We start from the raw sequence: 57421 nt of genomic DNA, 5'->3' as shown, positions 1-57421 counted from the left end.
GCTACCCGGACGAGATCCAGCCGCTGGTGAGCAATCTCAATACCATGCTCTCCAACGATCAGGCACGCCTGACCCGCTATCGCAACGCACTCGGCGATCTGGCCCACAGCCTGAAAACGCCGATGGCCGTACTACGGGGTCTGGCGGAGGATGAACGCCTCGACGAAAACCAGCGCCGCGGGCTACGCAATCAGTTGGCTCGCATGAACGATATCCTCGACTATCAACTCCAGAAAGCCGCTGCGGCCGGCAAGCGCAGCCTGGCCGTATCGATCGCGATAGCGCCGATCGCAGAAAAACTCGCCCGGGCTCTGACCAAGGTCTATGCCGAACAGGGCACGCGTTTCGACGTACATATCGCGGCCTCGGTCAAAGCGCCGATCGATGAAGGCGACCTCACCGAATTGCTCGGCACCCTCATGGACAATGCGGCCAAGTACGGCGACGGCGAAGTCGACGTACGTGCCGAAACGCGAGATGGCGATCTCCATATGCAAATCGACGACAACGGTCGCGGCTTCGGCGAAGGCTCGACCGAGCGCCTGCTCGAACGCGGCGTACGCGCGGATACCAGCCGTGAAGGCCAGGGCCTGGGACTCGCCGTCGCCGCCGAAATCGTGCGTTCCTATACCGGCGATATCATCCTCACCCGATGCGAAAAAGGCGGCGCGCGCGTAGAGATCGTGCTACCGGCCGAGTGATAGGATGATGGGCTGGCTCAGACCAGCCCCGAACTCCACACGCCGGCGGATATTCCACACCGCGAGCGGCAACCTGGCGCGCCGCAAGGTGCGTTTCGACGACCAACCGATATATTCAGCATGGACAATCCCGATACCGCCCGACGTCTCGACCCCGAGCAGCTTGACCCTGATGCGCTCAACCCGCGCACTTATCATCGTGTGATCGGCCCGGCTCTCAAGATCGCCGCCAATGTCGCCGCCAAGCGCGGCCACCCGACGCTACACGACGATATGCCGGCCATGCTCGCACTGGTCGAAATGGTCACGCGCCTGGCCGATCTGTTCACCGAACACTATCCGGCAGCCGCGAAAGAAGAGCCGATGCTCGAACACGCCGCGACCGGGGCCTGCGTGATGGTATTCCAGCAAGCCAAGATGGCGGCCGATGCGATCGGCCAATGCCTGGCTGCCCTGGAAACCGCCTATCGCCAGCTCTACGAACACGAGGTGCTCGACGAGGCCCGCCCGTTCATTGCCATGGCATGGGAGCATCTCGACGACGAACAGCGCGAGGAGGCCGAAAAATGCCTGACCCAGGCCACCGAGCGCACGATTGCAGCGATCGAGGCCTGGCAGACCCAGGTGCATTAGCGTGGGCGGTCGTGCACGTTCTGCGCTGAAACTGGCGCCGCTGTTCGCGCTCGCGTTTGCGCTCGCCGGCTGCGTAGTTATCTCGCCCTTCGGGGCCAGCGACAACGCCTTGCGCGAAACCACGGTGCAAGGCGAAGGTCGCGCCAAGATTCTGTGGCTGCCGATTTCCGGCTTCATCTCCGATGCACCGGCGAGCCGCGCGCTCGGACTCGTGCAGCAGCCGTCAACGCTGGCCACAGTCAGCCGTGCGCTCGACAAGGCAGCCGACGATGATGAAATCGGCGCCGTCGTATTGCGTATCAACAGCCCCGGCGGAACAGTCGCCGCGGCCGACGAGATTCACTCGCGTATCGCCCGCTATCGTCGCGAAACCGGCGTACCGGTCATTGCCAGCTTCGGCGGCGTGGCCGCCTCGGGCGGTTATTACGTGGCCATGGCTGCCGATACCGTCATCGCGCAACCGACTTCGATCACCGGCTCCATCGGGGTGATCATACCGGGCGTGAACGCCAGCGGCCTGCTCGACAAGCTCGGCGTAGAGAACGCGAGCTATGTCAGCGGCCAGCATAAGGACATCATGTCGCCACTGCGCGAGGCCACGCCCGAAGAGCGCGCCATTGTCCAGGATGTGATCGATTCGCTGTTTGCGCGTTTTGTAGCCGTGGTCGAGGCCGGTCGGCCCCAGCTGGATCGTGATCATTTCGACGAGATCACCGACGGCCGGATTCTGGCCGCCGATGATGCGCTACGTCTTGGCCTCGTCGACGAGATTGGCCATATCGATGACGTGCTGGCGCGTGCACGCGACGCGGCGGACGTAACTTCGGCGCGCGTGATTCGCTATTACCAGGGCCGCAGCGCACCGAACTCGATTCTCTCGGAAACCGCCGCTGCCAGCGGACTGCGCATGAGTGCGGCCGGTGTGCCGGTGGATTTATCCTTCGATAGCCAGGCCTCGGCCCAACCGCTCTATCTCTGGCGGCCCGCGCCGCCGCGCTAGGGCTTCAGCGTCGCGCTGCGACTAGTCTGATTTGCTGGCCGGCTCGGCCTGTGCGCTGCTATCGACACCGTCGTCGAGGTGCGGCAACGACGTGAGATGCGCGATCGACTGGCGTAGGTCCGCACCCAGCAGTTGCAGCGCGTGCTCGGCCACGTCGCGCAGTGCCGGGTCGATTTCGAGCTTGCTGCCCTGCTGGTGCAACAAACCGACACGCACGAGCGTTTGCAGATGATTGCGAAACAGCCGGGAATCGAAGAATTCCGGGCTGTTGCGGCCGGTGAGTATCGCCATGCGCTCGGCCATGAGCTGGCATTGACGTTCGAAACGGCCGCGTTCGACGTTACCGGTTTCAAGATTATGGCTGAGCAGCATCACCGTCATGGCATAACGCTCGAGCGCTTCGCGCATGATCCGCGACAGGCTCATCAATGCCGCGAACGCCGCCGTGCCGGCTTCCGGGCGCTGTAGCCGACCGGTTTCGTCGCTCAGCAGCAATCCACACTTGAGCAGCCCATCGATCGCCTCGCCCAGCGCGGCACGCGCCTGCTCGGTCGGCCAGCGCAGGAACAGCTCCGAGGCCAGCAAGGGATAGAGTTCTACCGCATCATCGAGCACACGTTCGCGCTCGCGCGACTCGGCATGCGCAAAGAAATTGGCCACCAGCGACGGCAGCGCGAACAGGTGCATGACGTTGTTGCGCGTATAGGTCAGTAATACGGCTTGACGCGATTCCACGGTCAGCACATCGCCCCAGGCGTGGGGCACTCGAATCAGGCGCATCATCGGCTCGGCCTCGGCGAGCAGTTCACGGCCGTCGGTTTTTTCCGGCGGCGTGGCATCGCGCGAGTAAGGGCAACGACGCGCCAGCTCCGCCAACAGCGACAAGGTCTTCACCATTTCGTCTTCGGCGACGGCTTTTTGCGGACTCCCCAGCAGCACCAACGAGGCGAGACCGGTGGCATTGAGCGTGGCCGTGGCGTTGATGCTCTCCATCACTCGCTCAGCCAGCGTGGCGACAAAATCCTGCAGCCAGCGCGGTCGACTGTCCATTTCCAGCGCCCGCATCTTATCGCGCCAATCCGGCAGATGGGCATCCGCATAGGCCTGCAGGTCGATCGGCTCGCCGAACGACACGAACACGCGGCCATACTTGCGTTTCAGAACCTTGGTCGAGCCGCGCACGAGATCGCCCATCGACTCGCCTTTTTTGACCCGCGTGCCGCGCAGTTCGTCGAAATATTTGTTGACCTCCATCACGCGGTCGTAACCGATATACACCGGCACAATCGCCGCGGGCGCACCTTTGCCGCCCAGCGCGCTGGTGACCGCCATCGACAGCATGCCGGTTTTAGGCGACAGCAGCCGGCCGGTGCGACTGCGCCCACCTTCGGGATAGAACTTCATGGGCTGGCCGCGCTGAATCAGTACGTCGACATAGGCGCGAAAGACGGCGGTGTAGAGACGGTCGCCCTTGAAACTGCGACGTAGATAGAAGGCACCGCAACGGCGCAACAACGCGCCGACCGGCCAGAAATTCAGGTTCACGCCCGCTGCGATCTGCGGCAAGGCCAACCCTTCCTGGTACAGGATGTAGGAGACCAGCAGATAATCCATATGGCTGCGGTGCGATGGCAGATAGATCACCTCGCGCCGGTCGTGCGTGGTTGCGCGCAGGCGAGCGAGATGGCGCACATCCACACCGTCATAGATGCGATTCCACAGCCACGTGAGCACGCGCAACATGAAACCGATGGCGATATTCGAATAGTCGGCCGCGATCTCGTTGGCGTAGTCGCGCGCCCTGGAACGAGCCGCCGCGGTACTCACCTTATCGCGCCGCGCTGAATCTTCGATCGCCTGTTGCACGTCGGCGTCGGCGAGCAGCGAATTGATCAGCTGGCTGCGCCGCGACAGCGCCGGGCCGAGCGTGGCTGCACGCTGACGCCGGAAATGAATGCGCAGCACGCGTACGAGCTTGCGCACCATGACGTCGGGCGCCGCATCCTCGTCCAGAAAGCCGCGGTAATCGAGCGGCTGCCCGAAGTGCACCAGGGTGTTGTGGCCGTTGGCCAGCACGATGAGCAACTTTCGCAGCCGCCCCGTACGCTCGCTGTCAGCGAACAGAATACGAAACAGCGAGGTTTCCTTGACCGGGTTACGCCCCCAGAACACCGAGACGGGCACGAGCTGCACGTCGTAATTCTGATCGTGCAAGCCGAGCGCGACGATACGGTGCAGCTCGGAACGCTCGCCGCTGCGCCCGACCGGCAACGCCACCACGACCGAGCGTTGCATGCTCGGCATGCTGTTGCCCGCCAGATAAGGTCGCGGCAAGCCATGCTCGGCACAGACCGCCTCGAGCGCCAGCCAATCCATGACACTGGCGACCGGCAAGACATAGCAAACCGGCTTGTCGCCGGTCAGCGCGATCTCCGATAGATCGGAAGGCGACGGATGGGTGTTGATCCAGGCCCGCAGCGGCCAACGCAGCAGCGGGATGAACAACGACAGAATACGCAGTAGCCAACCCACTCAGGAACCTACGAAAAAACGTACGACGGCACGCGTGCGCTCGCCGATCGCGCGCGCGATGCGCTCGACCGGGCCACGCTCGTCGAGCCGCGCCCGATCATCGGCGGTGGCCAGCCGCGGGGCAAAGCGAACCCGCAGCTTGGCAAGCGCGCTCTCATCGGCGCCCACGAACTGCCGGAACAGCCAGTTCCATGGCAGATTCCAGCCGCGGCCGCGACATACCCGGGCTACAAAATCCACGATATAGGGTTGCCCGTCTTCATCGACGAGCATATTGCTCGGCGCTCTGAGGTCACAGTGCGCCACCCCACGGGCATGCATCTGGTCCACCAACTCGTCGAGCTTGTGGTAAGCCGCCTCTGCAGGTTTGGCCTGCGGCCAGGGCGTGGCGGGGAGGTACTCGATCAACACCCCGCGCGCATCCAGCTGGCGATAGAGTTGCGGCACGCCGACGATACCGTCGAGACGCCGGAGCGCGCTGGCCTCACGCCAGATCAGCACGGGCGCAATTATCCGGCCGAACCAGCCGGGCGTACGCGCATAGTCCTTGAACACCGCACGTGCATCGCCGTACACGACGAGCGCCACTTCCGGCTCGGTGCGCCCGCCACTTTTATAATAACGGGTGGCGTGCGCATGCAGCTGTGCACGTGTGAGGCTTTCGAGCACCTTCAGATCAGTCGACTGTGCGGCCATCCGCGACAATCGCTAGCCGGCGTCTTCGTCGTCCGCGCCGTCGTCCTGATACAACCGATCGGCCGGCACGTCGCCATCGTAAACCGCCTTGAGACGGTTTTCGAGATAGTAGCCACGCATGAAGGCATAGGGATCGAACTGCTGCTCGAGCGTTTCCTCGAAACCGAGCAGGCTCGCACGCAGGTTGATCAGATCCAGCGCACGCAGGCTCCAGACCACGTAGTCGTAGTCCTCATCCACATAGTTGAGCGGATAGACGAACTGGTCGCCCACCCGGCCGAACACATCGCGGCCGCTGCTCGGGCCCAGGAACGGCAGCACCAGATACGGCCCCTGGCCGAGGCCCCAGTAACCCAGCGTCTGGCCGAAATCCTCGTCGACCTTGTCGACGCCAACCGCACTGGCGACATCGAACAGCCCGCCGACGCCAGCCGTGGTATTGACCATGAAGCGGCCCAGCGAGGTATTGAACGGCCCCCACTTGAGCTGCAAGGCGCTATTGGCCATGTTGACCGGCTCGTCGAGATTGGCGAAGAAGTTGCCAACGCTGGTCTGGACCCGATCGGGGGTGATCTTGTCGTAGCCACGCGCCACCGGCTGGAGCACGTAGCGATCGGCGGTATCGTTGAACTTGTAGACCGCGCGGTTAACCGGCTCGATCGGATCCCAGGGATCGGAGGGCGGACTGTGCACGCAGCCACCCAGCGCGAAAAGACCGAGCAGCCCCGACAGGAGAGTCAGCCGTTGCGGCAAGCGTGTCGTCATGTAATACCTCGAAGCGAAGCCAGCAGCGCGCTCATTTATGGGCGCGATAATGGCCCAGCAGATCGGCCAGTGAATGTTGCGGGGTGAAATCGAAGGTGCGTGCGAACAGCCCGCCGTCGATGATCACCGCGTATTTGAAGAAATCGATCAGATAATCCGGTGGCGCATAACGCCCCAGCGCCCGGACCGATCGGCGCGCCAGCGCCGGCGGCACGGAGGGCAGAAACAGCCGGCGACAGCCGGCCAGCTGCAGCGCATCCTGATAGGCCACATAGTCGTCAGGGGCAACATTATATACGCCTGGATGGTTACGCTCGAATGACCGCACCACGGCATCGGCCATATCCTCTACATGAATGAACTGCATTAACGGCGAGAAACCGAACAGACATGGCACGACCGGCTGCGCCAGCATCCGACTGATCTCGTTGTTGATACCCGGGCCCGCGATATTGCACGGCCGCAGGATCGTGATGTTGAGCTCAGGATTCTTGTAAAGATGAATATTGAACAAATTTTCGAGCTCGACGGCGTCGACCACTTCCGGCATGAGGTTGGCCGCACGCATCGGATATTCCTCGTCGATAAGCGACGGGTTGCGCGCATCCGCACCGTAGACGTGGAAAGTGGACATGGCGACGACCTTTTCCACGCCGTATTTCAATGCCAGCCGCAGTAGCCGTGCGGTACCCACCACATTGGCCGAATAGCGCCGATTGCGCGTCGACTGGGTGAATCGAATCCGCCCCAGATGAATGATTCCCATGAAGCCGTGCTCGCGGAACACGTCCTCGAAGGGCCATTGGTTGAAGTCCACAACGTAATCGACGGTATCCGGATAATCCGTCTGCAAGCCGCGAAACTCGACGCCGATCACGTCGTAGTTCTCCTTGAGCAGCGCAATCACATGCTGGGCCAGCGCGCCCGCTGCGCCGGTCACCAATATCTTGCCGCGCGTGCTGCTACCAATGCCCGATGCCGCTTTCTTGCTCTTGGTCGCTGCAGGTGCTGACTGACGTCGAGCCGGTGTCTTGCGACGCGGAGCGGACTTCGTATCGTTATCCTCTTCTGTGCTGGCCTGTTCGTTCTCGGACGCTGTCTTGCGCTTGCGCTCGTTCGGCTGACTCATCAGAAAATACTCTTGCGCTGAGCAATACCCGTGTCGATGAGATCGCGGATAGCGTCCTTGACCTCTTCAACGCGCCATTCGACATCGCGCTCGTTGCGCGCATCGTTGGCAAAATGCATCGGCTTGCCGAAATTGAGGAACACGCGCGCGGGCAACGGCACCAGCGGTGCGAGCGGGAAATACGGCATCCCCAGCATGCGCGCCAGCGGCTTGATATTGACCAGCGACGGCATGGTTTCCTCACAGCCGACCACGCCCACGGGCACGATCGGGGCGTTGTGCTCCATAGCCAAATGCATGAAACCATGGCCGAAGCGCTGCAGCTGATAGCGCAGCCGATACGGCTTGCCGGAACCCCGAATGCCTTCCGGAAAAACCACAATCGACTCTTCGCGCTCGAGCATCTTGCCGCAGTTCTTGGGGTCGCCGATGACCCCGCCCACCGAGTTCATCCAGTTGCCAAGAAACGGTACGGAAGGAAACCAGCGCTCGATCATGGAACGGGGCAAACGGGCATTTTCCGACTTGTTGGCGACGGCGAAACTCACCATCACGCCATCCATGGGCAATTGACCGCTGTGGTTACCTACGATCAACAGGCGCCCTTCCCCGGGGATATGCTCCAGCCCCTGCGCCTGTACGCGGAAATAGTTCTGATACAGCCACCGCACCGCCGTGAACGTAATCTTGGCGGTATCGGGGTTGAGCCCCCACGGATCGTAGCCCTGGGTGCCGATATTATGTTTCGGCAAGGCATCGACCAACTGGTCGACATCGCGGCCCACGGTCCGCGGTTTAAGAAATTGCCGGGTGCGCATGTTTACTCCTCGCACGAACAGACGCTTTATCAACGACGCGTCTTTGGTCTTACACTGGCGCCAACGCTTTGAGCTTAGCACGCAGATCAGCCGTGCCGAGCCTGTTTCAGGCCTGCTTCGATGACCGATTTTTCCCCCGCCGCCGAAAGCCACGCCCGTCGCGTGGTATCAATCAGTATCGAGCTGATCCGGCCCGGCACGAGCCAGGCGCGTACGGCATTCGAATCCGAGCGTATCGACGAACTCGCCACCTCGATCGCCAGCGCCGGGGTGATCCAGCCGGTGGTGGTATGCGGCGACCATGCGTCGGGCTATCAGCTGCTGGCCGGGGAGCGCCGCTGGCGTGCGGCCCAACGCGCGGGCCTGACCGAACTGCCGGCGATCGTGCGCAACGATCTGGATGCCACCCAGGCTGCGGTGCTGGGGCTGATCGAGAATCTACAGCGTGAATCGCTGGGTGTGATGGATACGGCCCATGGCCTGGCACGCCTGTGCGACGAACACGGCCTCACCCACGACGCCGTCGCCCGCCAGATCGGAAAGTCGCGGGTCTACGTGACCAATTATCTACGCCTGCGCCAGCTCGCGGCTCCGGTCCAGCGTCATATCGAAGCCGGCGAACTCAACCTGGGACACGCCAAGATCCTGGCCGGGCTGAGCGAGGCGCAACAGATTGCGCTCGCGCGCGACGCGGCCAAAAAGCACATGAGCGTACGCCAGCTCGAACAGGCCGCACGCCGTGCGGCCACCCAGGCGGCGCCCACCCGCGACGCCACGGGTCCGGATAACACGATGCGAGAGCTGGAAACCCGGCTGGCCGAGCATGTCGGCAACGCGGTCGCCATCGACTACGACGCCGAGCGGCGGCGCGGCGAATTACGGATCGCTTTTCACGATCTCGACGAATTCGACGGCTTGCTGGCGCGGCTGGGATTCAATACAGAGGCGTAATCCGGCCTTCGGCGGCCGTGATGGGGCGCTTCTTTAGCGCCCGGCCGGGCGACGCGCAGCCGCCGACGGATGTACTAGCGCCGCGGCCCGTTGGAAGGCCCGCGGGTTTTCTTGACTGCGCCCATGAGCCCGAAGCCCAGGATCACCGCCGCGCCCACACCGATCCAGACCGGGGGCACGCTCAAGGCATAGGCACCGTAAGCCAGCGCACCGGCCACAATGACGATACCAATCATGTAGATCGCGAAATTCGACATCGATTACTCCCCCAAGCGAGGCGCGCGAGCGCCCAGCGATTCAAATTAGTCGGCCATCGGCGTATGCAGCGGACTATCCTGCTCACTGTAATAGCGAGCCAGCGCCTTGAGCTGCGCATCACTCATGCCCTGAACTTGTCCGCCCATGATCGCGTTTTTGCGATCACCATCGCGATAGGCTTTCAGACTGTGCAGGAGATAATCCTGGTACTGGCCAGCGATAACCGGGAAGTTTGCCGTTTGCGATACACCGTTCTTGCCGTGGCAGCTGGCACAGGTCTGGGTCGTCTGCGATACCCAGTCGTTGCCCGCGGGCTTTTCATTGCCATGATATTCCTGGGCAACGACCGCACCGGCAAAACCGCACAGCGCCAGACAGATCAAACCGCGTGAAACTGTATGCCTCATCGTTCTACGCCCCGCCATTACGGCTTCATCTGCGACAGATACGCCGCAATGTCCTTGATGTCCTGATCACTCAGGCTCGACGCCTGTGCATGCATGGTGGAATGCTTGCGATCGCCACTGCGATAGGCCTTGAGCGCAGACTCGACATACGTTGCATGCTGACCGGCCAACTTCGGCACATGATAGGTCGGGTAGGCGTTGCTGTATTCGGGAATACCGTGACAGCCCACGCAGGTGTAGAAGCGTTCCTTGCCAGCCGCAGCGTCGCCACCTTCGGCCTGGGCGAACGCAGGGCCATACACGAAGGCGCAACAAATCAAGGCCGCCAGGGCCTTACGCCAACTTTGAATCATCGAAATCTCCCGAAAACAGCCTGCGTCTTGGAGCACAGCGCAGCGATATGCTCTTGTAAAACCGCGCGCGAGTCAATTGGTCGACAGCGCTCAGTCGCTCTGATCATCACCTTTGAGAGGCTCGACCACCTGGGCGACGCTGGCATTGAGATTGAACGCCGAACGTTCACCCGGGCGACGGCTGCGCCCCAGATCCCGCTCGTCAAGTTGCAATAGCGCCAATTGGGCGATACCGCCCGCGCTTCCCCCGGCCGGCCCGGACCATACGCCGATGCGTGGCTCTCCGGTTGCACTACGCGGCAACCCGTCGCCGTAAATGCCGCGCAGCGGTTCCGGCATCAGCGCCTGCGCCCCGCCATCCAGCGGCGCCGTACTCAACTGCACGTCCAGCCAGGTCCGCCAGCGTCGAGCAGCCAACTGTTCCAACGGCTGAGCCGGCAAACGTTCGATGACGTTGCGGGCAACCACGGCGGCTGCGTTGCGCCCATGCCGGATCAGCCCCTGTCTGCTGCCGGCATCCAGCGCGAGACGCTCGCGCTCAGCCCCCGGCGGCGGCAGCCGCATCGCGCCATCGACATGCGCGCGCAGACGCAGCATCTCTCCCTGCCCTCGGGGCGTACTGCTGATCGCGACCGTCGCGGTCAGCCAGGGCGCACCGCCATAAGGGCTGGGCAGACGCAGCTGTACGGTTGTATCGCGTGGTGCGGCGGCAACGGCGTTCGGTTCGATCAAACGACGCACGCGCCGGCGAATGCGGTTGAACATGGTTCGAAGCGCGCCAAATAGATATTGAACCTCTATAATGACGCATTACGGACATTGCCATGAAGAACACTCGTCAATTCCTTGTAAGCGGCCGCGTACAGGGCGTGGGATTCAGAGACGCCACACGTACACGCGCCAACGAGCTCGGCCTGGCTGGCTGGGTTCGCAACCTGTCCGATGGACGAGTCGAAGTACAGGCGGCAGGAAGCGGCGAAAAGCTCAATGCGCTGGCCGACTGGCTGCAGGACGGCCCGCCGTCAGCGAAGGTCGAGCACGTCGACACCCAATACATTGAATCGTCGGACACTGCCCCCGAGCCGTTCGCCGTTCGTTGATTCCGGACCGCCCGGCGGCCCTGCAAACCGATACCATTGTCATGACCACCCATTCGAACGATACCGTCTTGCCGCGCTGGGCCTGGCTGGGCATACCGCTGGCGATATATCTCGGCCATTATCTGGCCCGCGCCGTTTTGAGCGATCCGGTGTATGACGTGTGGCTGCGCCACGAATCGGGACTGACCGAGATCGGCACGATCGGCGTACTGGCGCTGGCATTCGTGGGGGGGGGTGATCGCTACGACCTGGGCGTTTCGCCGCGGCGACCGCGCACTGACCTGTTTTTTCGCGCTGTTCAGCCTGGGCTGCCTGTATTTTGGCGGCGAGGAGGCAAGTTGGGGCCAGCACTGGTTTGGCTGGGCCACGCCGGAACAATGGCGAGCGTTGAACAATCAAGGCGAGACTAATTTCCACAACTCCAACTCGCTCGCCGGCTCATTGCTCGATCAACTGCCGCGCAATCTGCTGGCCGTGGCCATGCTGGTCGGCGGCAGCATTCTACCGATCATAAGGCGTCTGCGCGGCCGCTTTTATGCCCGGGGCACGTTCGGCTACTGGGTGATGCCGGGCTTCGACTGTGTCGCGATCGGCCTGATCGCCCCGCTCGCTTCGATTCCCGAAAAAATATTCGAGTCCGCCATGGACGACGTCCCCTTCCCTTTTGATATCGAAGGCGGCGAAGTCAAGGAACTGATGTTCGCTGTATTTCTGGGCCTGTATATCGTCACGGTGCTGTTGCGTATCCGCAGCGAGCGATCGACAGCAGCGACAAGCGCTGCGCGACATCCATAGACAGGGCCCAAAAAGAAAGGCCCGAATCGGGAGGGCAGCCGATCCGGGCCTTGAAAAGCGACGCCGCTCAGGGGGAAGCGGCGCCACCATCGCAACGTTATCGCTCGGGTAGGATGAACGTTGCTTTGGCGCAAAACCGGTGAAGGGGGAACACCGTTTCTGCGAAGAGCGGCGAGGTATTGCGCCCCGCCGGCTTCGAGACGAATTATAGGCAACGCGCATCGCCATTCATAATTGCATTTCTTAGCACTATGAATAGCGCTGCACTATACACATACTTTTATCAGCTTATACAGCCTTTTATAGCGACCGGGAGCCATCGATGAGCGCGTCACCCGCCCTCGACAAGACACCGACAGCGCGCGAAGCGACCAAGCGTCGGACTTTTGCCATCATCTCGCACCCCGACGCGGGCAAGACCACGCTCACCGAAAAACTGCTGCTGTTCGGCGGCGCGATCCAGCTTGCCGGCACCGTGAAAGGGCGCAAGGCATCGCGCCATGCCACCTCGGACTGGATGGCCATGGAACAGTCGCGCGGCATCTCCGTAACCACCTCGGTGATGCAGTTCCCCTATAACGAGCGCATCGTCAATCTGCTCGATACGCCGGGCCATGAGGACTTCTCGGAAGACACCTACCGCACGCTCACGGCCGTGGACAGCGCGCTCATGGTCATCGACATCGCCAAGGGCGTCGAGCCGCGCACGATCAAGCTCATGGAGGTCTGCCGACTGCGCACCACGCCGATCTTTACCTTCATCAACAAGATGGATCGCGAAGGCCGGCCACCGCTGGAAGTGCTCGACGAGGTCGAAGAGGTGCTGGGCATCAGCTGTGCGCCGATCACCTGGCCAATTGGCATGGGCAGCCAGTTCAAGGGCGTATATCACCTGCTTGAAGACAAGGTGCATCTCTACGAGGGTTCGGACAACGAGGCCGGCGGCAAGACCGTCACCCTCGATGGCCTGGACGACCCGCGCCTCAAGGAAATCGCCGGCATCTTCTACGACGACCTGCTCGAAGAGATCGAACTGGTGCGCGAAGCCGGTGACGGCTTCGATCTGGATATGTATCTCGCCGGTGAGCTCACGCCGGTGTTCTTCGGTTCGGCGGTGAACAATTTCGGCATTCGCCCGCTGCTCGATGCGTTTGTCGAATGGGCCCCGGCGCCGATCCCGCGCTCAACCACCAGCCGCGAAGTGGTACCCAACGAGGAGCCGCTTTCGGGCTTCGTGTTCAAGATCCAGGCGAACATGGACCCGCAGCATCGCGACCGTATCGCCTTCATGCGGGTGTGCTCGGGCCACTACGAAAAAGGCATGAAGATGCAGCACCTGCGCGCCGGCAAGGAGATCCGCGTCAATGACGCCATCACATTCATGGCCAATCGCCGCGAGGCCGCGGAAACCGCCTGGCCCGGCGATATCATCGGCATCCACAACCACGGCACCATCGCCATCGGCGACTGCTTCTCCCAGGGCGAGGATCTGCAGTTCACCGGCATTCCGAACTTTGCGCCGGAACTGTTCCAGCGCGTGGTCCTGCGCGACCCGCTCAAGGCGAAAGCCCTGCACAAAGGCCTCGACCAGCTCTGTGAAGAAGGCGCCACCCAGGTGTTTCGCCCCATCAACAACAATGACGTAATCCTGGGCGCCGTTGGCGTGTTGCAGTTCGACGTGGTCGCCGAGCGGCTCAAGAACGAATACGGGGTAAAGGCAACATTCGAACCCATCAACGTGCATACCGCGCGCTGGATTTACGGCGAGGAGCGCGAGATCCGGCGCTTTCGCGATCGTATGGACGACGGCGTGGCCGAGGATCATGGCGGCGCGCTGGTGTATCTAGCCCCTACGCGGGTCAAACTGCAGCTGACCGAGGAACGCTGGCCGGAGATCACCTTCGCGGCCACCCGCGAATACAACGCCAACTGACTCGCCATACCGCGGCCGGCCGATGACAGACCCGATCCGCGTTCGTCGCTTTCGTGAAGGCGACGAGCCCGCGCTGTTCGAGATCTTTCATTCGGCCGTCCACCAGATCGCGCGGCGCGACTATACGCCGCGCCAGATCGAGGCGTGGGCGCCGCGTACGCTGGACGAGAACGCCTGGCGCGAGCACATCCGTGTGCTGCAGCCGTTCGTGGCCGTGCGCTACGGCCGGCCGGTCGGCTATGCCGACCTCCAGCGCAACGGTTATATCGACCATTTCTTCGTCTGCGGCGATCACCCGCGCCAAGGCATCGGCCACGCGTTGATGGCCGCGATCGAGACCCAGGCCCGGCATTGGCAGCTGGGTGAGCTCAGCGCAGACGTCAGCCTGACCGCCGAAGCGTTTTTCAGCCGCTACGGATTCCAAGTCGTCGAGCGCCAGTCACGAACCGTGCGCGGCGTGGCGCTGGCCAACGCCCGCATGCACAGGGTACTGCGCTCGTAGCGCGTACCCGGCCGAGCGCTATGCCTCGGGCAAGGTTTTCAGCTTAATATCCGCTCGCGCAAGCAACTCTGCCTCCCGGGCCAGATCGGCCTGAGTAAGCGGCCGTTCTTCCAGCCAGTCAGCGTCGCAATACAGGCTTATTTCGCCCTGCGCCACCTCCAGCCAGGCCGGCGGCGCGATCTGTGGATCACGGCCCCGGTGCAGAATCACGGCCAGGCGCAACACCAAAGCCAAGCGGTAAGTCAGCCCGCGCCAATCTTCGGGCAAAGCATCGATCAGATCGGAGCGAAAACGGCCACGGTGCAAACGCACGAGCGTGGCCAGAACGGCCTGGTCGCTACGCGAAAACCCTTCCAGGTCGGCGTTGCGCAGAATATATTCGCCGTGCTTGTGATAGCCCTTGTGTGAAATCGCCAAGCCAATTTCGTGCAGCAGCGCGGCCCAGCGCAGCAGCCGAGACGCCATACCCGTCGCGCGCTCGTCGTCATAGTCGCCGAGCAGATCGATCGCGGTGTCGGCGACACGCTCGGCCTGACCGCGATCGACATCGTAACGCCGACTCGCCGCAAGCACGCCGTCCTCGCGCGCATCGTGGTCGTGCAGACGTCCGAGCAGATCGGCCACCACGCCTTCGCGCAGCGCCTTGTCCGACACGCGCATCGCCTCGATCCCCAGGCTTTCGAACAAACCGGTCAACACCGCCAGGCCACCCGGGAAAATCGCGCGCCGCTCGTCGGATACCCCGGGCAGGTCCAGCTTGTCTACCTTGCCGGCCTTGAGTAGCGCGCGTGCCAGGGACTTGAGGTCGGCCGGCGTGATGGTTTCGTCGGTCTTCTTCGCGCCGGCAGCACGCAAAATCGATTTCACGCTGCCTGAGGCGCCGATTGCCAGATCCCAGCCGGCCTGGCGATAGGCACGCGCAACGGGCTCGACGGTCAAGCGTGCATCGGTCACCGCCGCCTGCCAGGCCTTACGCGTGATCTTGCCGTTGGCAAAGAAACGCTGCATCTGCACAACCGCGCCCAGGGACAGACTTTCCACGAGTTCCGGGCGTGCCAACTCACCGACGATCAGCTCGGTCGAGCCGCCGCCGATATCGATCACCAGCCGGCGGGGATGATCGTTACCGAGATCCTGAATGACGCCGCCATAGATCAAGCGCGCTTCTTCAGCGCCATAAATCACTTCCACAGGATGGCCAAGCGCGGCGCTGGCTTCGGCCAGAAACGCATCGGCATTGCGCGCGCGGCGTAGTGTATTCGTACCGACAGCGCGCACATGGCCCGGCGCCAGCCCCTGCAGGCGCTGCCCAAAGCGTTCGAGACACGCCAGCGCACGGTCCGCGGCCGCGCCGTCAAGCTGGCGATCGGCGGACAGACCGCCCGCCAGACACACCGATTCCTTGAGCCGATCGACCACATGCAGCTTGCCGCCATCGTCGCGGACCACGATCATATGGAAACTGTTCGACCCCAGATCGACGGCCGCAACCGTCTGCGGCGCACTTTTCGTGCCGCCTTTTTCGCGCTTACGGTTCATATGTCTATCTTAAGAGGGCCGGCCGGCGCGCCGATAAGGGAATCGATGAACACGGGCAAACATAGGCACAAAGAAATGGCGCAGGCGATTATGTCGCAATGGCGTAGGCAGGTGCACCTATCCCGGCCATGGCCGCTGGCACTGATGCTGGTCACGGCGGTCGTGCTCGGCGGTTGCGCGAGCCAGCCGAACTACCCTGCCCAGTCCCCGTATTCGGGCGTGAGTACGAGCCGCCATGCCGATCATGGTGCGATGGTCGATGCCCTTTACGACTACTACCATCAATGGCGCGGCGTGCCCTATCGCTATGGCGGCATCGATCGCAACGGTATCGACTGTTCTGCCTTTGTCGCCCGTACGATGAGCGAGCTGGAATCACTGAACCTGCCGCGCACCACCAGCGCACAGGCTCAGCTGGGCCAGCCGATATCGCACGGCGATCTCTCACCGGGCGATCTGGTGTTCTTCAAGACCGGCTACAGCAGCCGGCATGTCGGCATCTATGTTGGCGCCGGACGCTTCATGCACGCATCGACCAGCCAGGGCGTGACCATGTCGCGACTGGACAACATCTACTGGCGCAGCCATTACTGGCAGTCGCGTCGCCTGGTCACTCAGACCTATTGAGCCGGCATCCGGCGGTTGTCCAGGCATGAGCGAATCGTCCACGGCGAATCTGCGCACACGTCTGCGCGAGATCATATTCGGCACCGACACACGCCCGGGGCGCGCGTTCGACATTGCGCTCCTCGTAGTTATCGTGGCGAGTGTGGTCAATCTGATGCTGGTATCGGTCGCAGCGATCGAATCCCGGTTCGGGCCGGTATTACACGCACTGGAATGGCTGTTCACCATCTTGTTCAGCATCGAATACGCAGTGCGAATCTATGCCGCGCGCAGACGCTGGGCGTATATCCGCAGTTTCTACGGCATTATCGATTTGTTGTCGGTGCTGCCGTTGTATCTGGCACTGATACTGCCTTCCGCGCATTATTTCGTGGCCGTACGCGCGCTGCGTGTCATGCGTATCTTTCGCGTGCTCAAACTCGTGCGTTATGCCAACGATGCGAATGTACTCACCCGGTCACTGCGTCATGCCCAGCGCAAAATGCAGATTTTTCTGGGTGTGCTCGCGCTGGTCACGGTCATCCTCGGCGCGCTGATGTATGTCGTCGAAGGTCCGACCCACGGCTTCACCAGCATCCCTCGCAGCATGTATTGGGCGGTGGTCACGATCACGACCGTCGGTTACGGCGATATCGCCCCGGCGACACCGGCCGGCCAGGCCATTGCCGGCATTGCCATCATGCTTGGCTACGCGTTGCTGGCCGTTACCGGCGGCATCATCACCGCCGAACTGACCAACGAGATCTCCAACGAACGGCAACTGCGCCAGTGCCCGCATTGCGAACGCAGCGGCCACGAGATTGATGCGCACTACTGCAAATTCTGTGGCGGCCATCTGGACAAATACGAAGAAGAGGATCCGCCTGCCGACAAGGAACAGGCCGCCGACCGCGACAAGCTCGACTAGCGTCAGCGAATGCCACCGCGCGCGATTTGCATTGCTCGCCCATCATTTCCTTCGCCACGCAGCACCTGGGTTTGACGCTGCTGCGAGACGCCGCGCTCGACACCGCGGCTACGCCACGTTTCGATAGCGCGGCACGGCTTTAACAGCAACAAGATTGCTGAAAACACGCCCATAAAAAAGCCCGTCCTAACGACGGGCTTTTTCAGACTGATAAGCGTTAGCCCACTAAGCCGACTTCGGCTCCGAACGGGCTTGCTCGATCAGGCGGTGCGACACCGAGCTGCGCAGCATTTCGTGCGCACGCTCAATGGCACGGTCGAGGCCTTCGTGGCGAACCTTGAACTTCGCATAGGCACGGGCTTTGAGCTGCTCGACGCTGGGGAGTTCCGGCAGTTCGATTTCCGCCAGATAGGCTTCGGCCGAATCCCACTTGTCGCGCGCATGGGCACGTAGGTCATCGAGAATATGACTGCCTTCCCAACGCGCCCGGATGTTGCGGCTGATGCGATCCGGAGAGAAGCCTTCGGCGATATAGACCGCACATTTGTCGATGATCTTCTGGGTCGGCGCCTTCTCGTTCGCGAGAATCGTCTTGGGTGGCTGACGCAGGTCCCATACCAAGCCGACCTTTTCCAACCCGAGCAACAGATAATAGGTCGTATCGATTTCCCACCAGAAGAAGCCGTTGCGGGCAGCGGCCGGATAATAGTGATGGTTGTTGTGCCAGCCTTCACCCATGGTCAGCAGCGCCAGGAACCAGTTGTTGCGGGAATCGTCGCCGGTGAGATAGCGCTGCTTGCCGATCACGTGGTTGAGCGAGTTGATCGTGAAGGTGGCGTGATAGACGAGCACGGTCGACAGCACGAAGCCCGACACCAAGCCAGCCCAGCCGCCCACGGCGAAGCACAGCCCGGCCACGATCAGCGCAGGCAGGAACTGGTGACGCTCGATCCAGCGGATCTCCGGGTACTTGGAGAAGTCCTTGATCAGATCCAGGTCGGCGTGCGAGCGGGCCTCGCGATATACCCAGCCCACATGGGCATCGAAAAAGCCGTACTGGCGCGGCGAATGCGAGTCGGCCGGCATGTCTGAATCGCGATGATGCTCGCGATGCTTGGCCGCCCACCAGAGCGGGCCGCGCTGCAACGCCGCCGAACCGACAAAGGCCAGCACGAACTGGAACGCACGGCTGGTCTTGTAACCACGGTGCGAGAAATAGCGGTGGTAGCCCGCCGTGATGGCGAATACGCGCGCTACGTAAAGCCCGACACACAGGGCAATCGAGGTCGCGGTGAAGCCGGTCCACCAGATACCGATGAGCGCCACATGCAGAAGCGCGAACGGGATGAATTCAACCCAGTTGAACTTGTCTTCCAAATGGGGATTGGCGGGATATTTCCTTTCTGCGGACATCGCCTGTTCGCCTCACGAATTGCGGTGATTACATTGCAGTGCACAACTGTTCACTGCGTACAAAGTATGCGGTAAATAGGAACGATTTTCAATAAAATCGTGTATTGAGCACAGGCAAACACTGTGCCTTTTTCAACGCCTTGATACCGAATTGACAGGGTAGGGATGTTGTCCCAGATCAATCCAGCGCAGCGAAATCGAACAGGTCGCGGTCGGCCATTTGCGAGGGTGCGATCCGCGTCATCGATCGGAATATACGTTCGCTACGCCCTGGGTCGATGCGCTCCCAGTCGGCCAGCATGGCCTTGATGTTCTGACGCTGCAGATTCGCCTGCGAGCCGCACAGATTGCAGGGAATGATGGGGTACTGGTTCAGACGCGCGTATTTTTCGATATCGCGTTCGCTGCAATAAGCCAACGGGCGAATAACGACATTCTCGCCGTCGTCGGATCGCAGCTTGGGCGGCATGGCGGCCATGCGCGCGCCATGAAACATGTTCAAAAACATTGTTTCGACGATATCGTCGCGATGATGGCCCAGCGCGATCCGGTTGAAGCCGTTTTCCTTTGCGTAGCGGTAGAGAATGCCGCGACGCAGCCGCGAGCACAGACCGCACATGGTCGCGCCTTCCGGCACCTTTTCGGTGACGACACTATAAGTATCGCGCTCGATGATTTCGTAATCCACACCGAGCCCGTCCAGATAGGCCGGCAGGATATGCTCAGGAAAACCGGGCTGCTTCTGGTCGAGATTGACCGCGCGCAGTTCGAAGCGCACCGGGGCGACCTCCTGCAGATAGCGCAGCATCTCCAGCATGGTGTAGCTGTCCTTGCCGCCGGACAGACACACCATGATGCGATCGCCGTCGCGGATCATGTCGTAATCGGTCACGGCCTGGCCGGTCAGGCGCTTGAGACGCTTGGCGAGTTTGTTCGCGCCAACCGAACCCGGCGTCAGGCCGGCAGGCGGGCGGGTATCGAGTACCGGAATATCGGACATGGGCGCGTACGCTGGCGTTGCAGTAAGTCGAAAACGATACGCGTCATTGTACGCATGCGTTCAGGCCGCAACAGCGCAGCCCGACCGCTCACACCCGGGCGAGCAGCTGCTGCATCACACGCCGGCTCTCGGCCACGTAATGGCCGCCGAACAGACGCGCATGGTTGAGCAGATGATATAGCTGGTAGAGCGGACGCCGGACATGACGATAACCGTCGCTCATCGGCCAGGCGCCCCAGTACGCCTCGAAGAACAACGGTGAGAAACCGCCGAAAAGTTCAGCCATAGCCAGATCGGTCTCACGATCGCCGTAGTAGACGGCCGGGTCGAACAGCACCGGCACGCCGTGTTCGTCCATGCCGACATTGCCGCCCCACAGATCGCCATGTACCAGCGAGGGCTCGGGGCGATGTCTATCCAGTAGCGTGTCGAGCACCGCCAGCAACGCATCGCCGTCGCGCGCCAGACCGCGATGATGGGGCGCGAGCGCGTCGAGCATGACCGCCATACGATTCTCGCGCCAGAATTCCAGCCACTGGGCGTGCCAGGCATTCGGCTGGGCGCTCGATCCGATCGTATTGTCGCGCTCGAATCCATAGCGCGTGGCGACGATACCGTGCATGTCGACCAACCCTTCACCGAGACGCGTCATCGCTGCAGGGGTCAGTGCTTCGAGTGCAATGTACTCGAGCACGAGATAGGCGTGCGCCTCGGTCGAACCCTGCGTGATGACATGCGGTATACGCAGTCCCACCGCCTGGCCCAATTCGGCCAGCCCGGCGGCTTCGGCCGCAAACATCACCGCTCGGTCTGCACGGTTGAGCTTGACGAAGTACGACTGCTCGGCGCTCTCGATTCGATAAGCGGTATTAATCGAGCCACCGCCCAGACGCGTACGGCGCTCGCCCGCAAAGGGCGCGCCCCGCGCTATCGCGATGGCCGAATCGATCGCCGCCCAATCGATCACGAGATGGGGGCACCCAGGCGTTTGCGCAGCCGATCGCCCACGCCAAGCCGATCGCAGATCGACGCCAGTGCTTCGCGATCCGGGTGTTGCCGGCGAATATCGCGCTGCTCGGTATCGAGCGCAATATCGGTGACGATCGTCGCCAGCCGATACGACAACCGTATTTGCTCGGCATGGGTTTCGATTTTTGTCGCCAGCGATTTTGCGCCGCGCAGGCCGCTGCCGGCCACGCCCTCGAGATCGTCCAGCAGCGCTTCGATTCCGTCGAAGCGCTGCAACAGCGCGGCCGCTGTCTTAGCGCCGATACCCGGCACGCCGGGAATGTTGTCGACATGATCGCCCACCAGCGCCAGATAGTCGGCGATACGCGCCGGCGGCACGCCGAATTTGGCTTCGATCGCGGCACAGTCGTAGCGCGTTTCACGCGCGTAGTCCCAGAGAATGTCGCCTGGGCCCATGACCTGGGCCAGATCCTTGTCGGAGGTGACGATCTTGACGGGCGTATCACTGGCCGCCGCCAGTGTGCCGATCAGGTCGTCGGCTTCATAGATCGGGCTCGACAGGGTGGCCACGCCCAGCGCTTCGGTCATCTCGCGACACGCGCCGATCTGGGCTTCGAGTGCGGCCGGCGGCAGCTCGCGGTTGGCCTTGTAATCGGCATAGAATTCGTTGCGAAACGAACTCGTCAGCGATTCGTCAAACGCGGCGGCGACCTGTTGATCGTGGTCGGCTTCGAGAAGCTGAACGAGAAACGTCGTATAACCGTAGACCGCATTCAGCGGCTGCTCATCGCGCCCGGTCAAACTCGAGGGCAGCGAGTGGAAGGCCCGGAAAATATAGACACTGGCATCCACGAGCAGCATGACGCTAGTGTACTGCACACTGCGCGCGTTCTGCTGCATGCGTACACCGAGACGCGGTATTTTATCGATCCCGTTCAAAAGGACCCTGCCCATGATTCGAATCCGCCGTACGGCCGCCGTTGTATTGCTGGCCGGCCTGAGCGCCGTCGCGGGCATCGCCCAGGCGAACACGACACTGACCTACCAGGGCGCAAGCGGCGCCTTTACCGTCGATATGCGCCCCGGCGCCGTTCGTATCGACGATGCAAGCCCCCAGTGGCAGCTCTACAAGGAAGACGCCAAGGCGATCTTTTCGATCGACCCGCGTGAAAGCACGTATACGCGCTTGGACAGCAACTCGGCCAGCGTCATCCGCCAGCGGGTGGATTCGCTGCGCGCCCAGATCGAAGACCGCGTACAACAACTGCCGCAGGAACAACAGGCCACCGCGCGGGCCGCCATGCTGCAATCGGTGCCCGGCCTGGATACCCGCAATCAGAAGATCGGCCTCGACCGCACCGGACGCACGGATACCGTGGCCGGCATCAAGTGTGAAGTCGTTCAGGTCGTACGCGGCGGAAAGCCGGCAGAAACGCTGTGCGTAGCCACCCCCAAGGCGCTGGGCATATCCAAGGATACGTTCTCCACCGTCACGTCGATGTTCTCGCTCATGCAGACGCTGCTCGCCGGCACCGGCTTCGAAACCGCCGGCCTGCCTTATCTAAGCCTGGCCGGCATGCCGGTACGCTTTACCGACACCAATACCGGCGAACGGCGCCAGCTGGTCGACGTGAGCCATAAAGAAGTGTCCGAGCGCCGTTTGAGCCTACCGCAGGACTACGTCGAAACCGCGGTAACCCAACCTGGAAGCTGAAATCGCCGCCCCCGACATCTGCTACGAAAGCCTAATGGTTTGGGTTAGACTGCAGTTGGGGTTGATCCGGCCTGCGGCCTGACGAGCGCAGCGCGCGTTTTTTCGAGCGCCGAGGCGCCGCGCCGGATATTCATTAGAACAAATCAAGGGAAGACATGAGCGTAACTATCGCAGTCCCGAAAGAAACGGCCAGTGGCGAAACCCGTGTCGCCATGGTGCCCAAGGTGGCCGACAAGCTGGCCAAACTGAACGTCGATCTCAAGATCGCCAAGGGCGCCGGCGAAGGCAGCCGCATTCCGGACGAATCCTTCAAGGAGCCGGTCCAGATCACCGACAACACGGACGACGTATTCGGCGCCGATGTGGTGCTGGCGGTCAACGCGCCCGATGCCCAGGCGATCGGCAAGATGAAAAAGGGCGCGGTACTCATCAGCTTCGTCCAGGCCCATAACAATCCGGACACGGTCAAGGCGCTCAACGACGCCGGCGTGACCAGTTTCGCCATGGAACTGGTGCCGCGTATCACCCGTGCCCAGTCGATGGACGCCCTGTCCTCACAGGCCTCCGCGGCCGGCTACAAGGCCGCGCTCATGGCGGCCAACTCGCTGGAACGCTTCCTGCCGATGCTGACCACCGCCGCCGGCACCATTCGCCCGGCCAAGGTGCTGGTCATCGGCGCCGGCGTGGCCGGGCTGCAGGCGATTGCCACCTCCAAGCGCCTGGGCGCCAAGGTCTTCGCCTATGACGTGCGTACCGACACCAAGGAACAGGTGGAGTCGCTCGGCGCGGACTTCCTGATGGCCGAAGGCGTCAAGGCCGAAGCCGAAGGCGGTTATGCCCGCGAGCTAACCGACGAGGAAAAGAAGAAACAGCAGCAGATGCTGGAAAAGAACATGGCCGATGCCGATGCGGTGATCACCACCGCCGCGGTGCCCGGCAAGCCGGCGCCCAAGATCATCTCCAAGGCGATGGTCGATGCCATGAAGCCCGGCTCGGTGCTGATCGACCTCGGCGCCTCCGGCGGCGGCAACTGCGAGCTCACCCAGCCTGACGAAGTCGTCACCCACGGCAGCGTGACCATCTACGGGCCCTCCAACGTGCCGGCACTGCTCGCCGAGCATGCCAGCGAGATGTACGCCCAGAACCTGTTCAACTTCCTGCAGCTGATCGTGGTCGAGGAAGAAGGTCAGGACGACGCCAAGCCGGCCGACAAGACGCGCAAGCTCGAAATCAACTGGGATGACGAAATCCTGGCCAAGTCCGCGCTGACGCACGACGGCGAAACCGTCAACGAAGCCGCCAAGAAGGCGCTCGAAGGCAACGCCTAGGCCTTCGCCCACCGGCTCATCATCTTTCGGGAGAAAAGACAGTGATTACAGGTTTTGTCGCACTCTATATCTTCATGCTCGCCGCCTTCACCGGCTACGAGATCATTGGCCGTGTACCGGCCATCCTGCATACCCCGCTCATGTCGGGTTCCAACTTCGTGCACGGGATCGTGCTCGTCGGCGCCATGGTCGCACTCGGCCATGCCGACGGCTTCTGGGAGACGCTGATCGGCTTTATCGGCGTGATTCTGGCGGCCGGCAACGCGGTCGGCGGTTATGTCGTGACCGAGCGCATGCTCGAAATGTTCAAGTCCTCCAAGGACTGATCCTCGCTGATCCCATTACAAGAACGAGCACACGAAAAGGTTACCGAATATGAGTTTCTGGGAATTTACCGTAGACGCGAGTTATTTCATCGCGGCCGTACTGTTCATCATCGGCCTCAAGCGCATGGGCTCGCCCAAGACCGCCAAGAGCGGTATCAAGTGGGCCGGCATCGGCATGGCGCTGGCCACCGTGGTCACGCTCTGGCACCCGGCCATGGAAGCCGGGTTCTTCCGTTACGTGCTGATGATCCTCGCGATCGTCATCGGCGGCGCGGGCGCCTGGTATACCGGCAAGAAGGTCGAAATGACCGCCATGCCGCAGATGGTTGCGCTCTATAACGGCATGGGCGGCGGCGCGGCCGCGGCCATCGCGCTGGTGGAGATGTACTCCGGCAGCGCGTTCGACCACGGCACGACCGTGCTCACGCTGGCCGTGATCGGCGCGCTCATCGGTGGCGTGTCCTTCTCCGGTTCGCTGATTGCCTGGGCCAAGCTCGAAGGCAAGATGAAGAAGACCATCCGCCTGCCCGGTCAGCAGCTGATCAACGGCAGTGTGGCCGCGATCACCGTGATCCTGGGCATTGCCATCATTGCTTCTGATGGCAGCGCGCCGGTTCTGGTCACGCTGTTCTTCCTGTTGTCGCTGGCCTTCGGTGTACTGCTGACCAACCCGATCGGCGGCGCCGACATGCCGGTGGTCATCTCCATGTACAACGCCTTCACCGGTCTGGCCGTGGCCTTCGAGGGCTTCGTGCTCGGCAACGCGGCGATGATCATCGCCGGTACCGTCGTGGGTGCCGCCGGTACGCTGCTCACGCTGCTCATGGCCAACGGCATGAACCGTTCGATCTCGAACGTGCTGTTCGCCGGCTTCGGCGTGGACGATGGCGCCGAAGCAGACGGCCCGGAAGGCGAGATGAAGTCGGTCGAGGCCTTCGACGCCGCGGCATCGTTTGCCTATTCCGACAGCCTGATCATCGTGCCCGGCTACGGTCTGGCCGTCGCCCAGGCCCAGCACAAGCTCTGGGAATTCGTACAGATGCTTGAAAAAGAGCACGATGTGGACGTGAAGTTCGCCATCCACCCGGTGGCGGGCCGTATGCCCGGTCACATGAACGTGCTGCTGGCCGAGGCCGGCGTGCCCTACGACAAGATCTTCGATCTGGAAGAGATCAACGCCGAGTTCCCGAACGCGGACGCGGCCCTGGTCATCGGCGCGAACGACGTGGTCAACCCGGCCGCGCGTACCGACGAATCCAGCCCGATCTACGGCATGCCGATCCTCGATGTCGACAAGGCCCGCGAGGTCTATGTCGTCAAGCGCGGCAAGGGCACCGGCTTCTCCGGCGTACAGAACGCCCTGTTCTTCGGCGACAACACCCGCATGGTGTTCGGCGACGCGAAGCAAGTCTGTACGGACCTGGCCAACGGCCTCAAGCAGCTCTAGAGCGTTTAGGCCAATACGAGAAAAGCCGCCTTCGGGCGGCTTTTTTCTTGGTGCGGCATATTGCCGGTTAAGCTTCGCCCATGCATGAACTCGCCCCCATCGCCCGCACGCTTGCCGACTATCGTGCTCGGCGCCTGCGCTTTCGGCGCTATCTCAAGCGCGCCGCGGTGGCCGTCATTCTGCGCGACTCGGGTCAGGGCGCACAGGTACTGCTCGCGCTGCGCGCGCACCGGGAGGGCGATCCCTGGTCGGGTGATATGGCGTTCCCGGGCGGCCGGGTCGATGCGGCGGACGAAGCCAGCGCCTCGCGCGCAGCCTGTCGCGAAACCCAGGAGGAAGTCGGCCTGCGCATCACACGCGAACACGGTATTGGCCGTCTAAACGACCGGCTGACACTCGACCATCGGCGGCGGGCCCCCATGGTGGTGTCACCGTTCGTTTATAGGCTAGAGCAGCGCATCACCCCGGTACTCAATCACGAAATCGCCGCGACGCGCTGGCTCTCGCTCGCCTGGCTTAACGAACCCGTCAATCGGCAGACCATGCGATGGCGAGTAGGCCGGGCGAGCTTACCCATGCCCTGCTATGACTGCGGCGACGGCCAGCGCCTTTGGGGCCTGACACTGGCGATGCTGGACGAACTGTGCGGGCTCGTACGGTGACACGCGCTTCATCCACAAGCCGCCGTGGCGCTACAACGGCCATATGGCACTGCTTCGGCCCCACGGTGAATTGTTTATCCACATATTCACAGGGCGCAAAAAATCGCGCAATCGTTTTTGCTGCAGCGCACATTGAGCAGAATTATTCATACCATATTGATTTAAATGAATTTTTACGCGAATTCTCGACCAAGCCTACCGATTTCGCCGATCGCAGAGTCGTACTCGAACAAATTCATCCACGATTTTATCCACAGGCTGTAAACCGTTGATGAGCGGCGTAGAAATAGGGCCAACTCTGCGCGTTGCCGTGCCCGTGCCTTTATATGGCGGCTTCGATTACCTCGATCTCGACGCCACCGACGCGACGCCGATCGGCAGTCGCGTACTCGTGCGATTCGGCAAACGGCGGCTGGTCGGTGTCGTACTCGAAACCGAGGTCAAAAGCGACCTGCCGCGAGAGCGATTGCGCCCAATCGAAGCGCGATTGGACGATGCGCCGGTATTCGATGACGAACTGCTGGGACTGTTGCGATGGGCCGCGGGCTATTACCACCACCCGATCGGCGAAGCACTCGCCACGGCCTTGCCGGTGGCACTACGTCGCGCGAAGACAGACCAGACCCCAAACCGCCATCGGGGCTGGCAGGCCGTACCCAGCGATACGGCTAACGAGCCGGTAGCTCACGCCAAGCGCCAGCACGAGTTGCTCGACGTAATTCGTACCGGCGTGCATCCCGTAGCCCACTCGCACCTGCTCGCCCGCTTTGGTTCGATTCATGCGCCGCTCAAGGCGCTGGAACGGCGCGGCCTGATCGAGGAAGTCGATCTGCCGGGCGCGCTTGAACAGGGCAGCGCCGGTACCGCGCCTGCCCTCACCGATATGCAACGCGAGGCAGTAGAACAACTCATCAGCCGCGGCGAGGGGTTTCATCCCACGCTGCTGGAAGGTGTGACCGGCAGCGGCAAGACCGAGGTCTATTGTCGACAAATGGCCGAGGTACTGGCTGCGAATCGTCAGGTTCTGTTCCTGGCGCCCGAGATCGGCCTCACCCCACAGCTGATCGAACGCCTGCGAACGCGCTTCGACGCCAGCATCGGCGTGCTGCATTCACAACGCAGCGACGGCGAACGTGCCGATGTGTGGCGGGCCGCCCGCGCCGGCGATGCGGATATCGTCATCGGCACGCGCTCGGCTGTGTTCACGCCCATGCCGCGCCTCGGGCTGATCGTGGTCGACGAAGAACACGACGGTTCCTACAAGCAACAGGACGGGTTTCGTTATCACGCGCGCGATGTCGCCCTACGGCGTGCCCAGCAGTGCGACATCCCGATCGTTCTCGGCAGCGCCACACCGGCGCTTGAAAGCCTGCATAACGCCGATCGGAGTCGTTTCGCGCATCTCAAGCTGCCCGAGCGCGCAACCGGCGCGGCCATGCCGCCCGTGCGGGTGATCGATATCCGTTCGCGTCCGCTGCTGGGCGGGCTGTCCGATCCAATGCTCGCTCATATCGAACGCCATCTCACAGCCGGCAACCAGGTGATGGTATTCATTAACCGACGCGGTTATGCGCCAGCACTTTCGTGTCACGACTGCGGCTGGATCGCGCCCTGTGAGCGCTGTGACGCGCCGCTCACCCTGCACGGCGGCGGCGCACGATTGCAGTGTCATCACTGCGGCGCGCACCAGAACACCCCGGCGCAATGCCCCGGCTGCGGCTCGAAGCAGCTGATTGCTCTCGGCGCGGGCACCGAACGCGTGGCCGGCGCGCTGCGCAGCCGCTTTCCCGATGTACGTCTGGCGCGCTTCGATCGCGATAGCGTGGCCCGCAAAGGCCGTCTCGAAAGCCAGCTCGCCGATGTCGCCAGCGGTGAAACACAGCTGCTGGTGGGCACCCAGATGCTGGCCAAAGGCCACGACTTTGCCCGGCTAACGTGTGTCGCCGTGCTCGACGTCGACGGCGGGCTGTTCTCGGCCGATTTTCGCGCCGCCGAACATATGGCCCAGTTGGTCACTCAGGTCGCCGGGCGCGCCGGGCGATCCGATCTGCCTGGCGAGGTCTGGCTGCAAACCCGCCACCCCGAGCACCCGTTGCTGCATCGTTTGCTCAGCGGCGGTTACGACGCCTTCGCCCGAGCGGCCCTCGCCGAGCGCCGCGAGGCAGCACTGCCGCCGTTCGGCTATCTGTGCCTGCTGCGCGCCGAGGCACAGGATATACAGTCGCCGCAGGCGTTCCTCGAGCAGGCCGCGGCTACGATTCATAGCGACGAGCAGATCGCCTGCTGGGGCCCAGTGCCCGCGCCCATGCAACGTCGTGCCGGACGCTTTCGTGCCCACTTGCTACTGCATTCCAGCACCCGTGCACGTTTGCATCCGGCGCTGGACCACTGGCAACGCGTGCTCGCCGAGCTACCCGGGGCCCGGCGCGTGCGCTGGTCGATCGATGTCGACCCGCAGGATCTGCTGTAATCCCACCGACTGTGAGAGGCTGTCGCTCTCTACTGTTCACGATCCAGCGCTCATGGCCCAGCCCGACACGACCGCCGGCAACCCGCGCGTCTCGCTCACCGGTTATGCCACCGCCAGCGCCTGGGCACATTTTGGTTTCGACTACGCCGACTGGTTCGACAGTCGGCGCGGCCGTGCGCTATTCCTACCGCTGCACTATGGCTGCCGCGCGCTTCGGCCGATCGCCCCGGCGGCCGGGGCGTTCAGCGAAACGCTGTACTGGCGCCATCGCTGGTTTTCTGCCTGGGCGCATGCACAAGCGCCCGACCTGGCGCTCGAGATCGGGGCCGGCCTGTCCACGCGGGGCATCGCCTACGCGCAAGCGCACCCGCGTATGCGCTGGATCGACTACGACCTGCCGGATATGGTCGCGGCAAGACGCGCCCGGCTCGCCGGTCATGCCTTGCCCGACAACTACCAGCTCGACGTCGGCGATCTGTTGGCCGACGGGTTCGGCGAGAAGCTAGCCTCCACGCCCGATACGCGGGCGATCGCGATGACCGAGGGCGTGACCGATTATCTCGATCACGCCGAGAAACGCCGCGCCTGGACCGCGATCGCATCGCTATTGTCGCGCCTGGGCGGCGGGCGGTATCTGCTGGAGGTGCATCCGCGCGATCATATCGACCAGTTCGGCATGGCCGCCCGGCTGATGTTCGATGTGCTGCGCCGTATCAGCGGGCGGGACCTGCGCAATCAGCTGTGCGTAAACGCGGATGAGGCCATCGCCATGCTCGAGGACTGCGGCTTTTCCCGCGCGCGGGTGCTACCCGATGCCGAACTGGACGCTGCCGCCGAGGCGCCCGCCCCTGCCCAGCGCGCCTTCGTATTGATCGAAGCACAAGTCTAGCGGCGACCGGATCGCCGGGCAGACATGGCCGGGCGTGAGCGCGCGCGTTAGACTGCGCGGTCATTCTCGCGACCGCCTATCAAAACCATCGTGAAACGTCTCGTTCAGGATCTGCTTGCCGACGCTGTCCAACGCGCCTGGCCCGATATCGACACGCCCGCCGCGCCCCATGTGGAGCGTACCCGCGACGCCGCCCATGGCGACTTCGCCAGCAATATCGCCATGACGCTGACCAAGACGCTGCGCCGCAACCCGCGCGAGATCGCGCAGACGATCGTGGACACGTTGGCCGATGACGAGCAGATCGCCCAGGTCGAGATCGCCGGGCCCGGCTTCATTAACTTCTTCCTCGCGTCCGCGGCGTTTCGCGCAACGATCGATGAGGTGCTCGCCGCCGGCGCGGCCTATGGCCGCAGCCACACCGGCGCGGGCCAGAAGGTGATGATCGAGTTCGTCTCCGCGAACCCGACCGGCCCGCTGCACGTCGGCCATGGCCGTGGCGCGGCGGTCGGTGATTGCTTGGCACGCCTGTTCGAGGCCACCGGCTTCGACGTGACGCGTGAGTTCTACTACAACGATGCGGGCGCCCAGATCGCGAATCTCGCTGTTTCGGTCCAGGCGCGCGCCAAGGGCATTACGCCCGAAAACGACGCGTGGCCGACGGATGGCTATCGCGGCGACTATATCGCTGACGTGGCCGCGGCCTATCTCGCCGGCGAAACAGTGGCCGCGGACGATCGCGAAGTCACCGGCGCTGGTGATGCGGACAATCTCAACGCCATCCGTGAATTCGCCGTGGCCTATCTGCGCCGCGAGCAGGACGCCGACCTGAAAGCCTTTGCGGTGGATTTCGATGTCTACTCACTCGAATCCGCGCTCTATAGCGAAGGCCGGGTCGAGCGCACCGTTCAGTCCCTGATCGATGCCGGTCACACCTACGAAGCCGACGGCGCGCTGTGGCTCAAGACCACCGACTTCGGCGACGACAAGGATCGCGTGATGCGCAAGGCCGAGGGCGGCTATACGTATTTCGTACCCGATGTTGCCTATCATGTCGGCAAATGGGAGCGCGGCTATACGCGCGCGATCAACGAACAGGGCGCTGACCACCACGGCACGATCGCCCGTGTCCGAGCGGGTCTGCAGGCGCTGGATATCGGCATCCCCAAAGGCTGGCCGGACTACGTGCTGCATCAGATGGTCACGGTCATGCGCGCCGGCGAGGAAGTGAAGCTCTCCAAGCGTGCCGGCTCCTACGTAACGCTGCGCGACCTCATCGACGAGGTCGGGCGCGACGCCACGCGTTATTTCCTGGCCGCACGTAAGCCGGATTCACAGCAGACCTTCGATATCGATCTGGCCCGCAGCCAGAGCGAAGAAAATCCGGTCTATTACATCCAGTATGCGCATGCGCGTATCTGCAGCGTGGTCGGCCAGTTGGCCGAGCGCGATATGACCTACAGCCGCGAAGCCGGCGATCTGGCTCGGCTGGACAGCCCGCATGAACAACGTCTGATTACTGCGATTTCGCGCTTTCCCGAGCTTGTCGAAACGGCAGCCACGGATTTCGCGCCCCAGGCCGTGGCTCATTATCTGCGCGACCTGGCCGATGCATTTCATAGTTACTACAACGCCCAGCAGTTCCTGGTCGACGACGCCGCCCTGCGCAACGCGCGCCTGGCGCTGGTATTCGCGACTCGGCAAGTACTGGCCAACGGCCTTAAGCTGTTGGGTGTGAGCGCACCGGAGCAAATGTAATGGCGCGAGACTATTCCAGCCGGCCGGGTAATTCGTCGTCGAACAGCGGCAAGCGCAAGCCTACGCGCCGCAAACCGGCGGCCCGCCCGACGCAAACCAAGCGGACGAAAAGCGGCGGCCCGCCCGGCTGGGTATGGATGATCTGCGGACTGTGTATCGGGCTGACCGTCGCGGCGGTGTTTTATATTTTCGCCCGACCGGGCGGCGATCTCGCCCGCGAACAGATCGAGATCGCCACGCCTGAAAAAGCGCGTTCGAGCGCATCGTCGCAGTCGGAAAAAGCGCCTGCTGCCGATAGCGCCGAGCCCGAAGCCGAGGAGGAAGAGCCGCGCTTTTCTTTCTACAAGATGCTGCCGAACTACGAAGTGGTTATTCCGGAAGAAGAATATCCGGAGAAAAAGAGCCGTTCGTCGTCGAGCAGCTCGTCATCGAGCGCCGCCGAAGTCGAACAGCCCGCCTCCAAACCACAGCCGACCACACCCAAGGTCGCAGAGCCGGGGCGTTACATCATTCAGGCCGGTTCCTTCTCCACGCCGGCCGACGCGGAACGGCGCAAAGCCGAGCTGGGCCTGCTGGGGCTCGCTGCGCGTACGGTCGAAGTCGATCTGCCGTCCGGCAAGACGGTCTACCGCGTTCAGAGCAATACCATCAGCTCATCGAGCGAACTGAACAATATCCTCAAGCGCCTACGCGAGAATCGTATCGATACGTTGGTCATGCGGGCGAAAGACTGAATTCGGCGCCGACGCGATCGCTTTGAACGCGTCGGCGGCTACTGCTGAGCTAAGGCTGGCTGCCCAGATATTCGGTCAACGTATCGCGCCACGCATCGCTGGCCAGATACTCGAGAATCGCACGGTTAATCGGTTCGCGCAGATCACTGCCTTGCGGTAAAGCGAAAGCATAATCCTGACGGTCGAAAACCGACTCGAGCACGGTTAACGTATCGCCATACGCGTTTTTCACGCGATAGTTGAGTAGCGGCGCGTCGTAGACGACGGCATCGACCCGCCCATCAGCCAGCGCGGCCAATCCGTCTTCGAGCTCGGTGCGCACGCTGAACGCGATCCCGCGATCACGCAGGGCTTGGGCCGCAGCCGAGCCTTCGACGGTGACAACCCGCGCATCGGCCAAATCCTGTACGCCCTTGATACCCGACGACAGTCGATCGACTGTCAACGACGTCGCGATCGCTGCGGTAAAGCTTGAAATGATGATGATCGCGGCAAACATCCAGACCAGCCCAATGAGCCGCCCGCCCAGCGTCTTGGGTGCCTTGTCGCCGTAGCCGACCGTGGTCATGGTGACCGCGGCCCACCAGAACCCGCTACCCAGGCCTTGCGCGGTACTGCCGCCGAATTCTTCCGCATTGGCGCGGCGCTCGAACAGCCAGATGATTACGCCCACCGCCAGCAGTACGACCGTCAGCGCGGCGAGTGCGGTTAGAAACTGCCAGGAAAAGAACCGCCGAATCGTGGCCCAGACCGCGCTGCCGTCATTCGCCGGTACGGCAATCGCCAGCCCCGTGGAATAGAACGGATAGGAAAAGTCGATATTGGCTTCGCGTGACGCCGTCACCGTCAGCGCGGCCACCGACAGGTCGAGCCGGCCGTCTTCCAGCCCGGTAAACAGCCCTGCCAGATCGCTGGGCGCATAGTCGTATTCAATGCCCAGACGTTCGGCAACGGCTTGCCAGAGCACGATACTCACGCCGGAGAAGCCGCCGTCCTGGCTTTCAACGACAAACGGCGGCGCCGCCTTCGTGCCGACGGTCAAACGCGCGCCGCGTTCGCCGGCCGGCATGGCTGCGGCCGCCAGGTCCGCATCGGCAGACGGCGCATCAGCCGGCTGGGCGAGCGCCGGCTGGGCGGCCAGAAAAAGCCCGAGAACACTCAGCCAGACCAGCGCCAGCCATGCTGAAAAATAACGATTATTCATCAATCCCCCAGTTGCCGGGAGCGCATCAGAAGGCGTGGCGCAGCCCCAGCAGAAAACTGACATCCGGCGACGCGCCGGTGTTCAGATCTTCGATAATCGCAAATTCCATGCGCGAGCGCTCGTTCAACATCCAATCGACGCCCAATGCCCCGGCCACTGCCGTGCCGTCGAGCGCTTCAATATCGGTATCTTCGTAGAACGCGCTGTGTGCATAGGCCTGCACCTTGACCACAAACGAGGGCGCCACGGCATAGCCCAGAGTCGCCCAGCCGAAAGCGACTTCCTGCACGCGCTGCGCTTCCAGCACATCGCCTTGGCCGGAATAAAGGCCGCCCGCGCCCGCCAGCATGCGCCAGCGCGACGTGCCGTTCTGATTGTTGCCAACCGTGCCCCAGAACGAAACATCGGCCGCGCCGCTGCCAGTCAGCCGATCCGCATCGCCGGTCGGCAGCTTGAGTTCGCCAGCAACCGCCATGCCCCAGTCACCAACGCCGGCGAGGCGTTTTTTGAGCCCCAGGCGTACATCGCCGACTCCGGAAGGCGAATCGCTGACGTCGAGCGCCAGCCGCCCATCACGCTGATAGCGAAAGCTTTGCTGATCTCGCGGCGCGCTGGACCGACCGCCATCGGAGAAGCCGAACACATCGTGAAAGTCGTCGATGAAGCCGTCGGCAAAGCCGCCGCTATGATCGACAAAAGGAATTTCGACCGTCGCCTGCCAGTCATCACCAAAACCGCGCTCGAAAATGAGCGCCGCGCGTGTGGTCTCACCGTCGAACAACAGGCTTTCACGACCGGCCTGTTGTTCGGTGTAGTGGCTCGTGTAGTCGACACGCAGCCCGGCCCGCCAGGCCCCGGGCTCGGCAACGGTATAACCGTCGGCCCGGGGCAGGCCGTAGATCGAGACCGTGGGCGACTGATCCGAAAAAGCCAACGGCTGCGGCGCCATCGCGTCGCCATCTCGCGCTACCGCAGGCGCTGTCGCGAGCATGGCTCCAACCAGCACCGACGAACGCAACAATCCCCCACCACGACGTAACCCCATGCCGCTCCCCCTGACTGGCCGCGCTGTGCCTGCGCGATTGTGTTTAACGATTCAGTTCATGCCGGGTCGAGTTTGGCATAGCCGGCGATCAACCACTTGCTGCCCGCGCCATCGAAATTGACCTGGATACGGGCGCGCGCGCCGTCGCCCTCGAACGCCAGCACCGTGCCCTGCCCGAACTTCTTGTGCGCCACGCGCTGACCCAAAGAAAGCCCGGCCGCGCGCTGTTCGGATTTGGCGATACTGCCCGGCCGGAACACTGGCTGGCTGATACCCGCCTGCGGGCGGACTTCGCGCAGGAAATCACTGGGAATTTCGCGCAGAAAGCGTGACGGCGCGCACAGATTCTCACTGCCGTGCAGACGTCGTACTTCCGCGTGCGAAATATGCAGCTTCTCCATGGCGCGGGTCATGCCGACATAGCATAGGCGACGCTCTTCCTCGAGGCCGTTGTCGTCATCGATCGAGCGCTGATGCGGGAACAGGCCTTCTTCGAGGCCGACCATGAAAACCAGCGGGAACTCGAGGCCCTTGGCCGAATGCAGCGTCATCAGTTGCACTGATTCGTCCCACTCACCGGCCTGGTTTTCACCGGCCTCCAGCGAGGCATAGGCCAGGAACTGGGTGATTTCGTCCATGGTTTCGTCGTCATCCGCCGTATAAGCGCGCGCGGCCGACACCAGCTCATCGAGGTTTTCCTTGCGGCCTTCGGCTTTCTCGTCGCCCCCCTTGCCGTGATGCGCCTTGAGCTCAGTGGCAGAAATGACCGTTTCGGCGATCTCGTGCAAGGCCATGCCTTCGATTTCGGCGTCGAGCGTATCGATAAGCTCGATAAAGGCCATGACCATCTTGCCCGCACGCGCTGGTAGCCCGTTCTCGGCGAGGTCGAATGCGGCCTGCCAGAGACTCATCGCCCCGGCGCGTGCATGGCTACGGATCTTGTCGACCGTGGTGGCACCGATGCCACGCGTCGGCGTATTGACGATACGCTCGAACGCCGCGTCGTCGGCACGCGATTGCAGCAGGCGCATATACGCCAGCGCATCCTTGATTTCGGCACGCTCGAAGAATTTCTGGCCGCCGTAGATGCGATAGGAAATCTCGGCAGCGATCAGGCGTTCTTCGAGTACGCGCGACTGGGCATTGGAGCGATACAGAATCGCGATATCCGAGCGCTTGCCCCCGTCGGCGATCCAGTTCTGGATACGGGTGACGACATGCTGGGCTTCGTCGTACTCGTTGAAGGCCGCATAGATATCGATCGGCTCGCCGTCGGCACCGGCGGTCCACAGCTCCTTGCCCAGGCGCGTGAGGTTATGGCCGATCAGGCCGTTGGCTGCGCCCAGAATCGTGCCGGTGGAGCGATAGTTCTGCTCCAGGCGCACGGTCGCGGTGTCCTTGAAGTCTTCCTCGAACCGCAGGATGTTGTCGACGCGCGCGCCACGCCAGGAATAGATGGACTGATCGTCGTCGCCGACGATGAAGACCTTGCCGCTATCGCCGGCCAGCAAACGAATCCAGGCATATTGCAGCGCGTTCGTATCCTGAAACTCGTCGACGAGGATATGGCTGAAACGACGGCGGTAGTGCGCCAACAGGTCGGCGTTGTCGCGACATGTCTCGAACGCGCGTAGCAGCAGCTCCGGAAAATCGACCAGGCCGGCGGCTTCGCGCGCGTTTTCGTACGCCTGATAGACGCGAATCATCTGGCTGCGCGCATAATCGCCCGTATCGGCCAAATCGCGCGGGCGCTCGGCGGCCTCTTTGCAACTGTTGATGAAGCCCTGCATCTGGCGCGGCGGCCAGCGCTGCTCGTCCATTTCCAGATTCTTGAGCGTACGCCGCACCAGCCGGTACTGGTCGTCCGAATCGATGATCTGAAACGTCTGCGGCAGCTTGGCTTCCTTGTAGTGCAGACGCAGCAGCCGATGGGCGATGCCGTGAAACGTGCCGACCCATAGCGCACGTGCCGGCACGCGCAGCATCGGCTCCAAACGGGCGCGCATTTCGCCCGCGGCCTTGTTGGTGAAGGTCACCGCGAGAATCGATTGCGGGGCCACGCCTTCGACACCGATCAGCCAGGCGATACGATGTATCAATACCCGTGTCTTGCCGGACCCCGCGCCCGCCAGTACGCGCATATGCCCGGGTGGTGCGCCCACCGCTTCGCGCTGGGCTTCGTTAAGAGACTCGAGAATTGTTGATACATCGTCCATGGCGCGCATTGTAACCAATGCACTGTCGGCGCCGGCCGCTATTCATGGACGCGCAAGCTCTTCGCGCTAGAATTAGCACTTGCGAGACACGAGCCACCCCAATCCCGCCCGGGCCGCCTTCGGAGAACGTCGATCATGCGTCGAATCTATGTCGCCTCATTACTGTTGCTGCTTGCCGCCTGCGCAACCTCGCCCACGGGCCGCAACCAGCTCAAGCTTTTTTCCGAAGAAAAGATCGCCGAGATGGGCGTTCAAAGCTATCAACAGATGAAGCAGGAAGAGCCCATCGACAACAGCACCGCCGACAACCGCTACGTGAAGTGCGTGGCCAATGCGATTACGAAAGTGACCGGCGGCGAATGGGAAGTCACCGTCTTCAAGGACGACCAGGTCAATGCGTTTGCCCTGCCCGGCGGCAAGATCGGCGTCTACTCGGGACTGCTCGACGTGGCCAAGAGCGATGATCAGCTGGCCGCGGTCATCGGCCACGAAGTCGGACACGTTCTGGCCGATCACGGTAACGAACGCGTGTCGCAGCAGGCTGCGACCCAGGGTGGCCTGCAAGTGGTTTCGGCCTTTCTTGGTGGTTCGGGCGGCGGCGGCAACCAAGCCGTGATGTCGGCACTTGGCCTGGGCGCACAGGTCGGCATCCTACTGCCGTTTTCGCGCACGCAGGAAAGCGAGGCGGATACGATCGGGCTCGAACTGATGGCCCGGGCAGGCTTCGATCCACGCGAATCTGTTGCACTCTGGCAGAACATGGCGGCCGCCGGGGGTGAGAAACCGGCCGAGTTCATGTCGACCCATCCCTCCAACGAGAGCCGGATCAACAACCTTCAGAGCCACATGAACCAAGCGCTACAGCTTTACCAACAGGCGCCGAACAAGACCAATTGCAGCTAGCGAACCATTTCTTGACGGGTAACGACAGACGCTTGAAATTTTTTTCGTGTTGAGCTATTGCAACCGCCCAAAAATATGTAGACTCGGAAGTCGTTCGGCTTGGCCGTTCTCCGTTGGTCTTAGTTTGGTGTCGTTGACGAGTCCGTACGGTTTTTCAGAAATAATGACACGGTATCGCTAGGATCAGTCGAGATGAATATTTACGTGGGCAATCTGTCGTGGAACACCAATGACGACGAACTCCGTGGCGCTTTCGAAGCGTTCGGTGAAGTATCGTCGGCCAAGGTGATCATGGACCGCGAAACCGGCCGTTCGCGCGGCTTCGGCTTTGTGGAAATGCCAGACGACAACGATGCCAAACAGGCCATCGAAGGCATGAACAACAAGGATCTCGGTGGTCGCACGCTGCGTGTGAACGAAGCGCGTCCGCGTGACGATCGTCCCCGCGGTCCGCGTCGTTTCTAGGCTACGGCTTGAACGATTAGAGAAAAAGCCGCCACTACGGGCGGCTTTTTTTATCCGCGTCTTGTTCGTGGCCAACTGACACCGATCAGGACACCGGCGAAGGTTCGATGACGTCGAGATCGGTGTCGCGGCGTCGATTCCGGGCCGGTGCGCTGCCGATGCTCTGCGCCAGGCCCGCCGTCGCGGTTTCTCCGGTACTGGCGGTGCGCTGTTCTCGCAATCGATTCTCCCCGCTGGCGGTTACGAACGACGTGGCGAAGCGCTCGCTGGCGTCGCGTTCGAGAATGGTATTTACATACCAGAATTCGCCCTGCAACCGTTCGGCGGTGATATCGAGCAACACATAGCCATGGTGGGCCAGATCCACGTATTTCATATGCGGATTGAGTCCCCGCAGCGTATTGCGGATCGGCTGTAGTTCCGGTAGCCCGGACGAGGTGACCGAGGGCGACACGAACTCTACCGCCCGCGAACCTTCACCGGTGATCGCGTTGTAAACCAGCGGGTTGTTCGGATCCTCGCTGACGTCCTGCGCCCAGGAGGTATGGATATCTCCCGACAGCACCACGACATTGTCTAAGCCCTGGATACGAATCTGGTCGATCACCCGACGGCGGGCGGCCGGGTAACCGTCCCACTGATCCACATTGACCGCGATCCCGCCATCGGTCAGCAGAGAAAGCTTGTCGTCGAGCACGGGAAGCAGCTCGAGATCGATCAGATTGGGCAGACCCAGCCGTAGCGGCATGAACATGATCTGCTGGCCGAGCAGTTTCCACTGCGCGACCGATCGGGTGAGTTCGGTGGTGAGCCAGGCCTCCTGTTCGAAGCCCAGCAGCGTACGGCGCTCGTCGTAGATCGTTGAACTGTCGAGCGGGTTCGACGCCTGTTGATCGCGCCCGACCAGGCGCGTGTCCAGCATAATCAGATCGACCAGCTGGCCCCACGCGAAACGCCGATAGATTCGTTCCGGCCGATCGGGCTCGACGGCGCGGATCGGCAGCCACTCGTAGTAAGCCTTGATCGAATTCGCCTTGCGCGCGGACCAGGCGCCCTCGGTGTCCGGCTGGTGATTATCGGCGCCGTTCTTCCAGCTGTCGTTGGTCGATTCGTGATCGTCCCAGACCACGATCATCGGATGTGCGGCGTGTACTGCTTGCAGGTCGGGATCGGTCTTGTAGTGGGCATGCCGGGTTCGATAGTCGGCCAGGGTCACGATCTCGACCGGCGGTTCGGGCGAGCGCCCGGGCACCGCATCATCGCCATACTGGGCGTCACCATACTCGTAGATGTAGTCACCCAGGTGCATCACGAAATCGAGATCGTCACGCCGAGCGATAGCGGCGTAGACGTTGAAATAGCCGTCCGCGTACTGTGAGCAGGAGGTGAACGCGATACGTACACGATCGACCGGCCCCATCGGCGCGGTGCGCGTACGCCCGACCGGCGACGCCATCCCGTTGGCTACAAAGCGATAGAAATAGGTCGTGCCCGGCAGCAGTCCGGTACGATCGATCTTGACCGTATAATCTCGACTCGCATCGGTGAGAAAATCGTCTTCGAAGACGATATCGGAAAATTCACGGTCGCGCGCCACCGTATAACGCCCGCCGATCGGCAGGTCGTCGGTTTTGTTTTGCGGCGTTATTCGGGTCCAGAGTACGACCGCCTCGGGCAGCGGGTCGCCGCTGGCCACACCGTGCTCGAACCGAACCCTCGCCGTGCTGATAGCCGGCAGGCCGGGGTTGGCCGTGCCCCCATCGCTCGTGCCGTCGCCATTATCGCGCCCGCTGCGCAGGTCGACCCTGTCTTCGTCATCGCAAGCCGCCAGCCACGGAGTGATAGCCAGGCTGGAACCTGCAAGCCCTGCCCGCCGCAGAAAACCACGGCGCGATGCCGAATGCCGTACAGGGTCGCGCGGCGGACTCATGTCGAGGCCCGCGGATTGAAGAAGCGCTGGCCGTTAACACCGCGTATTTCGTAGGTGATGCCGAAACCGCCATCGCTATCGGCGCCGTCTACACTGCGGCGACCACGCTGACTGGAAAAATACAGACATCTGCCATCGGGCGAGAAGGCCGGTCCGGTAATCTCGGAATCCGGCTGGTTGACCACTTGGACCAGCGGCAGAATATTGCGGTCGGCGGTAATGGCGACGATCTGCATATCGCCGCCGTCTTCGGCCACTAGAATATCGCCCAGGGGCGAAATAGTGACGTTGTCGACCCCGGTGAGTACCGGATCCTCGAACAGGTCGTCGTCGTAGATGATTTCGACAAAGGCGTCGGCCGTATCATAGGCCCATACGCGGTTGTCGCCCTTGGTAGTAAAGAACACGATTCCGTCGTGATACCAGATGCCCTCGCCGCCGTCGAAAGCGCTCGACTGCTCGACCTGCTGGCGAGTCGGCGTATTGCCTGGAATGATCGTAAACGCGGTATCGAGCACGGCATCGATCAGACCGCCGACCAGCGGCAACTCGCCAAGCTCACCGCCCAGGTTTTCGATTTCGGTGAGCAGGGCGGTGGGCGGATTGGGCTGCGGCACATCGTGCCAGATGATCTGACGGCGGGTCATGGGGTCATCGCCGACGAGTTCGGCGATCTGTAGCGTGCCCGAATCCAGCGACGGATAAGCATCGCAGACGAACCGATAGAAACCGCCCTGTGGATCGTCCTCGGTCATATAGACGATACCGTTGTCGGGGTCGACCGTCGCGGCTTCGTGGTTGAAGGTTCCCAGCGCCGGCCTCTTGTTGGACAGCGGATCAGTCGCGCTCGCCCCGCGCGGGTCGCATTCGTAGACACTGCCCGCCTCATATTCCTCGCAGGTCAGCCACGTGCCCCACGGCGTGGGGCCGCCTGCGCAATTGAGAATCGTACCCGCCTGAATCTGATAGGCATCAACGATCTCGCCGTCGGCATCGAAGCGCAGCGCACCGACGCCGCCAGGCGCGAACTCGCTGTTGGAGACATACACCCAACCGCCATCGTCCATGCGGAAGGTCGCACCACCGTCTGGATAGGTATGCCAGAGATACGGCGAACCGGCGTAGGGTCGCTGTCCGGCCGTGGCGATAATTCGGGAAGCGAAGCCCTGGGGCAAACGCACACCGTTTTCATCGGCCTCGCCGAGCTCGCCAAGGCGACTGATCGGCGAGCCCGCGGCATCGCCGCCGTCCGGCATGCCCGGGCGCACGGTACCGCCGCCAGCCGAGCCCTGCCCCGAGTCCAAGGAAACCGACGAGTTTCCGTCACTACAACCATTGAGCAAGCTACCTGTGACCAGCAATCCGGCGCCGCTTAGACTTTGCAATAATAGCCGCCGGCGTGCCGGGTCGTGGGCACGGGGCGTATACCGTTTGACCATGTGATGTCCCCCAAAACGCAACAGTGCGTTTTCGAAGGCTAGTCCCTGGACATGACCAGACTATGAAAAACGATCTTTTCTTTCAGCGGCACGCCCGTCGAAGCCACGCTGATCAGTATTGAAGAATACGCCGCCCTCACCGCCTGGATTGATGACATGGGTCACATTGGCCGCGCCCACAGGCTTGAGCTGCCCGAACAGCACCTGCTGACCGACCCGCTTCCATAGCGACTGCGACTGCGGCACCCGGACCGCCAACCATTGATGCTGTTCGTCGTTACTGAACGCGCGACTTCCGGCGAAATCGCCGGTGGCGGCTTGAATGCCATCAGCCTGCGCGCGCCTGTTAAGGCGTCATGACCGTGACCGGCGCTCGAATACGGGCGCCGGCAGCGTCAGGCCGGTGGTCGGCAAATGAATCTGGCGCATGGTTACGAACACGAAAAGCAACGGATTGACGTCATACAAGGCGCGCAAGGGCTCTATGACGGCCGGGTCGATAAAGTCTGAGTTGGCAAGCCGGTCGAGGTCGATCGCCCTGGCAACCGCCGAATGCGGATAGCCACTGGCGTAACGCAAGCGTTCGAAAAACTGCGGGTGCTGGAGCAGCGGCGTGAGTACGGTTTCGGCACGCTCGCCGGAAAGCACGCCATCGAGGGCGATACTCAGGCGATCGCGATAGGCTGGTACACGCAGTAGCGCGAACAGCGCCTGCATGACATCCACATCGGGGTCGTTCGAAACATCACCGATCGATACCGTCACCTGCATGCCGGCCTCGAGAGCCGCACGCAACGCGGCAGGATCGATCACACCCGCACGCCCGCGACTGTCGCGCCAACGGCCGACGCGCGTATGCAGGCGCATATTCTGCGTGGCCATCACCGTATAAGCCGCTCTTGCCGGTGTGCCCATGAGGTCGATCTGCTGCGCAACCGGCCACCACGCTACATCGCGTATGCCCGCATCCGCCCAGCGCGCGAGCGCAGAAGCGGCATCGGCACGCGCCGGGTGTACCGAAATCACTGGCAGCAGCTGACCATCGCTACGCTCGGCGAGCGCCACCACATCAGCGTTGGCAACGAACCCGGCGGTGGCCTTCTCATCCAGTTCACCGCCGGGCCTATAGACCGCATCCTGGGCGAACACATACCCGCGATAATCTGCCGGCACAGCGCCGATCTGGCGCAGCAGCCGCGATGCATGGATATCGAAAGCCTGTAGTTCATCAGTCACGCCGGCGGCATGACGCAGAAACTGCCAGTCGAGCCAGGCCCGCGGCGTGGTAGGGGTCGTCACTTCAACGGCCGGCTGTGCCGCCGCGCCCGCTGGACCACGACCAATTCGATTGCCCGGCAACAAGACGATTCGGTGATCGACCACCGACCCGTCGATATCGACGAGGCTATCGGCGATCAACTGTCGGGCCGTATCCGGCAGCAGCCAGTCGGCATCTTCCGGCTGATGAACCCATGCGCCAGCATAGGTATTGAGCAACGTATGCCAGCCGGCAACGCCTGCCACAACGACGAGAGCCACAAACAGGGCCAGCACGCCAAGGCGGTTGAACAGGCGCTCGTAGGTCATCTTTCAGCCGGCCACCGCAACCCGTTCGTCCACCACGGTTTCGGCATGCAGACAGGCGACGCGGGTGCTCTCGCCGAATGCGCGCAGCGCCGGGGTCTGCGCGGCACAATCCGCCTGCGCCCACGGGCAACGGGTACGAAACACGCAGCCTGAGGGCGGATCGGCGGGCGACGGCAGTTCGCCGGGCAAGGCGATACGCCGGCGCGTGCGCTCGATGGTCGGATCCGGCCGTGGTACGGCCGATAACAGCGCGCGCGTATAGGGGTGAGCCGGCGTATCGAACAGCACATCCGAAGACGCGCGCTCCATCACCCGACCGAGATACATCACCATCACCTCGTCGCTGATCTGGCGTACCACGGCCAGATCGTGGGCAATGAACAGGATGGCGATACCGAACTCGGCCTGGAGTTGCTGCAGCAATTCGACGATTTTCGCCTGAATCGAGACATCCAGCGCCGACACCGGCTCGTCGCAGATGAGCACTTTCGGCTCGACCACCAGCGCACGGGCGATCCCGATGCGTTGGCACTGCCCGCCGGAGAATTCGTGCGGATATCGGTTGATCTGGGCCTGCGATAGCCCGACCCGTTCGATCATCGCCGCCACACGACGCGCACGCTCGGCACGATTCAGATCGGGGCGCAGATGGCGCAAGGGCTCGGCCACGATCTGGCCAACGGTCATGCGCGGGTCGAGACTCGCCAGCGGGTCCTGGAAAATCATCTGCACATCGCGGCGCAGTGCCTGCCAGCTCGCAGACCGGTCATGACGTACCGGCTGGCCTTCGAATTCGATCTGGCCGGATGTGACAGGCACCATGCCGGTCAGCGCGCGGGCCAGTGTCGACTTGCCACAGCCGGATTCGCCCACCAGCCCGAGCGTGCGCCCGGGGGCCAGATCGAGGCTCACGCCATCCACGGCCTTGAGCACCCCGGCCGCGCCGCCAAACCAGCCGCCGGCCAGCGGAAAATGCACCTTGAGATCGCCTACCCGCAGCAGCGCTTCGCTCATTAACAAGCCGCCTTCGTAACGCATCGCAAACCCGGTAACGATGGTACGCTGCCCATGTGAATTCGCCCACCGCACCCGGCACCCTGACGCGCCCCAGCCAGAACCGGCCGGGCCTGTCTCTGTTGAGTTTCAACATGCAGGTCGGCGTCGGCACGAAACGCTATCGTGAATACGTCACCCGCGGCTGGCGTCATGTCCTGCCCAGTCAGCAGGTACGCGACAACCTGGATCGTATCGGCGAACTGCTGGTCGGGCACGACATCATCGGGCTGCAGGAAATCGATGCCGGCAGCCGTCGCAGCCAGTATCGCAACCAGATCGAACATCTGGCCGAAGCCGCCGGTTTCGAATACTGGCGGGTTCAGGTCAACCGCGACCTGGGGCGCGTCGCCCAGCACGGACTCGGGCTGATCAGCCGCTACACACCCTTTGCCGTGAGTGAACACAAGCTGCCGGGCCGCCTGCCGGGCCGCGGCGCGCTCATTGCGCGATTCGGTACGCCTGAAAACAATCTTGCCGTGGTGATCACGCATCTCGCGCTCGGCGCGGGCAGTCGTGCACGCCAGCTTGCCGCCATCTGCGACCTCGTGGCCCAGGACCGGCATGTGGTCATCATGGGCGATACCAACTGCACCGCCTCGGCCCTGATCGCCGACCCGGCGCTGGCGGCCAGCGGCCTACGCGTCTACGACCGGCCACTACCTACATTCCCGAGTTGGCGTCCGCGGCGCGGTATCGATCATATCCTCACCTCGCCCAGCCTCGAAATTGACGAAGCGCGGGTGGTCGATTCCGTGCTCTCCGATCATCTGCCCGTGCATATGCGTATCGGTCTGCCGAATACGCTCGCCACGGCGCTGAACGCGAGTCACGCCGAGACCTGACGCGCCGGCGCGTCAGAAATACGACGAAAACAGCCAGAAGAAGGAATCGCGCAGGCGCGCAGGCAAGCGACGCCGGTGCAGATCAACCAGCGAATAGGCCCGGCTTTCCGCGATGGTGTCGCGAATATGTTCGGCGAGGCCGTCCACCCCTTTCGGATCGAAGATCTCCACCGCCAGTTCGAAGTTCAAGCGAAGGCTGCGCGGATCGAGATTGGGCGAGCCGACCAGCGCATAGTCGTCGTCGAGCACCAGCAGCTTGGTATGCGCAAACGGTGGCGGCCGGTAATAGATTTCCACGCCCCGCATCATCAACTCGCCCAGCGCATGCCGCGACGCCCAGGCCACGAACGGCAGATTGTTCTTGGCCGGCAGTACAATCTTGACCTCCAGCCCGCGCAGTGCGGCCGACTGCAACGCCCCCACCAACGCCGGGCCGGGCAGAAAATACGGCGTCATGATCAACACACTGCGCCGCGCGCTGGCAATCGCGGTCTGAATGAGCGTGGCCAGGCGTTCGGTATCGCGCGTGGGCCCGTTCTCGATACTGCGGCATGCGGCATTGCCGGCCGGGGCGATCTCGCCGCGCGATACGCCGGTCTGACGGCCGGTAGCGAATGCCCAGTCGGATAGAAACACCGCCTCGATCTGGCGCACCACCGGCCCCGCAAAACGAAAATGCATATCGGCCACGCCACGACCGGTTTTCACCAGATGTCGATCGCCGATATTCATGCCCCCGGTAAACGCCACGCCGGCGTCCGTGACCAGAATCTTGCGGTGATTGCGCAAATTGATCTGCAGCGATGGCGGGATCAGCCGAGGCGGCAGAAACCGCGCGGCTTTCACGCCCTGTTTGTTCAGCAAACGCACGGCGCGCCGCCCCGGCCAGGCATAGTATTCGCCCACCCCGTCGATAAGCACCCGCACGTCCACACCGCGTTCGGCCGCACGCGCCAGAGCGGCGATAAAACGCTTGCCCGCCCGGTTGGTTTCGAAAATATAGGTGGTGAGATAAACAAACCGCCGTGCTTTTTCGATCGCCTCCAGCATGGGCGGGTAAGCCTGCTCGCCGTCATAAAGCACGTCCACGCCGTTGTCCGCCACCACCGGCCATGCCGAGAGCCGGTCGCCGGCAGCCGCGAGCCCAAGCCGGCGGCGATCGAGTATGGCGCTATAGTCGCGCAGCTCGGCGTTCGCACCGGGCTGATGCGCACCCAGACCATGGCGCGACTGGCGGTCTAGACGCCGTGCTCGTATGCGTACGCGATTGACGCCGAACATGTAATACAGCAATGGACCAATCGGCGGGAACAATATCGACACACCGATCCAGCCGAACGCGCTGCTGGGCGTTTCGCGCGTGAGCAGCGCATGCACGCTGGCCGCAATCGCGCTGCCGGCCAGCAGCAAGACCGTGCCCCAAAGTTTCACAAATGCGATCAGCTGCGGATCGGTCAGATAATCCGGCAGATTCATGAGGACGCACGCGCGAAGTGCGGTGTTTCCAGTTTTGGCACGGCGGCCAACAGGTCGCGCGTGTACGCATGGGCGGGCGCCTCGAAGATAGGATCGATCGCGCCGCGCTCGACCACTTCGCCATGGCGCATCACCAACAGCCGCTCGCACTGGCCGGCCACGACGCCCAGATCGTGCGTAATCAGCAGCAGGGCCACGTTCGTGCGCTGGCGCAGCTCGGCCATGAGATCGAGGATATCGGCCTGTACGGTTACATCGAGTGCCGTGGTGGGTTCGTCTGCAATCAGGATATCCGGCTCACAGGCCAGTGCCATCGCAATCATCACGCGCTGGCGCATGCCGCCGGAAAACTGGTGCGGGTAATAGCGAATACGTCGTGCCGGATCCGGAATCTTCACGGCCTCGAGCATTTCGATCGCGGCCTTCGTCGCGGCCCGTCCGCGCAGCCCGCGATGCCGGGTGATGACTTCCTTGATCTGCGTGGCGATACGCAAATGCGGGTTGAGTGTGGTCATCGGATCCTGAAAGATCATCGCAATGCGCGCGCCGCGAATCCGCTCGAGTACACGCCGCTTCGCGCCGATCAACTCGAGCGCCCCCGTATCCGTTTGCAGCGTTGCGCTACCGGATACACGGGCGTTGTCGGCCAACAACCCCATGAGTGCGAGCACGCTCTGGCTCTTGCCCGAGCCGGATTCGCCCACGATCCCGACCGATTCGCCGGCCGCCAGTCGCAGATCGAGACCACGCACGGCTTCAACCACGCCGTCGGGCGTGTCGAAGCTCACTTTCAGATCGCGGACGTCGAGCAGCATGGCCCCCAGTGTAAGCCACCATAACGGCTAACGAGACAGCGTCTTGTGCTCGGCTATTGCGCACGGCCTGCACGGTATCGCCGGGCCTGCCTGGATCGGCTTGGTTCGAGACCAAATCGCAGGGCGAAACTCATTGTTTACTTAATCAACTGCGCGGCCAGGTATCGGCTTGGGGTTTCGCACTCACGTACGAGTGCGACCAACTCACCGTCCCGCGACTACAAGATCGACTCAACGATCCTTGGGATCCAACGCATCCCGCAACCCATCGCCAATGAAGTTGAAGCAGAACAGCGTGGCAGCCAGAAACACCGCCGGCACGATCAAAAGCCATGGCGCGCGGCCCATCTCATCGGCCCCGTCCTTGATCAAGGCGCCCCAGGAAGTCGCTGGCTCGGCCACACCGAGGCCGAGAAAGCTCAAAAACGATTCGAACAGAATCACCTGCGGGATGGTAAGGGTGATATACACGGCCACCACGCCGAGCAGGTTGGGCACGATATGGCGCGCGATGATCGACACCGCCGGCGCGCCGGACATGCGCGCGGCTTCGATGAACGGCTGCTGTTTGAGTGCGAGCGTCTGCCCGCGCACGATACGCGCCATATCCAGCCAGTTGATCGCGCCGATGGCCACGAATATCAACAGGATATTGCGGCCGAAGAAGACCATCAGCAGGATCACGAAGAACAGAAACGGCATCGCATAGAGAATATCCACGATGCGCATCATCACGCCGTCCACACGCCCGCCGGCATAGCCGGCCGTGGCACCGTAGGCCACGCCGATGATCAGACTCACCAACGTCGCGACGAAACCGATCATCAGCGATATCCGTCCGCCTTCGAGCGCACGCACGAACAGATCGCGTCCGAGCCCGTCGGTGCCCAACCAATGTGCGTCGGCCAGGGTCGGCGCGATCCAGATCGCGCCGTAGTCCTGGGTGAAATAGTTGTGCGGCGACAGCCATGGCCCGACCACCGCCGCGACGACGATGAACCCCAGCACGCCGATCGAGGCCAGTGCGGCCTTGTTCGAGCGCAGCCGGCGCAGCGCATCCGAAAACAGGCTGCGCCCGTGGGCGGCCTGTTCCATGCGTTTTCGGCGCCCGAAAATCATGCGGCGAACTGCCACGCGGGGGCGGGCGAACGACAAGAGCTGTTCTCGATCGGCCGCATCAATAGCTCACTCTCGGATCGAGCCAGCCGTAGAGCAGGTCCACGGCCAGATTGAAGAGCACGATAAGAATGCCGTAGAACAGCACCACGCCCATGACGAGCGTGTAGTCGCGATTGAGCGCGCCCTGGACGAAGAACTGGCCGAGACCGGGAATGCCGAAGATGGTTTCGATGACCACCGAGCCGGTGATGATGCCGGCCGCAGCGGGGCCGAGGAACGACACGATGGGCGTGAGCGCGGCGGGCAGCGCATGGACCCAGACCACGCGCGCCGCCGACAGTCCCTTGGCCCGTGCGGTACGCACATAGTTTGAGCGCATGACTTCAATCGTCGAGCCACGGGCCAAGCGGGCGACATAGGCCATCATGGCCGTGCCAAGCGCGAGCACGGGCATGACATAGTTCTGCCAACTGCCAAGGCCGCCCGCCGGCAGCCAGTCGTTGTAGACCGCGAACAACAGGATCATGAGCGGCGCGAGCACGAAATTGGGTATGGATATGCCCAGCATGGCCACGGTCATCGCGCCATAGTCGGCCGGCTTGTTCTGGCGCAGCGCCGCGAGCATGCCCAGCGGTATGCCGAAGATCAGCGCGAACGCCAGCGATGCGGCCCCCAGCTTGAGCGAAACCGGAAAGCCCTGGGCGATCAGATCGTTGACGCTGGTATCGCGATACTGAAACGAAGGGCCAAAATCGAAATGGGCCACGTCCCAGATATAACGGCCGTACTGCTGATAGAGCGGCTCGTCGAGATGGTATTTGGCTTCGAGGTTGGCCCGTACCTGCGGCGGCAATTCGCGATCGGCATCGAAAGGCCCGCCCGGCGCGGCACGCATCATGACAAACGCCAGCGTGAGCAGGATCAGCAGCGTGGGAATCGCGCCCAGCAGACGCCGTAATGCGTAGGACAGCATGGCTAGGCGTGCCGGATCGGCAGAAGGGTTATCGCGCTGATCACGGTTCGATCGACAGATCCTTGCTGTAATAAGAGTCCAGCGGGTTGCCCTCGAAACCCTTGACGTAGTCCTTGATCAGATACTTGCTGACATAGAAGTAGATCGGAATGATCGGGCTGTCGGCGAGCAATACGGCCTCGGCCTGTTTCATGGTCTTCATGCGCGCCGGGCCGTCCGGCATATGCGCCTGTTTTTCCTGAAGCCTGTCGTATTCGGCGCTGGCATAGCCGGTGCCGTTGAGCCCGAACTTCGAGTTCATCAATTCGAAAAAGGTGTTGGGGTCGTTGTAATCGCCGATCCAGGCCAGGCGATACGCCTCGGTATTGCCTTGGCGGACATTGTCGAGAAACACCTTCCATTCCTGGTTGCGGAGCGTGACCTCGGCACCGAGCACGCTGCGCCACATCGACGAAATCACCGAGGCGATCTTCTTGTTGCCTTCGCCGCTGTTGTAACGGATCTCGACCTTGAGCGGATTGTCTTTCGAGTAGCCGGCTTTTTCGTAGAGTTCGCGTGCCTTGGCTTCGCGCTCGCCATCCGAGAGCTTGACCCACTCGAACTGGGCGCCGGCATAGCCCTCCACCACCGAGGGAATCCAGCCGTGGGCCGGAATTTCATCGCCGCGGGTGATCTTATCGACGATCGTGCGCCGGTCGATCGCCATCGACAACGCCTGCCGCAGCTCCGGCGCGTCCTTGAACGGCGGGCGTTTGACGTTCAGGCCGTAGTAGTAAACGCCCAGCGTCGGCTCGGCGTGCAGCTGGGCCGGAATATATTTCTTGATCGCTTCATACTGCGAAATCGGCACCGACGTCGCCCAGTCCAGCTCACCGGCCTGATAGCGCGACAACGCCGAGTTCTGGTTGGTAATCGGGTAGAACTCGACCCGGCCGATGGACGTATTGGCATCGTCCCAGTATTCGCGATTGCGCTCGACCGCAATCATGGAATTCACGCGCCAGCTCTCGATCTTGTAGGCGCCGTTGGTGACCGCGTTACCGGGCTGACTGAACGAAGCACCGTGTGCTTCAACCGCCGGCCGATAGACCGGGTAACTGATGCTGTGTGCCAGGGTGCCCAGAAAATACGGCGTGGGCTTGGTCAGCGTGATTTCCAGCGTGCGATCGTCCACCGCACGCACGCCCAGCGCCTGGGGTGGTTTGTCGCCGGCAATGATCGCCTTGGCATTGGCGATTGCTGCATGCAGCTGCGCGTAGGGCGAGCCGGTGACCGGATCGACGCTGCGCCGCAGGCTGTAGACATAATCCTGTGCGGTCAGCGGTTCACCGTTCGACCAGTGCAGGTTCTCTCGCAGATTGAAGGTATAGACCAGTTCCTGATCACCAACCTCCCAGGATTCGGCATCGGCGGGCTTGATATCGCCGCCGGGCGAGATCTGGACCAGACCGGAATACAGGTCGCGCAACACATTGGACGCCGGCACGCTACGGGCCTGATGCGGATCGAGGCTTTCCGGCTCGGCGCCGTTGCCTCGACGCAGCACCGTCGTGCCATCTTCACGGATTTCCGGCGTGCTCTTGACCGGGAACTGGTCCGATTGTTCGCTGCTGCAGGCTGCCATGAGCAGCGCAACGAAAAAGACACATCCTAGCGCTCGAAGCTTGTTCAATTTGGCCCCGCGAAACCGCCCACTGATTGATTCGCTAGGTTACACGAATGTTTCGTGCGCAACGCAAGGCAACGCGCGGTTAAAACCAGACGTTGCAGTGCCTATAACAACGCCAGCGGTGCGTGCCACGAGCAACCGGCTCACAGCCGATCAGGCAGTTTTCGCCAGCTTCATGCCCAGCTTTTTCAGATGCACCAGCAGCAACGAAATCGCAGCCGGCGTCATGCCCGGAATACGCGCGGCTTGGCCAATCGTGGCCGGGCGTACATCCTCGAGCTTGCCGCGCAGCTCGTTGGACAGGCCGGATACCGCACCGTAATCCAGATCAGCCGGCAATAGCGTGGCTTCGTGCTGGCGCGTCTTTTCGATCTCCGCACTCTGGCGGGTGATATAGCCGGCATATTTGGCCTGGATCTCGACCTGGTCACCGATCGCTTCGGCGGTTTCGGCGTTCAAGTGCGCCAGATCGGGCGCGCCGACGGTTTCAATGGCAACCACCTGGGCATGATTCACGCCCGGACGCTTCAAAAGATCGGCCGCCGGCGTGGCCTGCTTGAGCGCACTGCCGAGCAGGCGCTCGCCGCGGTCGGCGCCCAGGTCCTCGGGCTTGACGATAATCGCCGATAATCGCGCCTGTTCGCCGGCGACCGCCGCGCGTGCGGCCTCGAAAGCGGCCCAACGCGTGTCATCGACCAGCCCCAGCTCGCGCCCGGCCGGTGTGAGCCGCGTATCGGCATTGTCTTCGCGCAGCAGCAGGCGATGCTCGGCGCGCGAGGTGAACATGCGATACGGCTCGATCGTGCCGCGGGTGATCAGATCATCCACGAGCACGCCCAGATAGGCTTCGTCGCGACGCGGCCACCAGGCGCTTTCACCGGCGACGGCGCGGGCGGCGTTGAGCCCGGCAAGCAGGCCCTGCGCCCCCGCTTCTTCGTAGCCGGTGGTGCCGTTGATCTGGCCGGCGAAATACAGGCCGGCAATCGCTTGGGTTTCCAGCGTGTAGGACAGCGCGCGCGGATCGAAATAGTCGTATTCGATGGCATAGCCGGGGCGCGTGATATGCGCATGCTCGAAACCGGCAATCGAGCGCACCACCTTTTGCTGGGTTTCGAACGACAGGCTCGTGGAAATGCCGTTCGGGTAGACCTCGGCGGACGTCAGGCCTTCCGGCTCGATGAATATCTGGTGCGAGGCCTTGTCGGCAAAGCGCACCACCTTGTCTTCGATCGACGGGCAATAGCGCGGGCCCACCGAGTCGATCTGGCCCGAATACATGGCCGATTCGCCGATGTTATCGGCAATGATCTGATGCGTGGTTTCGTTGGTGTAGGTGATATGACAGCTCACCTGGCGCGGGTGCTCGGCGCGCTCACCCATGAACGAAAACACCGGTGCCGGCTCGTCGCCCGGCTGTTCGGCCAGCTGTGAATAATCAATGCTCTTGGCGTCGATGCGCGGCGGCGTGCCGGTCTTGAGCCGGCCCACCGGCAGATCGAGTGCGCGCAGGCGCTCGGACAACGCGTTCGACGGCGCATCGCCGGCACGCCCACCGCCAAAGCGCTTGTGGCCGATATGAATCGTTCCGCCCAGGAAGGTGCCGACCGTGAGCACCACAGTGGGCGCATGAAAGGCCAGGCCCATGGTCGTCATCACGCCGGCCACGCGATCGCCGTCGACGATCAGATCCGCTACCGATTGCTGGAACAGCGACAGATTGGGGGTGTTCTCGACTATCGAACGTACTGCGGCCTTGTAGAGCGCGCGATCAGCCTGGGCACGGGTGGCGCGCACAGCCGGGCCCTTGCGGGCATTGAGCGTGCGAAACTGGATCCCGCCGCGATCGGCGGCACGGCCCATGACCCCGCCCAGCGCATCGATTTCGCGCACCAGATGGCCCTTGCCGATACCGCCAATGGCTGGATTGCAGGACATCTGGCCAATGGTTTCGATATTGTCGGTCAAAAGCAGCGTACGCGCGCCCATACGGGCAGCAGCGGTCGCGGCCTCAGTGCCAGCATGGCCGCCGCCGACCACGATAACGTCGAAATCGGTCTGCGTGTTCATTGCGCGCTCCCGCGAAATAGTCGCGGTCGAATTGAAAAACACACCATTTTAACGTGTTTTCGCGCGTGATTGATCAGCGCGGCGGCATTGCCGGTTTCGCAATCCATGCCTATCGCTCATGACGCGCGGCGGCGAGCGCAGCGAGGTACGCGCTCAGAGTCGCTCGCGGGCGGCTTCGAACTGGTCGACCATGGCTTTCCAGCCGATCTGATTGCGGCCGTTGAGCGTGAGCCGACCGGCATCGATGGTCAGACGCAATCGGTAGGCGTCGTCCGCGTCGATCCATTCAATCAGGTTCTGCTGAACCAGCTCGTCCAGGGCCCGGTCGATATCGGCCTCTTCGATGGCATAGGGCGAACGCCCGCTGGCGAGCATGACCTGTACGGCCAGGTCGCGTGCGAGCCCGGCCGGCAGGCGAGCCTCGAAGTTCACATCGAGCTGCGAGACCACATCGGCAAGCAGGCGGACCTTGCGCATTTGCTCGGGCGCCTGCAGGCGTAGTGTCAGCGTTACATCGCCTTGTGGCGTGGTCAGCCGCAGGCGCGGTATCTCGATCCGTGGGCCGCCGGCCAGCAGCGCCGGCAAAGTCTGGCTGTAAAGCGTGGCGCGTGCCGCGTCGTCGAGTTCGCCGGTTTCGGCATCGCGCAACAGTCCGATCTGGGCGAAAAGCGCCCGCCAGGCATGGATATCCAGATCGGCGACCTGGGCCTCGAACAGCAGCGGGCCGTATTCGTCGTTGTTAATCACCGCGCGGGCAATACGCCCGTCCAGGCGTGCACTCATGCGATCGGGCGCGCCCGGTAGTGTCCGCCATTGCCAGACCAGCGATTGCAGCAGCGCCGACTGGCCCAGGCCATCCGCAAGACGCAGCGAACTTGCGCGCAATGCACCGCCCTCGGCAGGTTCGCCCAAACGCGCCTCGAGTTCACGCCAGGCCAGTTGCCCACCATCGGCACCGATGATCTCGAACTGCGGCGCGTCGACTTCGAGCGCGAGCGGCCCGCCTGCCAACGGCAGCCGCGCACGCGCGGCAATAGGTGCGGTCTCGATATGCGCCAGCAGGCGATCGCGAGAAATATCGACGGCGCGGCCCGCGAATTGCAGCCGCGAGCGCGCAATGGCATCGAAACCGACACGGGTAATAACGCGCGGCGGCTCGAGCGCCGGCTCGAAAACACGCGTAGGCCACAAAGACGCCAAATCGATTTCGGTCACGCCGACGCCCAGACTCGGCTCGAAGCCGTGACTGCGCTCGACCGGCGCGCCGAACGGCAACGGCCCGTGATGCACGGTGGTATTCAAGCGCGTCCCGGCACAGGGCGGCGCGCTGCAGAGTGGCGGGGCGATTTCGATCCGGAGCGTGGCCTTCGAGCTGAACCAGCCGCGCTCGAAATGCGCGCGCGTGACGCGGATCACACCGGGGCGCTCCAGGCGGGCGACGACGCCGGCGAATTCACGCTCCAGATAGAAGCCCACGAGTGCCGGCGCGGCCGCCGCCAGGCCAATAAGCGTGAGCAGCCCCAGCAACAGCGTCTTGCGAATCATGCCGGATTCACTTACGCGCTTTCGGGCGTGGCCCGGCAAAGCAAGGGGCGTCGTCGCCGGGCGGCCACCATGGCACGGCCTCGGCCGTGAACGCCTGGCTGGCGATATGCGCCGCGGGCGCGTGATCGAGCGTGCCGGCCCGTACGCGCACGGCCTGTGGCATAGCGTCGCGACGGCTGATCAAGGGCGAGCCGCATCGGCCACAAAACAGCCGATGCTTGCCCGGCGAGGATTCATAGTCGCGTATCTGGGCTTCACCGCGTCGCCATTCAAAACAGGCGCGATCGACCGGGATGTTCGTCGCAAACGGCCCGCCCTGGGCTTTCTGGCAGCTCTGGCAATGACAGACCTGGACGTCGGCCAGCGCGCCGGTAATTGCGTAGCGCACGCCACCGCACAGACAGCCGCCTTCGATCATGGTCGCGCCTCGCTTGCGAATCGAACCCGGCACCAATCATAGAACCGGTACCGGCATAATGCATGCTGGCACAAACCTTGTTTTGCAAACGCATGCCTGATGCAAGCTCCCACAAGCCCGCGCCGCGCCAGACCCTGATCGACTGGCTCGACCCGCTTTACGGCGAGGCCGCCGCCACCGATTGCGTGGACCGCGCCGCCAACGCGGCGTTGCGCCACGGCCTGCCGATCGAATCCACCACGCCGATCGATCAGGCGTTTAATGTGATGATCACCTATGGGGATATCGTCCAGCGCCCGGGCGAAGCGCCGCTGGCCACGCTGAAAGCGTTCATGGCCGAAAACCTGGCCGACTCGATTGCATCGATCCATATCCTGCCGTTCTATCCGCATAGCTCGGACGACGGCTTTTCGGTGATGGACTATCGCGCGGTCGATCCGCAGCTGGGCAACTGGAATGACGTGGCGGCACTCGGCGACGACCATCCGCTGATGTTCGATCTCGTGCTCAACCATGCCTCGCGCAAGGGACAGTGGTTTGCGAACTATCTTGGCGATGTCGACCCGGGGCGCGATTATTTCATCGAGGTCGAGCCGGACACCGATCTGCGTGCGGTGGTACGCCCACGCAGCACGCCGCTGCTCGCCGAAGTCGCCACCGCCCGCGGCACACGCCATCTGTGGGCCACGTTTTCCGAAGATCAGATCGACCTGAACTTCGCCAACCCGATGGTGCTATCGGAATTCATCGACATCATCTTCGAATATGTCGCACGCGGCGCACGGCTGTTGCGCCTGGATGCCGTGGCTTTTCTGTGGAAAGACATCGGCGGGCCGTGTATTCATCTGCCGCAGACGCATCGGCTGATCAAGTTTTTGCGTGCGTTGCTCGCGCACTACGCGCCCGGCGTGCAGCTGATCACCGAAACCAACGTGCCGCATGTAGAGAATATTTCGTATCTGGTCGACGGCGACGAGGCCCATGTGGCCTACCAGTTCGCCCTGCCGCCATTGGTCGCCGATGCGCTGCTCACCGGCGATGCCAGCACCCTCAGCCACTGGGCGCGCAGCCTGCCGGCGCTGCCCGACGGCTGCCATTTCCTGAATTTCACCGCCAGCCACGACGGCATCGGTCTGCGCGCGGTGGAATCCATCCTCGAGGCCGAGTCCATCGAGGCGCTGGTCGATACCGTGCGCGAGCGCGGTGGTTTCGTATCCACGCGCGCGGTTGCAGACGGCTCGCACAAGCCCTACGAACTCAATATTTCGTACTACGACCTGCTAGCCGACGCCGCCGAACGCGATACGCCGCTGCATATCGATCGGTTCGTGTGCAGCCAGGCGATCGCAATGGCGCTGGCCGGTATTCCGGCGCTGTATTTTCATAGCCTGACCGCCACCCATAACGATTTGTCTCGAGTGGAAGAAAGCGGGCGTTATCGCACCATCAACCGCCGCAAGTGGGATGCCGGCGAGCTGGAATACCAGCTGGCCAGCCAGACCCATCATGCAACCGTATTCAACCGCCTCAAGCACCTACTGGCCGTGCGTGCCCGCCAGCCCGCGCTGCACCCCGATGCAGCCCAGACGCTGGTGGACCTCGGCCCGCATCTGTTCGCGATCCAACGCCGCGGTAACGGTCAGACGCTATTGGCGCTGCACAACGTCACCGACCGCCCGGTCAAAATCGCAGCCCATGTGTTGCCCGAGGCACGGGTGCCGCGCAACGTAGTGGCATCGACCGAGATCAGCGGATCGAGCCGCTCCATTACGCTCGCGCCTTATGAAGTCGCCTGGATCAGCGACTAGCCATTCGTCGCTGGACGGGCCTCGGGGTGCTTGCGGACCGTGGCCTCGTTGATACTGTCGCGATCGAAATGCCCCACGACCACACGATTTCGGCCTTGGGCCTTGGCGTCGTACAGCAGCTCATCCGCACTGGCGAACACGGCTGATAACGAATCGCGTTCTTGCGGCTGAGCGACATAACAAAGGCCGATACTCACGGTCACTACTGGCGCAACGTTCGAGGTCGCGTGAGGGATCGCTGCCTGCTCGACAGCCGCGCGCAGCGCCTCGGCATGGGCTTCGAGCTTGTGCTCGTCGCTTTCGATCCAGAAGGCTACAAACTCTTCGCCGCCGTAACGTCCGCAGACATCCAGCGGTCTGCGGGCATGGGACTCGATAACCGCCGCCACCCGCCGCAATGCGTCGTCGCCAGCCGGGTGGCCGTAGTGATTGTTGTACGCGCCGAACTGATCGATATCGATCATCAGCAGGCCGTAATCGTTGCGCTC

At 62.7% G+C, this 57421-nt stretch carries 54 protein-coding genes (2 of these 54 cut by a window edge); 23 read left to right on the top strand and 31 right to left on the bottom strand.

Features of this window, described 5'->3' with window-relative positions; genetic code table 11:
* The 3 genes from SSPSH_RS03185 to sppA form a co-directional block, all read left to right on the top strand.
* Positions 1-701, top strand: the 3' portion of a protein-coding gene (locus tag SSPSH_RS03185) for an ATP-binding protein (RefSeq protein ID WP_006914054.1). Its footprint begins 640 nt before the window's first position; 701 of the gene's 1341 nt are visible here — the last part of the coding sequence; its start codon lies beyond the left edge, outside the window; its stop codon occupies positions 699-701.
* A gap of 120 nt (positions 702-821) precedes the next feature.
* Positions 822-1334: a hypothetical protein gene (locus tag SSPSH_RS03180; protein WP_006914055.1), complete on the top strand. Its 513-nt coding sequence runs from the start codon at positions 822-824 to the stop codon at positions 1332-1334.
* Between the two features lies 1 nt (position 1335).
* A complete protein-coding gene (sppA, locus tag SSPSH_RS03175; protein WP_006914056.1) occupies positions 1336-2334 on the top strand; it encodes a signal peptide peptidase SppA in 999 nt (332 codons plus the stop codon).
* A gap of 21 nt (positions 2335-2355) precedes the next feature.
* On the opposite strand, the gene plsB is transcribed toward sppA, so the two are convergent.
* Genes plsB through SSPSH_RS03150 form a run of 5 tightly spaced genes read right to left on the bottom strand, consistent with a single transcriptional unit; the run spans position 2356 to position 8274 of the window.
* Positions 2356-4866 carry a glycerol-3-phosphate 1-O-acyltransferase PlsB gene (gene plsB / locus SSPSH_RS03170; RefSeq protein WP_006914057.1) on the bottom strand — a complete coding sequence of 837 codons (2511 nt, stop codon included), beginning with the start codon at positions 4864-4866 and terminating at the stop codon, positions 2356-2358.
* Complete coding sequence (locus tag SSPSH_RS17715) at positions 4867-5562, bottom strand: protein kinase family protein (RefSeq protein WP_006914058.1); 696 nt, start codon at positions 5560-5562, stop codon at positions 4867-4869.
* Positions 5563-5574: 12 nt separating this feature from the next.
* Positions 5575-6327 (bottom strand): MlaA family lipoprotein, encoded by a 753-nt coding sequence (locus SSPSH_RS03160; RefSeq protein WP_006914059.1) that lies wholly within the window; start codon positions 6325-6327, stop codon positions 5575-5577.
* Positions 6328-6358: 31 nt separating this feature from the next.
* A complete protein-coding gene (locus SSPSH_RS03155; RefSeq protein WP_006914060.1) occupies positions 6359-7456 on the bottom strand; it encodes an NAD-dependent epimerase/dehydratase family protein in 1098 nt (365 codons plus the stop codon).
* Complete coding sequence (locus SSPSH_RS03150) at positions 7456-8274, bottom strand: lysophospholipid acyltransferase family protein (protein ID WP_006914061.1); 819 nt, start codon at positions 8272-8274, stop codon at positions 7456-7458. The genes SSPSH_RS03155 and SSPSH_RS03150 overlap by 1 nt, the downstream gene beginning before the upstream one ends.
* A 120-nt stretch (positions 8275-8394) precedes the next feature.
* On the opposite strand from SSPSH_RS03150, the gene SSPSH_RS03145 reads away from it, so the two are divergent.
* The gene (locus SSPSH_RS03145) at positions 8395-9225 is read left to right on the top strand and encodes a ParB/RepB/Spo0J family partition protein (RefSeq protein ID WP_006914062.1); all 831 of its coding nucleotides are present in this window, start codon (positions 8395-8397) and stop codon (positions 9223-9225) included.
* Positions 9226-9299: 74 nt separating this feature from the next.
* Here the strand turns inward: SSPSH_RS03145 and SSPSH_RS03140 are convergent, their stop codons facing one another.
* The 4 genes from SSPSH_RS03140 to SSPSH_RS03130 all read right to left on the bottom strand — a co-directional run bounded on the left by SSPSH_RS03140 (position 9300) and on the right by SSPSH_RS03130 (position 11008).
* The gene (locus tag SSPSH_RS03140) at positions 9300-9482 is read right to left on the bottom strand and encodes a hypothetical protein (RefSeq protein ID WP_006914063.1); all 183 of its coding nucleotides are present in this window, start codon (positions 9480-9482) and stop codon (positions 9300-9302) included.
* Between the two features lie 45 nt (positions 9483-9527).
* A complete protein-coding gene (locus SSPSH_RS17710) occupies positions 9528-9890 on the bottom strand; it encodes a c-type cytochrome (protein ID WP_161627794.1) in 363 nt (120 codons plus the stop codon).
* Between the two features lie 17 nt (positions 9891-9907).
* A complete protein-coding gene (locus SSPSH_RS17705) occupies positions 9908-10243 on the bottom strand; it encodes a c-type cytochrome (RefSeq protein ID WP_006914065.1) in 336 nt (111 codons plus the stop codon).
* A 90-nt stretch (positions 10244-10333) separates the two neighbouring features.
* Positions 10334-11008: a hypothetical protein gene (locus SSPSH_RS03130; RefSeq protein WP_006914066.1), complete on the bottom strand. Its 675-nt coding sequence runs from the start codon at positions 11006-11008 to the stop codon at positions 10334-10336.
* 59 nt (positions 11009-11067) lie between these two features.
* Here SSPSH_RS03130 and SSPSH_RS03125 point away from each other — a divergent pair, with 59 nt between their 5' ends.
* The 4 genes from SSPSH_RS03125 (at position 11068) to SSPSH_RS03105 (ending at position 14573) form a co-directional block, all read left to right on the top strand.
* Complete coding sequence (locus SSPSH_RS03125; RefSeq protein ID WP_006914067.1) at positions 11068-11343, top strand: acylphosphatase; 276 nt, start codon at positions 11068-11070, stop codon at positions 11341-11343.
* 234 nt (positions 11344-11577) lie between these two features.
* Positions 11578-12138, top strand: a complete 561-nt coding sequence (locus SSPSH_RS18665; protein ID WP_021031350.1) for a hypothetical protein — start codon at positions 11578-11580, stop codon at positions 12136-12138.
* Positions 12139-12460: 322 nt separating this feature from the next.
* Positions 12461-14071 (top strand): peptide chain release factor 3, encoded by a 1611-nt coding sequence (locus SSPSH_RS03110; RefSeq protein ID WP_006914070.1) that lies wholly within the window; start codon positions 12461-12463, stop codon positions 14069-14071.
* A gap of 22 nt (positions 14072-14093) precedes the next feature.
* Positions 14094-14573, top strand: coding sequence for a GNAT family N-acetyltransferase (locus SSPSH_RS03105; RefSeq protein ID WP_006914071.1), 480 nt, complete (start codon positions 14094-14096; stop codon positions 14571-14573).
* An 18-nt stretch (positions 14574-14591) separates the two neighbouring features.
* On the opposite strand, the gene SSPSH_RS03100 is transcribed toward SSPSH_RS03105, so the two are convergent.
* Positions 14592-16112, bottom strand: coding sequence for a Ppx/GppA phosphatase family protein (locus SSPSH_RS03100; protein ID WP_006914072.1), 1521 nt, complete (start codon positions 16110-16112; stop codon positions 14592-14594).
* 75 nt (positions 16113-16187) lie between these two features.
* On the opposite strand from SSPSH_RS03100, the gene SSPSH_RS03095 reads away from it, so the two are divergent.
* On the top strand, positions 16188-16739 hold the full coding sequence (locus SSPSH_RS03095; RefSeq protein ID WP_338055875.1) for an NlpC/P60 family protein: 552 nt from the start codon (positions 16188-16190) through the stop codon (positions 16737-16739).
* A 25-nt stretch (positions 16740-16764) separates the two neighbouring features.
* Positions 16765-17646 carry an ion transporter gene (locus tag SSPSH_RS03090; RefSeq protein ID WP_006914074.1) on the top strand — a complete coding sequence of 294 codons (882 nt, stop codon included), beginning with the start codon at positions 16765-16767 and terminating at the stop codon, positions 17644-17646.
* Between the two features lie 225 nt (positions 17647-17871).
* On the opposite strand, the gene SSPSH_RS03085 is transcribed toward SSPSH_RS03090, so the two are convergent.
* The 4 genes from SSPSH_RS03085 to SSPSH_RS03070 all read right to left on the bottom strand — a co-directional run bounded on the left by SSPSH_RS03085 (position 17872) and on the right by SSPSH_RS03070 (position 21928).
* Positions 17872-19059 carry an acyl-CoA desaturase gene (locus SSPSH_RS03085; protein WP_021031349.1) on the bottom strand — a complete coding sequence of 396 codons (1188 nt, stop codon included), beginning with the start codon at positions 19057-19059 and terminating at the stop codon, positions 17872-17874.
* Positions 19060-19237: 178 nt separating this feature from the next.
* Entirely contained in the window at positions 19238-20059 is an 822-nt protein-coding gene (gene ttcA, locus SSPSH_RS03080) for a tRNA 2-thiocytidine(32) synthetase TtcA (RefSeq protein ID WP_006914077.1), read from the bottom strand.
* A gap of 88 nt (positions 20060-20147) precedes the next feature.
* On the bottom strand, positions 20148-21026 hold the full coding sequence (locus tag SSPSH_RS03075) for a fructosamine kinase family protein (protein WP_006914078.1): 879 nt from the start codon (positions 21024-21026) through the stop codon (positions 20148-20150).
* Positions 21023-21928 (bottom strand): 5'-3' exonuclease, encoded by a 906-nt coding sequence (locus SSPSH_RS03070; RefSeq protein ID WP_006914079.1) that lies wholly within the window; start codon positions 21926-21928, stop codon positions 21023-21025. The genes SSPSH_RS03075 and SSPSH_RS03070 overlap by 4 nt, the downstream gene beginning before the upstream one ends.
* Before the next feature lie 52 nt (positions 21929-21980).
* Between SSPSH_RS03070 and SSPSH_RS03065 the strand changes: the two genes are divergently transcribed.
* From SSPSH_RS03065 to SSPSH_RS03025, 9 genes are all read left to right on the top strand, one after another.
* A complete protein-coding gene (locus tag SSPSH_RS03065) occupies positions 21981-22742 on the top strand; it encodes a DUF4412 domain-containing protein (RefSeq protein ID WP_006914080.1) in 762 nt (253 codons plus the stop codon).
* 155 nt (positions 22743-22897) lie between these two features.
* Positions 22898-24070: an NAD(P) transhydrogenase subunit alpha gene (locus SSPSH_RS03060; RefSeq protein WP_006914081.1), complete on the top strand. Its 1173-nt coding sequence runs from the start codon at positions 22898-22900 to the stop codon at positions 24068-24070.
* A gap of 41 nt (positions 24071-24111) precedes the next feature.
* Positions 24112-24396: an NAD(P) transhydrogenase subunit alpha part 2 gene (locus tag SSPSH_RS03055; protein WP_006914082.1), complete on the top strand. Its 285-nt coding sequence runs from the start codon at positions 24112-24114 to the stop codon at positions 24394-24396.
* A gap of 49 nt (positions 24397-24445) precedes the next feature.
* Positions 24446-25843, top strand: coding sequence for an NAD(P)(+) transhydrogenase (Re/Si-specific) subunit beta (locus SSPSH_RS03050; protein ID WP_006914083.1), 1398 nt, complete (start codon positions 24446-24448; stop codon positions 25841-25843).
* Between the two features lie 80 nt (positions 25844-25923).
* Positions 25924-26505, top strand: a complete 582-nt coding sequence (locus SSPSH_RS03045) for an NUDIX hydrolase (RefSeq protein WP_006914084.1) — start codon at positions 25924-25926, stop codon at positions 26503-26505.
* A 271-nt stretch (positions 26506-26776) separates the two neighbouring features.
* Positions 26777-28975, top strand: coding sequence for a primosomal protein N' (locus SSPSH_RS03040; RefSeq protein ID WP_021031348.1), 2199 nt, complete (start codon positions 26777-26779; stop codon positions 28973-28975).
* Between the two features lie 52 nt (positions 28976-29027).
* On the top strand, positions 29028-29864 hold the full coding sequence (locus SSPSH_RS03035) for a class I SAM-dependent methyltransferase (RefSeq protein ID WP_006914086.1): 837 nt from the start codon (positions 29028-29030) through the stop codon (positions 29862-29864).
* A gap of 90 nt (positions 29865-29954) precedes the next feature.
* Positions 29955-31622, top strand: a complete 1668-nt coding sequence (argS, locus tag SSPSH_RS03030) for an arginine--tRNA ligase (protein WP_006914087.1) — start codon at positions 29955-29957, stop codon at positions 31620-31622.
* On the top strand, positions 31622-32356 hold the full coding sequence (locus tag SSPSH_RS03025) for an SPOR domain-containing protein (protein ID WP_006914088.1): 735 nt from the start codon (positions 31622-31624) through the stop codon (positions 32354-32356). The genes argS and SSPSH_RS03025 overlap by 1 nt, the downstream gene beginning before the upstream one ends.
* Positions 32357-32405: 49 nt before the next feature.
* Here SSPSH_RS03025 and SSPSH_RS03020 read toward each other — a convergent pair whose 3' ends face one another.
* Genes SSPSH_RS03020 through uvrD form a run of 3 tightly spaced genes read right to left on the bottom strand, consistent with a single transcriptional unit; the run spans position 32406 to position 36821 of the window.
* Positions 32406-33560 (bottom strand): transporter substrate-binding domain-containing protein, encoded by a 1155-nt coding sequence (locus SSPSH_RS03020; RefSeq protein ID WP_021031347.1) that lies wholly within the window; start codon positions 33558-33560, stop codon positions 32406-32408.
* Between the two features lie 25 nt (positions 33561-33585).
* Complete coding sequence (locus tag SSPSH_RS03015; RefSeq protein WP_021031346.1) at positions 33586-34605, bottom strand: DUF3187 family protein; 1020 nt, start codon at positions 34603-34605, stop codon at positions 33586-33588.
* Between the two features lie 56 nt (positions 34606-34661).
* A complete protein-coding gene (uvrD, locus tag SSPSH_RS03010) occupies positions 34662-36821 on the bottom strand; it encodes a DNA helicase II (RefSeq protein ID WP_006914091.1) in 2160 nt (719 codons plus the stop codon).
* A gap of 135 nt (positions 36822-36956) precedes the next feature.
* Here uvrD and SSPSH_RS03005 point away from each other — a divergent pair, with 135 nt between their 5' ends.
* Together SSPSH_RS03005 and SSPSH_RS03000 are read left to right on the top strand one after the other, a co-directional pair.
* The gene (locus SSPSH_RS03005; RefSeq protein ID WP_006914092.1) at positions 36957-37724 is read left to right on the top strand and encodes a M48 family metallopeptidase; all 768 of its coding nucleotides are present in this window, start codon (positions 36957-36959) and stop codon (positions 37722-37724) included.
* 192 nt (positions 37725-37916) lie between these two features.
* Positions 37917-38189, top strand: a complete 273-nt coding sequence (locus SSPSH_RS03000; RefSeq protein WP_006914093.1) for an RNA recognition motif domain-containing protein — start codon at positions 37917-37919, stop codon at positions 38187-38189.
* Positions 38190-38274: 85 nt separating this feature from the next.
* On the opposite strand, the gene SSPSH_RS02995 is transcribed toward SSPSH_RS03000, so the two are convergent.
* The 5 genes from SSPSH_RS02995 to SSPSH_RS02975 all read right to left on the bottom strand — a co-directional run bounded on the left by SSPSH_RS02995 (position 38275) and on the right by SSPSH_RS02975 (position 44159).
* Positions 38275-40119, bottom strand: coding sequence for an alkaline phosphatase D family protein (locus tag SSPSH_RS02995; RefSeq protein ID WP_006914094.1), 1845 nt, complete (start codon positions 40117-40119; stop codon positions 38275-38277).
* Positions 40116-41423 carry an alkaline phosphatase PhoX gene (locus tag SSPSH_RS19140; protein WP_006914095.1) on the bottom strand — a complete coding sequence of 436 codons (1308 nt, stop codon included), beginning with the start codon at positions 41421-41423 and terminating at the stop codon, positions 40116-40118. Before SSPSH_RS19140 ends, SSPSH_RS02995 begins: the two co-directional genes overlap by 4 nt.
* Before the next feature lie 195 nt (positions 41424-41618).
* The gene (locus SSPSH_RS02985; protein ID WP_021031343.1) at positions 41619-41804 is read right to left on the bottom strand and encodes a hypothetical protein; all 186 of its coding nucleotides are present in this window, start codon (positions 41802-41804) and stop codon (positions 41619-41621) included.
* 108 nt (positions 41805-41912) lie between these two features.
* On the bottom strand, positions 41913-43145 hold the full coding sequence (locus SSPSH_RS02980) for a hypothetical protein (RefSeq protein ID WP_006914097.1): 1233 nt from the start codon (positions 43143-43145) through the stop codon (positions 41913-41915).
* Positions 43146-43148: 3 nt separating this feature from the next.
* Positions 43149-44159, bottom strand: coding sequence for an ABC transporter ATP-binding protein (locus SSPSH_RS02975; RefSeq protein ID WP_006914098.1), 1011 nt, complete (start codon positions 44157-44159; stop codon positions 43149-43151).
* A 56-nt stretch (positions 44160-44215) separates the two neighbouring features.
* On the opposite strand from SSPSH_RS02975, the gene SSPSH_RS02970 reads away from it, so the two are divergent.
* Positions 44216-45043, top strand: coding sequence for an endonuclease/exonuclease/phosphatase family protein (locus tag SSPSH_RS02970; protein WP_006914099.1), 828 nt, complete (start codon positions 44216-44218; stop codon positions 45041-45043).
* A gap of 12 nt (positions 45044-45055) precedes the next feature.
* Here the strand turns inward: SSPSH_RS02970 and SSPSH_RS02965 are convergent, their stop codons facing one another.
* From SSPSH_RS02965 to SSPSH_RS02930, 8 genes are all read right to left on the bottom strand, one after another.
* Entirely contained in the window at positions 45056-46519 is a 1464-nt protein-coding gene (locus tag SSPSH_RS02965; RefSeq protein WP_006914100.1) for a phospholipase D-like domain-containing protein, read from the bottom strand.
* On the bottom strand, positions 46516-47334 hold the full coding sequence (locus tag SSPSH_RS02960) for an ATP-binding cassette domain-containing protein (RefSeq protein ID WP_006914101.1): 819 nt from the start codon (positions 47332-47334) through the stop codon (positions 46516-46518). Before SSPSH_RS02960 ends, SSPSH_RS02965 begins: the two co-directional genes overlap by 4 nt.
* 231 nt (positions 47335-47565) lie before the next feature.
* Positions 47566-48453, bottom strand: coding sequence for an ABC transporter permease subunit (locus tag SSPSH_RS02955; RefSeq protein WP_040607319.1), 888 nt, complete (start codon positions 48451-48453; stop codon positions 47566-47568).
* Positions 48454-48511: 58 nt separating this feature from the next.
* Positions 48512-49426, bottom strand: a complete 915-nt coding sequence (gene oppB, locus SSPSH_RS02950) for an oligopeptide ABC transporter permease OppB (RefSeq protein WP_006914103.1) — start codon at positions 49424-49426, stop codon at positions 48512-48514.
* A gap of 40 nt (positions 49427-49466) precedes the next feature.
* Complete coding sequence (locus SSPSH_RS02945) at positions 49467-51050, bottom strand: peptide ABC transporter substrate-binding protein (RefSeq protein WP_006914104.1); 1584 nt, start codon at positions 51048-51050, stop codon at positions 49467-49469.
* A gap of 198 nt (positions 51051-51248) precedes the next feature.
* Positions 51249-53162 (bottom strand): tRNA uridine-5-carboxymethylaminomethyl(34) synthesis enzyme MnmG, encoded by a 1914-nt coding sequence (gene mnmG / locus SSPSH_RS02940; protein ID WP_006914105.1) that lies wholly within the window; start codon positions 53160-53162, stop codon positions 51249-51251.
* 153 nt (positions 53163-53315) lie between these two features.
* Complete coding sequence (locus SSPSH_RS02935) at positions 53316-54707, bottom strand: DUF945 family protein (protein ID WP_006914106.1); 1392 nt, start codon at positions 54705-54707, stop codon at positions 53316-53318.
* A gap of 7 nt (positions 54708-54714) precedes the next feature.
* Positions 54715-55125 carry a GFA family protein gene (locus tag SSPSH_RS02930; protein ID WP_006914107.1) on the bottom strand — a complete coding sequence of 137 codons (411 nt, stop codon included), beginning with the start codon at positions 55123-55125 and terminating at the stop codon, positions 54715-54717.
* A gap of 92 nt (positions 55126-55217) precedes the next feature.
* Here SSPSH_RS02930 and SSPSH_RS02925 point away from each other — a divergent pair, with 92 nt between their 5' ends.
* Entirely contained in the window at positions 55218-56933 is a 1716-nt protein-coding gene (locus tag SSPSH_RS02925) for an alpha-amylase family glycosyl hydrolase (RefSeq protein WP_161627793.1), read from the top strand.
* Here the strand turns inward: SSPSH_RS02925 and SSPSH_RS02920 are convergent.
* Positions 56930-57421, bottom strand: partial view of a GGDEF domain-containing protein gene (locus SSPSH_RS02920; protein ID WP_006914109.1) — the end only. 795 nt of this gene lie beyond the right edge of the window; 492 of the gene's 1287 nt are visible here — the last part of the coding sequence; its start codon lies off the right edge, out of view; its stop codon occupies positions 56930-56932. The genes SSPSH_RS02925 and SSPSH_RS02920 overlap by 4 nt on opposite strands.

This window comes from Salinisphaera shabanensis E1L3A (assembly GCF_000215955.2).
GTDB classification, from domain to species: domain Bacteria; phylum Pseudomonadota; class Gammaproteobacteria; order Nevskiales; family Salinisphaeraceae; genus Salinisphaera; species Salinisphaera shabanensis.
Note: the sequence above shows the minus strand (reverse complement) of the source record. Positions and strands in the feature narration are given on the sequence as shown.

What these genes read in the sequence shown, in the direction of transcription:
- SSPSH_RS03180 (WP_006914055.1), top strand. Translation starts at nt 822, where the DNA reads ATGGACAATCCCGATACCGCCCGACGTCTCGACCCCGAGCAGCTTGAC.
- SSPSH_RS17715 (WP_006914058.1), bottom strand. Translation starts at nt 5,562, where the DNA reads ATGGCCGCACAGTCGACTGATCTGAAGGTGCTCGAAAGCCTCACACGT.
- SSPSH_RS03160 (WP_006914059.1), bottom strand. Translation starts at nt 6,327, where the DNA reads ATGACGACACGCTTGCCGCAACGGCTGACTCTCCTGTCGGGGCTGCTC.
- SSPSH_RS03155 (WP_006914060.1), bottom strand. Translation starts at nt 7,456, where the DNA reads ATGAGTCAGCCGAACGAGCGCAAGCGCAAGACAGCGTCCGAGAACGAA.
- SSPSH_RS03150 (WP_006914061.1), bottom strand. Translation starts at nt 8,274, where the DNA reads ATGCGCACCCGGCAATTTCTTAAACCGCGGACCGTGGGCCGCGATGTC.
- SSPSH_RS03145 (WP_006914062.1), top strand. Translation starts at nt 8,395, where the DNA reads ATGACCGATTTTTCCCCCGCCGCCGAAAGCCACGCCCGTCGCGTGGTA.
- SSPSH_RS03140 (WP_006914063.1), bottom strand. Translation starts at nt 9,482, where the DNA reads ATGTCGAATTTCGCGATCTACATGATTGGTATCGTCATTGTGGCCGGT.
- SSPSH_RS17710 (WP_161627794.1), bottom strand. Translation starts at nt 9,890, where the DNA reads ATGAGGCATACAGTTTCACGCGGTTTGATCTGTCTGGCGCTGTGCGGT.
- SSPSH_RS17705 (WP_006914065.1), bottom strand. Translation starts at nt 10,243, where the DNA reads ATGATTCAAAGTTGGCGTAAGGCCCTGGCGGCCTTGATTTGTTGCGCC.
- SSPSH_RS03130 (WP_006914066.1), bottom strand. Translation starts at nt 11,008, where the DNA reads ATGTTCAACCGCATTCGCCGGCGCGTGCGTCGTTTGATCGAACCGAAC.
- SSPSH_RS03125 (WP_006914067.1), top strand. Translation starts at nt 11,068, where the DNA reads ATGAAGAACACTCGTCAATTCCTTGTAAGCGGCCGCGTACAGGGCGTG.
- SSPSH_RS03110 (WP_006914070.1), top strand. Translation starts at nt 12,461, where the DNA reads ATGAGCGCGTCACCCGCCCTCGACAAGACACCGACAGCGCGCGAAGCG.
- SSPSH_RS03105 (WP_006914071.1), top strand. Translation starts at nt 14,094, where the DNA reads ATGACAGACCCGATCCGCGTTCGTCGCTTTCGTGAAGGCGACGAGCCC.
- SSPSH_RS03100 (WP_006914072.1), bottom strand. Translation starts at nt 16,112, where the DNA reads ATGAACCGTAAGCGCGAAAAAGGCGGCACGAAAAGTGCGCCGCAGACG.
- SSPSH_RS03095 (WP_338055875.1), top strand. Translation starts at nt 16,188, where the DNA reads ATGGCGCAGGCGATTATGTCGCAATGGCGTAGGCAGGTGCACCTATCC.
- SSPSH_RS03090 (WP_006914074.1), top strand. Translation starts at nt 16,765, where the DNA reads ATGAGCGAATCGTCCACGGCGAATCTGCGCACACGTCTGCGCGAGATC.
- SSPSH_RS03085 (WP_021031349.1), bottom strand. Translation starts at nt 19,059, where the DNA reads ATGTCCGCAGAAAGGAAATATCCCGCCAATCCCCATTTGGAAGACAAG.
- ttcA (WP_006914077.1), bottom strand. Translation starts at nt 20,059, where the DNA reads ATGTCCGATATTCCGGTACTCGATACCCGCCCGCCTGCCGGCCTGACG.
- SSPSH_RS03070 (WP_006914079.1), bottom strand. Translation starts at nt 21,928, where the DNA reads ATGCAGCAGAACGCGCGCAGTGTGCAGTACACTAGCGTCATGCTGCTC.
- SSPSH_RS03065 (WP_006914080.1), top strand. Translation starts at nt 21,981, where the DNA reads ATGATTCGAATCCGCCGTACGGCCGCCGTTGTATTGCTGGCCGGCCTG.
- SSPSH_RS03060 (WP_006914081.1), top strand. Translation starts at nt 22,898, where the DNA reads ATGAGCGTAACTATCGCAGTCCCGAAAGAAACGGCCAGTGGCGAAACC.
- SSPSH_RS03050 (WP_006914083.1), top strand. Translation starts at nt 24,446, where the DNA reads ATGAGTTTCTGGGAATTTACCGTAGACGCGAGTTATTTCATCGCGGCC.
- SSPSH_RS03045 (WP_006914084.1), top strand. Translation starts at nt 25,924, where the DNA reads ATGCATGAACTCGCCCCCATCGCCCGCACGCTTGCCGACTATCGTGCT.
- SSPSH_RS03040 (WP_021031348.1), top strand. Translation starts at nt 26,777, where the DNA reads ATGAGCGGCGTAGAAATAGGGCCAACTCTGCGCGTTGCCGTGCCCGTG.
- SSPSH_RS03035 (WP_006914086.1), top strand. Translation starts at nt 29,028, where the DNA reads ATGGCCCAGCCCGACACGACCGCCGGCAACCCGCGCGTCTCGCTCACC.
- SSPSH_RS03025 (WP_006914088.1), top strand. Translation starts at nt 31,622, where the DNA reads ATGGCGCGAGACTATTCCAGCCGGCCGGGTAATTCGTCGTCGAACAGC.
- SSPSH_RS03020 (WP_021031347.1), bottom strand. Translation starts at nt 33,560, where the DNA reads ATGAATAATCGTTATTTTTCAGCATGGCTGGCGCTGGTCTGGCTGAGT.
- SSPSH_RS03015 (WP_021031346.1), bottom strand. Translation starts at nt 34,605, where the DNA reads ATGGGGTTACGTCGTGGTGGGGGATTGTTGCGTTCGTCGGTGCTGGTT.
- uvrD (WP_006914091.1), bottom strand. Translation starts at nt 36,821, where the DNA reads ATGGACGATGTATCAACAATTCTCGAGTCTCTTAACGAAGCCCAGCGC.
- SSPSH_RS03005 (WP_006914092.1), top strand. Translation starts at nt 36,957, where the DNA reads ATGCGTCGAATCTATGTCGCCTCATTACTGTTGCTGCTTGCCGCCTGC.
- SSPSH_RS03000 (WP_006914093.1), top strand. Translation starts at nt 37,917, where the DNA reads ATGAATATTTACGTGGGCAATCTGTCGTGGAACACCAATGACGACGAA.
- SSPSH_RS02995 (WP_006914094.1), bottom strand. Translation starts at nt 40,119, where the DNA reads ATGAGTCCGCCGCGCGACCCTGTACGGCATTCGGCATCGCGCCGTGGT.
- SSPSH_RS02980 (WP_006914097.1), bottom strand. Translation starts at nt 43,145, where the DNA reads ATGACCTACGAGCGCCTGTTCAACCGCCTTGGCGTGCTGGCCCTGTTT.
- SSPSH_RS02975 (WP_006914098.1), bottom strand. Translation starts at nt 44,159, where the DNA reads ATGAGCGAAGCGCTGCTGCGGGTAGGCGATCTCAAGGTGCATTTTCCG.
- SSPSH_RS02965 (WP_006914100.1), bottom strand. Translation starts at nt 46,519, where the DNA reads ATGAATCTGCCGGATTATCTGACCGATCCGCAGCTGATCGCATTTGTG.
- SSPSH_RS02960 (WP_006914101.1), bottom strand. Translation starts at nt 47,334, where the DNA reads ATGCTGCTCGACGTCCGCGATCTGAAAGTGAGCTTCGACACGCCCGAC.
- SSPSH_RS02955 (WP_040607319.1), bottom strand. Translation starts at nt 48,453, where the DNA reads ATGATTTTCGGGCGCCGAAAACGCATGGAACAGGCCGCCCACGGGCGC.
- oppB (WP_006914103.1), bottom strand. Translation starts at nt 49,426, where the DNA reads ATGCTGTCCTACGCATTACGGCGTCTGCTGGGCGCGATTCCCACGCTG.
- SSPSH_RS02945 (WP_006914104.1), bottom strand. Translation starts at nt 51,050, where the DNA reads ATGGCAGCCTGCAGCAGCGAACAATCGGACCAGTTCCCGGTCAAGAGC.
- mnmG (WP_006914105.1), bottom strand. Translation starts at nt 53,162, where the DNA reads ATGAACACGCAGACCGATTTCGACGTTATCGTGGTCGGCGGCGGCCAT.
- SSPSH_RS02935 (WP_006914106.1), bottom strand. Translation starts at nt 54,707, where the DNA reads ATGATTCGCAAGACGCTGTTGCTGGGGCTGCTCACGCTTATTGGCCTG.
- SSPSH_RS02930 (WP_006914107.1), bottom strand. Translation starts at nt 55,125, where the DNA reads ATGATCGAAGGCGGCTGTCTGTGCGGTGGCGTGCGCTACGCAATTACC.
- SSPSH_RS02925 (WP_161627793.1), top strand. Translation starts at nt 55,218, where the DNA reads ATGCCTGATGCAAGCTCCCACAAGCCCGCGCCGCGCCAGACCCTGATC.